Below are 57,166 nucleotides of genomic sequence, written 5' to 3'. Positions count from 1 at the left end.
TTCATGCTGCTGGTTGCCGTCAATGCACTGGTGGGCGGCACCCTGGGCCAGGAACGCACCGTCCTGCCCCTGCTGGCCAGCCGGGAATTCCACCTGGACCTGTACACCGGCGCGCTGACATACATCCTGGCCTTTGGCCTTTCCAAGGCCGCGATGAACTACTTCGCTGGCACACTCTCAGACCGGTATGGCCGGAAACCGGTCCTCGTTGCAGGATGGCTGGCCGCGGTTCCCGTGCCGCTCATGCTCATCTTCGGCCCGTCCTGGGGTTGGATCGTCGCTGCCAACGTGCTGCTGGGCGTCAGCCAGGGCCTCACCTGGTCCACCGCCGTCATCATGAAAATGGACCTGGTGGGCCCCAGGCAGCGGGGGCTGGCCATGGGCTTCAACGAGGCCGCGGGCTATCTGGGCGTGGCCGCCACCGCGTTGGCCACCGGCTACCTGGCAACGTCCTTCGGACTCCGGCCCGCCCCTTTCCTGCTCGGAGCCGCCTACATCGCCCTCGGCCTGGGACTGACGGTCCTGGCCGTCCGGGAAACCCACCAGCACGCCAAAACGGAGGCCACCCAGCACGCCGCCTCCAGCAGCGCCCATGCCGGCCTCACCACCGGCCAGGTATTCACCCTCACCAGTTTCAAGGACCGCTCCCTCTCGGCAGCCAGCCAGGCGGGCCTGGTCAACAACCTCAACGACGGCCTTGCCTGGGGCCTCTTTCCCGTCCTGTTCGCCGGCGCCGGGCTGAGCCTTAACCAGATCGGCATCCTGGCCGCCGCCTACCCCGCGGCCTGGGGTGCCGCCCAGCTGGCCACCGGCGCCGCGTCCGACCGCTGGGGCCGCAAATGGTTCATCACGGCCGGCATGCTGGTCCAGGCCGTGGCGCTGGGCATCACCGCCACCGCCCACAGCTTCGGGCCCTGGCTCGCCGCCGCCGTCGTGCTGGGCCTGGGCACCGCCCTGGTTTACCCCACCCTGCTGGCCGCCATCGGCGATGTCGCGCACCCGGCCTGGCGGGCGCGCTCCGTGGGCGTGTACCGGTTGTGGCGCGACGGCGGATTCGCCGTGGGTGCCCTCCTCTCCGGTGTCCTGGCCGACCTTTACGGCATCCCCGCCGCCGTTGCCGCCGTCGCGGTCCTCACCGCGGCTTCCGGTGCCGTGGTGGCGGTCCGGATGCGCGGCAACGACCACGCCGCGGTGTAGGGCAGCGCTTTATCCATGACCGGCGAGGTACGTGACGAGCCCGTCAACGGTGGCCACCGCGGGATAGTCCGCTTCAGGAATGTCCACCCCCGTCGACTCCGCAATGACCTCCACCAGGCGGAGGAAATCCAGCGAGTCCAGTTCCAGGTCCTGGCGCAGCCTGGCGGTGCCTTCCAGGTCTTCGGGCTCGACGTCGGGCGCTACTTTTCCGATCGCCGCCTCCACCGCCTGGCGTGCGTCCTGTTGGTTCACGGCTCCTCCTCGCTCACGTAGGTCTCACAGTTCCTCCGGCGCTTGCAGGAGTTCATCGATGCGGGCCAGGAAGCGGCCGCCGCGCAGCCCGTCGCTCACCCGGTGGTCCGCGGACAGCGTGGCGATGGCCGCGTGCCGGATGCCAAGCATCCCGTTGTGCGCCCACGGCTGTTCGAGGACCTTGCCGAAGCCCACCATGGCCACCTGCGGCGGGTAGATCACCCCGTACACGCTTTCGACGCCGAGATCGCCCAGGTTGGTCACGGTGATGGTGGGGTCGGCCATCTCCGCACGCTGCAGCCGGCCCGCCCTGGCACGGCCCACCAGGTCGCGCAGCTGGTCCATGAGCTCGTCGAGCGTCAGGGTGTCGGCGTCGTGCAGGGCCGGGGCCACCAGGCCGCCGTGCCGCAGGGCCACCGCCACGCCCAGGTGCACCGCGTTGCTGGTTTGGAAGGCGCCGTTTATGAAAAAGCCGTTCATGTCCGGCACTTCCCTGGCCGCGAGCGCGGTGGCCTTCAGCAGCAGGGCGGACGGCACCAGCCGGGAGGAGACCGGTCGCTGTTGGTTCGCGGCCTGCATCCAGGCCATCGCCGCCGCTAGGTCAAGGGTGGTGGAGAGGTAGTAGTGCGGGATCTCCTTCTTGGACCGGGACATCAGCGCGCCAATCGCCTGCCGCAGGCTTTCCGCCTTGCCGCCGGTGTCCCTCCTGCCGCGCGGTCGCGCTTCCGCGGCTTCGTGCGGCGGTTCCGCAACTGGGGCTTCCGACGGCGATGCTTCCGCCGGTTCCTCCGCCGCAGGTTCGCCGGGTACTTGTTCCCTGGGCGCCCGTTCCCGGGGAGGCACCGCGGCAAGCACGTCCTCCTCCGTCACGGCACCGCCGGGACCCGTTCCCGCGATGGCCTGCAGGTCGACGCCGAGCTCCGCCGCCAGCCGGCGGGCCAGCGGCGAGGACCGCACCCGGTGGGCTGCGCCTTCCGCCTGCACGTGCGCACCCGTCACAGGAGCAGGCCCGGTTTGGGTGGCGGACGCAGCGGCGGCGCGTTCGACGTCGGCCCTGGTCACCTCGCCGCCGGGACCGCTCCCGCTGATGCGTCCGACGTCGACCCCCAAGGTGTGCGCAAGGTGCCGGACCGGCGGCGGGACCTTGGTGCCCGCCTCCGGTTCCGGTGGCGGGATTCTCGCCGGCGGCGGGAGTTCGGCCGGGGTGGCGGTAATCCGGGCGATCGGGGTGCCCACCTCCACCGTGTCGCCGATGTCCACCAGGAACTCGGCCACCACGCCTTCCTGGAACGACTCGATGTCCATCACGGTCTTGTCCGTGTCCACGGCCGCCACCAGGTCGCCCTTGTGGATGTAGTCCCCGGTCTTGACCAGCCACTCCACCACTTTGCCGTGCTCCATGTCCGCGCCCAGGGACGGCATCCGGAACTCAGCCATCGGCGCCCACGGCCCTTCGGCCGGCGGCCATGACCCGTTCCACCGACGGCAGCGCAGCCTGTTCCAGGTGCTTGGCGTACGGGACGGGCACCTCCAGGCTGCACACCCGCTCCACCGGGGCGTCCAGGTCGAAGAAGGCCTGCTCGCAGATCCGGGCCGCGATCTCGGCGGAGATGCTTCCGCTGCGCCAGCCCTCGTCCACCACCACGGCCCGGTGCGTCCTGGCCACGCTGTCGATGATGGTGTGGCCATCCAGCGGGCGCAGGGTGCGCAGGTCGATGACGTCGGCATCGATGCCCGCGGCGGCCAGCTGTTCGGCCGCTTCGAGCACGAGGGGCAGGGTGCCGCCGTAGGTGATCAGCGTCAGGGCGTCCCCGTGCCGCAGGACCGCTGACCTGTTGATGTCCACGGCGCCGGCGTCGTCGTCGAGCTCCCCCGCCACGTTGTACAGGGAGCCGTGCTCGAAAATCAGCACCGGGTCCGGGTCCTGCAGCGCCGTCCACAGCATGCCGCGGGCGTCGGCAAGGGTGGCGGGGGCCAGGATGCGCAGGCCCGGGATATGCGCGTACCAGCCCTCCAGGCTGTGCGAGTGCTGGGCCCCCAACTGGCGGCCGGCGCCGGTGGTCATCCGGATGACGATGGGCACGTTGAACTGCCCGCCGGACATGTGCAGCAGGGTGGCGGCGTTGTTGATGATCTGGTCCAGCGCCAGCAGGCTGAAGTTGACCGTCATGATTTCGACGACGGGCCGCATCCCGCCCAGCGCCGCCCCGATCCCCGCACCGACGAAGCCGGATTCGGACAGCGGGGTATCGCGGATCCGCTCCGGCCCGAACTCCTCCAGCAGGCCCAGGCTCACGGCAAAACTGCCGCCGTACCGGCCCACGTCCTCGCCCATGAGGAACACCCGTTCGTCGCGCTGCATCGCGTCGCGGAGGGCCGCGCGCATGGCTTCGCGGTAAGTGGTCTTCATCGTGCAGCCCCGTCTTCCCTTGGTTTTCCGCCGCTGGCCGCCGCGGCGGGGCCTGCCGGCTCTTCTGCTTCATACGCGTCGCCGGCAGGATCGCTGTAGACGAACCGGGTCAGCTCGGACACCGGCTCGGGCGTGCCGTTCTCCGCGAATCCCACCGCGGTGCTGATCTCGGCGTCCACGTCAGCCTGGAGATCGGTCCAGTCCTTCTCGGGCAGCTGCCCCGCGGCCTGCATGGCACCCTGCAGCAGGCTGATGGGGTCCCGTTCCATCCACTGCACCACCTCGGACTTCTCCCGGTACAGCTCCGGGTCGAACATGGAGTGGGCGCGGAAGCGGTAGGTACGCAGTTCCAGGAAGTGGGGGCCGCCGCCGGAGCGGACGGCGTCCACCGCGCGCCGGGCCGCCTCCTCCACCGCGAACACGTCCATGCCGTCCACCGCCCAGGCGGAGATCTCGTACCCGGCAGCCTTCAGCGCGATGTCCGTCTGCGATTCGGAGCGCCCCAGCGCGGTGCCCATGGCATACAGGTTGTTCTCGCAGCAAAACAGCACCGGAAGCTGCCACAGCGCGGCCAGGTTCATGCTCTCGTGGAACTCGCCTTCGGCCACGGCCCCTTCACCGAAGAAGCAGACCGTCACCCGCTGCCGCCCGGACATCCGGTCCGCGAGCGCCAAACCGACGGCGAGTGGCAGGCCGCCGGCCACGATCGCGTTGCCGCCGTAGAAGCGGGTGGCGGCGTCAAAGAGGTGCATGGACCCGCCGCGGCCTCGGCAGCAGCCCTCGGCATGGCCGTACATTTCGGCGAGAATGGCCCCTGCCGAGACGCCGCGCAGGAGCGCATGCCCGTGTTCACGGTACGTGGCAACCACCGCGTCCTCCGGCGCCAGGGCTTCCATGACCCCTGCCGCCACGGCCTCCTCGCCGATGTAGACGTGCAGGAAGCCGCGGATCTTGGCGGCGCTGTAGAGCTCGATGCACTTCTCCTCCAGCCGGCGCACCCGCAGCATCTGCCGCAGCAGGTGCAGTCCGTGCTCCGGATTGGGGACTCGCTGGTTCTTGAGGGAGCTCATGGCCGGTTCCTGCTTGTGCTCATGGCTGGTCCTTCAATGCCGTCTCCTGGGGCGCCGGTGATTCCAGCGTTGACGTATCGCCCTCCGGCAGCCCGAGCTCGCGGGATTTCAGGAGCCGCCGGAGGATCTTGCCGCTGCGCGTCTTGGGCAGGGCGATGGTGAAATCGAGGAGCCGGGGGGCGACGGCGGCGCCCAGCCGTTTCCGCGCGAAGCCGATGATCTCCAGCTGCAGCTCCGCGGTGGGTTCACGGCCCGGCTTAAGCTCCACGAACGCCTTGACCACTTGCCCGGCCACCGGGTCAGGGACCCCGATCACGCCGGCCTCCGCCACGGCCGGGTGCTCCATGAGGCAGCTTTCCACTTCGAAGGGACCGATCAGGTGGCCGGATGACTTGATCACGTCGTCACCGCGGCCAATGAACCAGAAGTAGCCGTCGCCGTCGCGCTTTGCCAGGTCGCCGGTGAGGTACCAGCCGCCGGCGAAGCAGCGCCGGTACCGCTCCTCCTCGTTGAGGTAGCCGCGGAACATTGACGGCCAGCCGGGACGCAGGGCCAGCTCGCCCATGGTGTCCGGTTCCGTGACCAGCACGGCCTGGCCGTCCTTGACGATGGCGTTTCCGTCGGCGTCGCGCGCCACCAGGGCCGCCTGAATGCCGGGCAGCGGGCGGCCCATGGAGCCGGGGCGGATGTCCATGGCGGCATAGTTGGCGATCATGATCCCGCCGGTCTCGGTCTGCCACCAGTTGTCATGCACCGGAAGGCCCAGGACGTCCCGCCCCCACACCACTGCCTCGGGATTCAACGGTTCCCCCACGCTGGCGATGAAGCGCAGCGCGGAAAGGTCATGGCCGGCCGCGCGCTCCGCACCCGCCTTCATGAGCATCCGCAGGGCCGTGGGGGCGGTGTACCAGACGGTGACGTGCTGCTCCGCGAGGATGCGGTACCAGCGGTCAGCGTCCAGTTCCTCTTCGTCCACGATGGCGGTGACCCCGTGCACCAGCGGGGCGATGATGCCGTAGGACATGCCCGTCACCCAGCCGGGGTCGGCGGTGCACCAGTAGATGTCGCCCGGGTGCAGGTCCAGCGCGAAGCGGCCGGTGGCGTAGTGCGCGGCCACGGCGTCGTGGACGTGGATGGCGCCTTTCGGCGTGCCGGTGGTGCCGCTGGTGAAGTGCAGCAGGGCCATGTCTTCGGGCTGGGTGTCCGCGATGTCCTCCCCGGGTCCCGTATCGTCCGGCGGGGGTGACTGCGACAGGAGTTGGGCCAGATCCAGGGTTCCGGGTTCGGGGCTGCCGTCAGCGTCCACCAGCAGGACATGGCGGAGTTCGGGAAGCGCGTCCCGCACCGGAGCCACCTTCTTGCGGTAGAGCGCCTTGGCGGTCACCAGCACCCGACCGGTCCCAAGGTGCAGGCGCTGCCGCACCGGTTCGGGGCCGAAGGCGGAAAAGAGCGGGCAGAAGACGCTTCCGTTCCTGAACGTACCCAGGACGGCAACATAGAGCTCCGGGCTGCGGCCAAGGAGTGAGAAAACGCGCTCGCCGCGCCCTACTCCCAGTGCCCGCAGCACTGCCGCGAACCTGCCTGACTGCTCCGCAAGGTTTCCGTAGCTCAGGGAGCGGACGCCGCCGTCGGCCTCGACAAACCGCAGCGCCTCCGCGCTCCCCCGGCCTTCCGCCACATGGCGGTCCACTGCCTCGTAGGCGATGTTCAGCCCGCGGCCGCCGGGCAGCCCCGCAAGGGCCTGCCGCGCCTGGTCCCAGGTGAACTCCCGGCACGCCGCACCGTAATCCAGCAGGTGCGGCTGGACCGGTAACGCCGCCACGTCCTTGGCGATGGCAGGCCAGCGCGCCGACCCTGCGCCCGTGGTCACGGTGCTTCCCTGGTCCATGTCATGGCCTCCGGCACGGACCGTCGTACCGGTAAGGGGAGGAGGTAGTGCCGGAACCAGTCAGCGGCCAGGCTGGCCACCGTGGCCAGGGTGCCGGGCTCCTCGAAAAGATGCGTTGCTCCGGGGACGATTTCCAGATGGGTGTGGGCCTGCATGCTTTCCATGGCCTGTCGGTTGAGGGCCAGCACCTGGGTGTCGGCGCCGCCCACGATCAGGAGGGTGGGGGCCTTCACGGCGGCGAGCCGTGGAGCGGCCAGGTCCGGCCGGCCGCCCCGGGACACGACGGCGGCAACCTGCGCGCCGGGTTCGGCGGCGGCCCACAGGGCGGCACCGGCTCCGGTGCTGGCACCGAAGTAGCCCACCCGTCCCAGGGACCCGTCGTGCCGTGCTTCCAGCCAGTGGGTTGCCGAGGAAAGCCGCTGGCCCAGCAGGCCGATGTCGAACACGTTGGCCCGGTTGACCTCCTCCTCCGGTGTGAGCAGATCAAGGAGCAGTGTCCCCAGGCCTGCTCCGTGCAGGACCGAAGCGACGAACCTGTTGCGCGGGCTGTGCCGGCTGCTGCCGCTGCCGTGGGCGAAGAGGACCGTGCCGTCACACCTGGCGGGCAGGTAAAGGCTGGCATGCAGCGCCACCCCTCCCACAGGTATTTCCAGGTCCTCCTGCAGGCTCCCGTCTGCACCTCCCCCGCCGGTGTGGTGTGCTGCGGAGGCAGCGGCATCGAGCAGCTGCACCACCTCGCGGTCATCGGTGGGCGAGAAGTCATGGTAGTAATAGCCCACCGCTTTGAAGTCCTGCGGTGAGAGAAGGCAGACGACGTCGTCCGGCTCCTTCAGTTCCACGATGGCGCGGGCGGGGGCAACCGGAACGGCAAGGACCACTTTGGCCGCCCCGAGTTGCCGGGCCACCTGACACGCCACCCTGGCCGTGGAACCGGTGGCGATGCCGTCATCGACAATGACCACAGTCCGGCCGGTGAGGTCCACCGGGTGCCGGCCTTTGCGGAGCCGTGCCACCCTGCTTTCCAGGACGGCCCGTTCCTGCTGTTCAACCTGTTGCAGGTCCTCCTGCGACACACGGGCCGCGCTGATGGTGCGGGGATCCAGGACACGGACCTTGCCTTCGCCAATGGCCCCCATGGCCACCTCGGGCTGGAACGGGACCCCCAGTTTTCGCACCACGATCACATCAAGCGGGGCATCGAGGGCCCTGGCCACCTCGAACGCCACCGGGACGCCGCCCCGGGGCAGGCCCAGCACCACAACATCCTGTCCGCGCAGGCCCGCGAGCCGTTTGCCCAGCCGCCGGCCTGCGTCGAATCTGTCATGAAACCCAGCCACGCCCCTCACCCACCGTGTGTTTCTTCCCCGGGGAGGTCTGCTGCCGCCGGAGTCCAGGACATGCGGAGGACGAAATGGGCGTCGGAACTTCTCTTGGCGATCACGGCCCCTGCAAGCTTCACGCCTAATTCGATTTCGATCTTTTCGGGGGTCAGCTCCGCCATGGCCTCCAGTGCGGCCCGCGCGGCCGGGCGGACGCTGGCGAGTGCATCTTCCAGCCTCCTGCCCGTGTCCAGGATCCCTTGTTCGTTGCGGGCGGGATGATCCACCCCGTAGCTGCCGTCGGCAGCTTCAACCAGCACGGTCCCGGAACCGACTTCGTACCGCAGTACTTCGGTCATGGCGGATGCCTCCGCTAGTGCGAAATCCGGAGATTGCGGTGGGCGTCAGTGCTTGGCTTAATGGCCACGGCGGTGACCACCAGCGCGACTCCCCCCGCGATCCAGGATGTCCACGCAGCGCCGGTTGCGCCGGTGTAGGAGCCCAGCCACGGCGAGAGGACCAGCAGGGCGGCAAGGACGGCCTGGGCATATTCCATGACCGGTGTTCCGGGCATGGCCAGGTTGATGATGCCGCTGATGATCAGGAGTCCGCCGAAGAGGAGCATGAACGTGGTGGACATGTTCTGCTGCCGCGTCCACAGGACCGCAATCGCGGTGAAGAGACCGGCGGCGACCGTTACGTAGTCCTGCCACCGATACCACTTTTTCACTGTATTTTCCTTTCACTTCCGGCCGGCAAGCCTTGCGCTTTCCGTTCCCGGAGGGCGTTTTCCGCCCGCAGTCCAAGTCAACGCCTGGCGCCTGCCGCCTTCTAGGGCTGAAAGACCTAGGCGGGCCCAGAGGTGGACGAGACTCCGATTCACGGCCAACTCACAGCTGTTGCCCCTGCAAAAAGTGGCGTCCATATGCAAGAGTGGCGGCATCGCTGGGGTGCGACCACCTGCCGGCCGGGACCGTCCACAGTCCCGTCGGCAGGATCATCAGTGACGAACAAAAGAGGCCGGGCATGAAGCAGAATTCAGCTCCCCGATCCAGCGGCCGCCGGTGGCACAGGCCCTGTTTACTCCTGCTGCCGCTGCTGCTGATGCCCTCGCTGGCAGCCTGCCAGTCCATTCCGGCGGCTCCTGCCCAGGCCCACAACACGGCCCCGGCCCAAAGCACGGCCGCCCAGCCCCCGGGCGCCACGTCCAGTGCCACGCCAAGCGCCACACCCAGCGGGGCGCCAGTCCCAGGCGGCGGCGTAACGCCCAACGCTGCCGCGGCTGATGCCGCCGGGCGCCCCGGCCACATCTTCGTCATCAACCTCGAGAACAAGAGCTACGACTCGGTGTGGGGTGACAACTCGTCCGCCCCGTACCTGTCCGGAACGCTCCGGAAGCAAGGGGTGCTGCTGGAGGACTACTACGGCATCGCCCACAATTCCCTGCCCAACTACCTGGCACAGATCTCCGGCCAGCGGCCCAACGACAGTACGGAGCAGGACTGCCGCACCTATACGCGGTTCAACGCCACGGGCACCGACGGGGAAGGCGCCCTGCAGGGAACCGGCTGCGTTTACCCTGACCAGGCCCAGACCCTGGCGGGGCAGCTGACCGCCCAGGGCAAGACGTGGAAGGGCTACATGGAGGACATGCCGCAGCCCTGCGAACACCCGGCCCTCGGTGAACCCGACAACCACATCCGGGCCACCGCGGATGACATGTACTCCACCCACCACGACCCCTTTGTCTATTTCCAGTCCATCACCGATTCTCCGGACTGCGACAAGGACGTGGTGAACCTTTCGGCACTCACGGATGACCTGAATTCCGTCGGCACCACCCCGAACCTTTCCTACATCACGCCCAACCTTTGCCATGACGGGCACGACGACACCTGCGCCGACGGTACGCGCGGGGGCCTGAAAGCGGCGGACGCGTGGCTCAAGGACCACATTCCAGCCATCCTGTCGTCCCCCGCGTACCAGCAGGACGGCATGCTGGTCATCACCTTCGATGAGACCGAGGGCGACACCACCGGCCCGGCCCAGGGAGACTCCGGGAGCCCCGCCGGCGGCGCCGCCGGGGGCAGAGTGGGAGCCCTGGTCCTGTCCCCGTTCAGCAACGCCGGGGCCACCTCGGACCGGCCCTACAACCACTACAGCCTGCTGGCCACCATCGAGGATCTCTTCCACCTCCCGCGGCTTGGACTGGCCGGCGAGCCCGGCGTGAAGACCTTCGGCGATGATGTTTTCCGGTCGGGGTACTAAGGTGCGGCTGCCCGGACTCCACCAGCGGCGGACCGCCCTGGCCGCCTCCGTGACGGTGGTGGCCTTGGTGGTCCTCGCCGTCGCCATTCCCCGGGTCTGGCCCGGGGACGCCGGGACCGCCGGGATCGCCAAGATCAAGCACGTCGTGATCATCACCCAGGAGAACCGGTCCTTCGACAGCTACTTCGGCACCTACCCGGGCGCCGAAGGCATTCCCATGAAGGACGGCAATCCGGTGGCCTGCCTTCCGGCTCCGGGGAGGGGAGGCTGTGTTTCACCCTACCTGGACTCGTCGGACAGCAACGACGGCGGCCCGCACAGCCCGGCAGACGCGACCGCAGACATCAACAACGGGGCCATGGACGGATTTGTGGCCCAGGCGGAGAAGGGCATTGCCCACTGCGAGCCGGATGCCACCGACTGCAAGTACAAGACCAGGCGCACCGACGTCATGGGCTACCACGACCGGAACCAGTTGCCGACCTATTGGACCTACGCCGACAACTTTGTCCTGCAGGACCACATGTTCACCTCCGCCGCCGCGGGAAGCCTCCAGGCGCACCTGTACATGGTCTCCGAATGGTCGGCCAGATGTTCCAAGACCGGAGACCCGTCGTCGTGCATCAACGCGCTTGACGGTGTTGAGAATGAACCAGAGAAAGCGGAATTCGAGGCCAGCCTGATCGGCAAATGCCAGCCAAACCCGGACCCGCAGCCCTGCCGCACGGCACTCCAGGCCGCCGGGCTTGGCCTGGATCTGGCCACCCAGACGGGACAGGTTGTCTCGGCCGGCTGCAAGCGCACCGATTCGTACTCCACCTGCAAAACCGCGGTCCAGGCCGCGGACCTGCCGCCCGCGCTCAAGGACAAGCTGGCCGAAGCGGCGAAGAGCCTGAAAGGGCCCAACTACTCCTGGACCGACCTGACCTACCTGCTCCACAAACACTCCGTGTCCTGGGCCTATTACGTGTTCGGCGGCACCGAGCCCGACTGCCGCAACGACGCCGCCACCTGCGCACCCGTGAAGCAGGACGCCGAAACGCCGGGCCGGTGGAACCCGCTGCCGTACTTCGACACCGTCACCGAGGACGGCGAGCAAGGCAACATCAAACCCCTGAGCGGCCTCTACGACGACGCCCGGCAGGGCAGGCTTCCCGCCGTCACCTGGGTGGCACCCACCGATGAGGTCAGCGAACATCCCCCGGCCAAAATCAGCACCGGGCAGCAGTACGTTGCAGGGCTGGTCAACGCCATCATGAGCGGCCCGGACTGGAACAGCACAGCCATCTTCCTCAACTGGGACGACTGGGGCGGGTTCTACGACCACGTCCAGCCGCCCGAGGTGGACAACAACGGCTACGGCCTGCGGGTCCCGGCCCTCGTCATCAGCCCCTACGCGAAGAAGGGGTACATCGACCACCAGGTCCTGAGCCAGGACGCCTACTTCAAGTTCATCGAGGACGATTTCCTCGGCGGTGAACGGATCGATCCCGCCACGGACGGCAGGCCGGACAACCGCCCGGATGTCCGCGAAAACAACCCGCTCCTGGGCGACCTCACCAACGCCTTCGACTTCAATCAGGCGCCGCGGCCCCCGCTGATCATTCCCAATGCCACCACCTACTAGGCCTGGGACCTGTTAGGCCTGCGACGCGGAGACCGTGCAGTCTGCCGCGTCCTCCACCACCCGCTCCAGGTCCCCCGTTCGGTGCAGCACTTCCATCTGCCGGACCGCACCGGTGCCTTCGGCGAGCAGCCTGTCCACCTGTTCCTCCACGCGCTGCAGGTCCCCCATGTCCACCAGTGCCTGGTGCACGTGGTTCAGCAGTGCATTGACGACGGCGAGCGCGGGCGCCGGGCGGTGCGTGCGCGGATCCAGCAACTCGCCGCGCAGGCCCCAGCGGCTGGCTTTCCAGGCGGCCAGCCGGAGCAGGGCCGACGGGACGGATACGGGTTCGGCGCCCTCCCGCCACTCCCGGGCCGCGGTTTCCACCAGGCCCCGGGCGATGCCCGCCAGCAGCACGGTGTTCTCCGGCCGCAGGCACACGTCAGCCACCCGGATCTCCACTGTTGGATAGTGCCGGGAGAGGCGTGCGTCGAAGTAGACCATCCCTTCATCAAGGGCGACGCCGGTGCTCACCATGTCATGCACCAGCTGGTGGTAGGCGTCCGGGGTGCCAAGGATGTCCAGCGGCCCGGCGGAGGGCCACCGGTTCCACACCTGCGCGCGGTAGCTGGCATAGCCGGTGTCCTGGCCATGCCAGAAGGGTGAGTTGGCGCTGAGCGCAATGAGCACCGGCAGCCAGATCCGCATCCTGTCCAGCACCGCGACGGCTTCCTCCGCCGATTCCACTGAAACGTGGATATGGCAGCCGCAGGTGAGCTGTTCGCGGGCCGTGAGGCCGTATTCCTCGGTCATGGCCTTGAACCGCCGCAGCTGAACCGGGTGCGGGTTTGCCGGGAGCGGCGAGGTGCCCAGCGCAGCCACCCTGACCCCCACATCCTCCGCTGCCTGGTGGGCAATGGCCCGCCCGGCAATGATGTCCTGTTGCAGCCCAGCGAGGGTGGCGTGCGGCGGGGTGACCACCTCGATCATCTCCTGCTGGAACTCGGCCGTGAGAACGGGGCCGGCTCCGGCCTCGAACGGGCGCACGTAGAGGTTCAAGAGTTCTCCAGCCATAGGCACGGCCTCCCCCTTCGCCGGATCGACCAGGAGCAGCTCCTCCTCGATCCCGAAGGTGCGCATGCCTGCACCGGCGCCGCCGGTGCCATCATTGCCGTAGGTGTCCATCGTCGTCGTCCCCTCTCCCCTGCTCCCTTGCAGACCACGTTGGAGACGATGGCCAGCGCCCGGTTCCTCAAGGGATATTTATAATAAGCACCCTTAGTATTGCGTGGGAAGCAGTTCGCGCTTCCTGGCGGGCACCACCTGTACTTCCGAGCTACCCGCAGGTAGATTTGACGTGTGACGGGCAACACGCCCGCCCTCCCCGGCTCTTCTGCAAAGGCCAGCGGGAGTAGCTGCTGTAGCCCAACGGCAGCATTATGCAAGAGTGAAAGAGCCAGCACATGTCTGCCTCCCATTTCCAGCAATTCCTGAACGAAGCCACAACACCCGATCCGTCCGGCGATTCACCCCTGGGCCCCGACTGCCTCTATGGTCTCTACGTCAGCTGGGCAGCGCTGCACGGCATCACTCCCAAGCCCGACCAGGCCTTCCGGGCCGGAATGCTGCGTTGCGGCGTGGACATCCGGGACTCCCGGCTGCGCATGACAGGGCCGGCCGCGGCAGACTACATCCTTAGCAGCTATCCCGCCGTCGCCTGAGGACCGGCGACCAGGGGCGGGCGCGGCCACGCTGGTGCTCTGTTAGGGGATGCAAACCTTCGTGGCACCGCCCCCTCTGCGGTGCTTTACTGCCAGCATGTCTGAAACCCTCAAGCTCACCCACAACGAACCCCACGACAGCAGCCTCGCGGCGCGCCTGAACTGGCTGCGCGCCGGGGTCCTCGGCGCCAATGACGGCATCGTCTCCGTAGCGGCAACCGTGGTGGGTGTGGCGGGCGTGACCAACCAGATTTCGCCCATCCTGGTGGCAGGCACCGCCGCGGTGGTGGGCGGAGCCGTGTCCATGGCCCTGGGCGAATACGTGTCCGTGAGCAGCCAGAGCGACAGCCAGCGGGCATTGATCGAAAAGGAACGCCAGGAGCTTCGGGACGATCCCGACGGCGAGCTGGCTGAACTTGCCCACATCTACCAGGCCAAGGGTCTTAGTGAAGCCACGGCCAGGACAGTGGCCGAAGAACTGACGGCAAAGGATGCACTGAAAGCCCACCTGGCCGCCGAGCTGAACATCGACGAGGAGGAAGTGGCCAGCCCGTGGCATGCCGCCATCGCCTCCGCGATCGCGTTTACGGTCGGCGCCGTGCTGCCCATGCTGGCCATCATTTTCCCGCCGGCAGAAGCCCGCATCCCGGTGACCTTCGGCGCCGTCATCCTGGCGCTCGCACTGACCGGCACCGTCAGCGCCAAGATCGGCGGAAGCTCCAAACGCAAGGCAACCATCCGGCTGGTGGTGGGCGGGGCCCTGGCCATGGCCTTCACGTTCGGGGTGGGGAGCCTGCTGGGTACCACCGGGGTCGCCTGATTCGCCCTCCCGCCGTGCGACACTGACCGTACACGGCAGAGCGTCCCCCACTGATCGGAGTATCCCTTGCTGGAGATCGCCGGCCTTCCGGCCCACATCCTGTTGATCCACGGCGTGGTGGTGCTGGGCCCACTGGCCGGCATTGCCGCGGTGGCCTTCGCCCTGGTCCGACGCTCCAGGCGCTTCCTGGCGTGGCCGCTGGCCGTCCTGGCCTTGCTGCTGGTCCCCTTGTCCGTCCTCACGGCGGAAGCCGGCGAACAGCTGGAGAAGGCCAGGCCGGCGTCCCAGCTCATTGAGGAGCACGGCCACCAGGGCAGCTTCCTGCGCTATGTCACCGTGCTCTTCCTGGTGGCTGTCGCCGTGCAGATCGCCGCCGCCTTCCCGTCGCTCCTCACCCGCAGGCCCGCCTTCCGCGGCCTGCGGGTGATCCTCGAGTCCCGCTGGCTGGTCCCGGCCACCTCGGTGGTTGGCGTTCTGGCCGGAATCTTCCTGGTGTACCAAACCATCGTGACCGGCCACTCCGGGGCGGTGTCTGTCTGGGCCGGCCGGTAACCGCAGCCGCCCTTGCCAATCCGCCGGCGGAGCCCGCTTGTCCCGCCGCCCAAAACCCCTTCCCATAGCATCCACCCCGCGTTACTGTGGGCACACAACCCGTCGGCTCCGATGCCGGTGGTGGGCTCAGGCAGTTGGGTCTCTGGAGCAGCCGGAGGGACCAGGAATGGGTATAAAACCGTTCAAGAACCGGAGAATGCGGCGCATCGCCGCCGCAACCGTGGTGCTCGCCGCCTTGCCGGCCCTGACCTCCTGCTCCGACCTCGTTTCGCGCGGCTTCCTGCCCGGAGCACGCGACACCACCAACAACACCGAGCTGATCACTGACCTATGGGTCAACTCATGGATCGCGGCACTTGTTGTGGGCGTCATCACCTGGGGCCTGATGATCTGGGTCATGGTGGCGTACCGGCGCAGGAAGAACACGGTGGGATTCCCGGCCCAGCTGAGCTACAACCTTCCACTGGAAGTGTTCTACCTGGCCATCCCCCTGATCGTTATCGGCGTGCTGTTCGTCTTTACCGACCGGGAGCAGCGGGCCATCGACGAACGCTACCCGAACCCGGACGTCGTGATCGACGTGTTCGGCAAACAGTGGTCCTGGGATTTCAACTACGTTAAGGAACAGGTCCACGAGGATGCCGGCCAGCAGGCCCACCTGACCGGGGACTACGGAACGCCGGACCGGCTACCCACGCTGTACCTTCCGGTCGGGAAGAAAGTGGAGCTGCACCTGCAGTCCCGCGATGTGCAGCATTCCTTCTGGGTGGTGGATTTCCTGCAGAAACGCGACCTGTACCCGGGGCACGAACAGTACAACCCCTACATCAGCATCACCCCAAACCGTATCGGCGAATACATGGGCAAGTGCGCCGAACTGTGCGGCGAATACCACTCCGAGATGCTTTTCAAGGTCCGGGTGGTCAGCCAGCAGGATTATGACAGCCACATCGCCGACCTGAAGGCGAAGGGAAACACCGGCAACTTGGGCACCGACTTCGACCGGCAGCCGTTGTCGGCCCCTGAACCACAGGTCTTGGAACCAGCAGAGTAAAGGACGGCAGGTCATGACCACCACAGGCCAGAGAATGGGCGGAACCGCGGCCACGGCTGCGCCGGCAGTGGTCCGGCGTTCCAAGGGCACCATCGTGGTCAACTGGATCACTTCCACCGACCACAAGACCATCGGGTACATGTACCTGATCGCGTCGTTCGTGTTCTTCTGCGCCGGGGGTGTGATGGCCCTGCTGATCCGTGCCGAGCTCTTCGAACCCGGCATGCAGATCCTGCAGACCAAGGAACAGTACAACCAGTTGTTCACCATGCACGGCACCATCATGCTGCTGATGTTCGCCACCCCGCTCTTCGCCGGGTTCGCCAACGTGATCATGCCGCTGCAGATCGGCGCCCCGGACGTGGCGTTCCCGCGCTTGAACGCGCTGGCGTTCTGGTTCTTCCTGTTCGGTTCCACCATCGCGGTCTCCGGGTTCATCACCCCGCAGGGCGCCGCCTCGTTCGGCTGGTTCGCCTACGCACCGCTAAACAATACGACCTTCACCCCAGGCATCGGCGGCGACCTGTGGGTCTTCGGCCTGGCGCTGTCGGGGTTCGGGACCATCCTGGGCTCGGTCAACTTCATCACCACCATCATCTGCATGCGCGCGCCGGGGCTCACCATGTGGCGGATGCCCATCTTCACCTGGAACACCCTGGTCACGGCGATCCTGGTCCTCATGGCCTTCCCGCCCCTGGCCGCGGCCCTGTTCGCCCTCGGCGCGGACCGGAAGTTCGGCGCCCACATCTTCGACCCCGCGAACGGCGGCGCCATCCTGTGGCAGCACCTGTTCTGGTTCTTCGGCCACCCCGAGGTGTACATCATCGCGTTGCCGTTCTTCGGCATCGTCTCGGAGATCTTCCCCGTCTTCAGCCGCAAGCCGTTGTTCGGCTACAAGGGCATCGTGTACGCCACCATCGCCATTGCGGCGCTGTCGGTGACGGTCTGGGCCCATCACATGTACGTCACGGGAGCGGTGTTCCTTCCGTTCTTCGCGTTCATGACCATGCTCATCGCAGTGCCCACCGGCGTGAAGTTTTTCAACTGGATCGGCACCATGTGGGGCGGGTCCCTGACGTTCGAGACGCCCATGCTGTGGAGCATGGGATTCCTGGCCACGTTCCTCTTTGGCGGCCTGACGGGCATCATCCTGGCCTCGCCCCCCATGGACTTCCACGTTTCGGACTCGTACTTCGTAGTGGCGCATTTCCACTACGTGGTCTTCGGCACCGTGGTGTTCGCCATGTTCGCCGGCTTCTACTTCTGGTGGCCCAAGTTCACCGGGACCATGCTCAACGAGCGCCTGGGCAAGATCCACTTCTGGATGCTCTTCCTGGGCTTCCACGCCACGTTCCTGATCCAGCACTGGCTTGGCGTCCTGGGCATGCCCCGCCGGTATGCGGACTACATGCCGGAGGACAACTTCACCTGGATGAACCAGTTCTCCACCGTCGGTTCCTACCTCCTGGGCGCCTCACTGATCCCGTTCTTCTGGAACGTCTACATCACGTGGCGGGCCGGGAAGAAGGTCACGGTGGACGACCCCTGGGGCTTTGGTGCCTCGCTCGAGTGGGCCACGTCCTGCCCGCCGCCCCGCCACAACTTCACGTCCCTGCCCCGCATCCGTTCCGAGCGTCCGGCACTGGACCTGCATCATCCGGAGCTGAGCGTCAGGGTCCATCCGTCCGAGGATGCCCCGGCGGAAGGGCTCCTGGGCGCTGCGGATATCGGCGAGCACGACCTCCACGACCCCAACCCGAACAAATAGGCCCGCGGCTCCGCTATTCCAGCACAAACGCCGGCGCTGCCCGTCTCCGGGCAGCGCCCGCCCTTGACCTCTTACCCGGCTGATGGAAGCCTGTGAACATTGCGGTGGACCTCAAGCAACGGGGCGGCTCCTCCCGGGAGCACACCCACCGCCGGCCACACACAGAGGCGGCGCGAATGCGAGCTATGGTGTACCGCGGCCCGTACAAGATCCGGGTTGAAGAAAAAGACATTCCAAAGATCGAGCATCCCAATGACGCGATTGTCCGGGTGACCACCGGCGCGATCTGCGGCTCGGACCTTCACCTATACCACGGCATGATGCCGGACACCCGGGTGGGCACCACGTTCGGCCACGAATTCGTGGGGGTGGTGCACCAGGTGGGTTCCTCAGTGCAGAACCTGATTCCCGGGGACCGCGTCATGGTCCCGTTCAACGTCTATTGCGGCTCGTGCTGGTTCTGCTCCCGCGGCCTCTACTCCAACTGCCACAACGTCAACCCGAACGCTACGGCGGTGGGCGGCATCTACGGCTACTCGCACACCTGCGGAGGGTACGACGGCGGCCAGGCTGAGTTCGCGCGGGTGCCGTTCGCGGACGTGGGGCCCAGCAGGATCCCGGACTGGATGGATGAAGAGGACGCCGTGCTGCTCACCGACGCCCTGCCCACGGGCTACTTCGGTGCCCAGTTAGGCGACATTGTGGAAGGTGACACCGTGGTGGTGTTCGGCGCCGGCCCGGTGGGGCTTTTCGCAGCGAAGTCTGCATGGCTGATGGGCGCCGGCCGTGTGGTCGTCGTCGACCATCTGGACTACCGGCTGGACAAGGCCCGAAGCTTCGCCCACGCCGAGACGTTCAACTTTGCCGAGTACGACGACATCGTGGTGCACCTGAAGAAGGAAACCGACTTCCTGGGCGCCGACGTCGTCATTGATGCTGTGGGGGCCGAGGCGGACGGAAACTTCCTGCAGCACGTCACGGCGTCCAAGCTGAAACTGCAAGGCGGCTCCCCGGTGGCACTGAACTGGGCCATCGACTCGGTCCGCAAGGGCGGAACGGTATCGGTGGTGGGCGCCTACGGGCCCATCTTCAGCGCCGTGAAATTCGGTGATGCCGTGAACAAGGGCCTGACGCTGCGGATGAACCAGTGCCCCGTGAAACGGCAGTGGCCGCGCCTGTTCGAGCACATCCGGAACGGGTACCTGAAGCCCAGCGACCTGGTGACGCACAGGATCCCGCTGGAGCACATTGCCGAGGGATACCACCTGTTCTCGGCGAAGCTGGACAACATCGTCAAGCCCCTGATCATCTCCGCGACTGCCTGAAAGCCGAGTGCATCCCTATGACCGAACCGGCAACCCCGTACACGGCAGGAAGGTCTGCCACACCGGAAGACTCCGTGGCCCTGCGCGCCCGCATCCCAGGCTGGGGCGTCGACCTGGACCCCAAGGACCGGCCCTCGTTTCCCCGGGAACAGCCCGGGATCGCAACCGGAGCGCACTGGAGGTTCCCGGACCGCCAGCCTGAGGAACAGCCCCGGGAACGGTCAATCGAGCACGCGATGCTGACACCGGCGTTCGGCACCTCTGTCCCGCTCAAGGGGGCCTCCGGCGCCATCCGCCGATACGCCTACCGCAGGTTCAGTGAAGGCCGCGCGGCGCACTGGCTGCTGCTCATTGCCGCGGACCGGGTGGATGCCTGGGAGAACCACCTTGCGTCCTTCGCCTCCCTCCGCCCGGACAACCCCGTGACCGAAACCGGGATCGGCAGCGAGCTCCCCGGGAAGGGATTCGCATCCAGGAGAACCGGGAATCGCGTTGACGTGAACCACTCATGGATGGATCCGGTGGTCGTGGCGGGGCCATGGGTGCTGCTGGCCGGACTCGGTGCCGCGGGCGTGCTGCGGACCTTTCGGGGACGGCGGCAAGGTCAGGAGCAATTACGTCACGCCATAGTTTCGTAATTCATGTGAACCTCGTCACTTAAAGCGCTTTCCTGCTTGGTGCTTAGGTTTGCCTACCCTACAGTTTCCTGACATAGGCACTCTTTTCGGGTGCCCATCAGGACTTAGGTTTACGCAGACTTTTCCCCACGAAAGCAGCCTCAATGAAGATCCGCAACAGCGCGCTGGCAGGCATCGCACTCGCCGCCACCGCAGCTCTCGGCCTGACCGCCTGCGGCGGCGGCACTCCCGCCGGCGACAGCTCCTCCGCCGCTTCCAACGGTGCCGCGTCCGGCGAGATTACCGTCTACAACGCGCAGCACGAGAGCCTCACCCAGGAATGGGTGGACGCCTTCACGGCGGAAACCGGCATCAAGGTGACCCTGCGCCAGGGTGACGACACGGAGATGTCCAACCAGATCATCCAGGAAGGCCAGGCGTCCCCCGCCGACGTGTTCCTGACCGAAAACTCCCCCGCCATGACGCAGGTGGAGAACGCCGGGTTGTTCGCCGACGTCAACAAGGACACCCTGGCCCAGGTCCCCGCCGAGTTCTCGCCGTCCACCGGCAAGTGGACGGGCATCGCGGCCCGGTCCACCGTCCTGGTGTACAACAAGACCAAGGTCACCGAGGACCAGCTCCCCAAGTCCATGCTTGACCTGGCCAACCCGGAGTGGAAGGGCCGCTGGGCCGCCTCGCCCACCGGCGCCGACTTCCAAGCCATCGTCTCCGCGCTGCTGGAACTCAAGGGCGAGTCCGCCACCGCGGACTGGCTCAAGGCGATGAAGGACAACTCCAAGGCCTACAAGGGCAACAGCACCGCCATGAAGGCAGTCAACGCCGGCGAGGTCGACGCCGCGCTGATCTACCACTACTACTACTATGGCGACCAGGCCAAGACCGGCGAGAACTCCAACAACGTCACGCCGTACTACTTCAAGAATGAGGATCCGGGCGCGTTCCTGTCGGTCTCCGGCGGCGGTGTGCTCAAGTCCTCCAAGAACGCGGCCGCTGCGCAGGCATTCCTGAAGTTCATCACCGGCAAGAAGGGGCAGGAAGTCCTGAAGAACGGAACCTCCTTCGAATACGCCATCGGCTCCGACGTGCCGGCCAACGACAAACTGGTTCCCATCAAGGACCTGCAGGCCCCCAAGGTGGATGCCGCAAAGCTCAACTCCCAGAAGGTCTCCGACCTGATGACCCAGGCCGGACTCCTCTAATTCCGTGACCACCGATCTATCGGCTCCCGCCAGGCGGAGCACGACGACGGCGGGCAGGGGCAACAGCCCCCGCCCGCCTTTCGGCGTTTCCGCGGTGTCCGTGCTGGCGGTGCTGATCGCCCTTTTCTCGCTCGTCCCGCTGGGGTACGTGGCCTATATGACGGTGGCGACCGGGTGGGATACCGCCGTCGCCCTCATTATGCGGCCCCGCGTGGGCGAACTGCTGGTGAACACGCTGCTCCTGATGGCAGCCACCATCCCGCTGTGCCTGCTGCTGGGAGTGGCGGGCGCCTGGCTGGTGGAGCGGACGAACCTGCGGGGCCGCCGGGTCTGGGCCGTACTGCTGGCCGCGCCGCTGGCCGTGCCGGCGTTCGTCAACAGCTATGCCTGGGTTTCGGCCGTGCCGTCGCTGGGCGGCCTGGGTTCGGGGATCCTCATTTCCACCCTGTCCTACTTCCCGCTGGTCTACATTCCGGCGGCCGCCACCCTGAGCAGGCTGGACCCGGCCATAGAGCAGTCCGCCGCCGCCCTGGGGCTGGGCGCCTGGCGGGCCTTCTTCCGGGTGGTGCTCCCGCAACTCCGGATTGCCCTGACGGGCGGGGCACTGCTGGTGGGGCTGCACCTGCTCGCCGAATACGGCGCCTTTGCCATGATCCGGTTCGATACCTTCACCACCGCGATCATGACCCAGTACCGGTCCACCTTCAACGGCGCCGCCGGGAACATGCTGGCCAGCGTGCTGGTGTTCTTCTGCCTGCTCCTGCTGGTGGCGGAGGTCCGCAGCCGCGGTACCGCCCGCTACGCGCGCATTGGTTCCGGTGTGCAGGCGAAGGCACTGCGGCTGCCGCTGCACGCCTACCAGGTTCCCGCCCAGGTCTTCCTGCTGGCGCTCACCGCCCTGGCGTTCGGCCTCCCTCTGTACTACGTGCTGAAATGGATCGTGGCCGGCGGGGCGGACATCTGGACGGCCTCCGAGTTCCTTCCGGCCCTCCTGGCCACGTTCTGGTACGGGCTGGTCGGAGCAGCAGCCACAGTAGTGGTGGCCTTCCCCATGGCGTACCTTGCGGTCCGGAAGCCGGGCTGGTTCAGCAAGTCCCTGGAACTGTCCAACTACGTCACGAGCTCCATGCCGGGCATCGTGGTGGCGCTGGCGTTCGTCACGGTCAGCATCCGCGTGATGCCCGGGATTTACCAGACGGCCGGAGTGCTGGTGGCCGCGTACGTGCTGCTGTTCCTCCCCCGGGCCCTGGTGAACCTCCGGGCCGGGCTGGCCCAAGCCCCCAAGGAACTGGATGAGGCAGCCCAGGCGCTGGGCAAGCCGCCGCTGGCGGCCTTCATCCGCGTTACCCTGCGGCTCACCGCACCCGCCGCGGCGGGCGGTGCGGCCCTGGTGTTCCTGGCCATCGCCAACGAACTGACCGCCACCTTGCTCCTGTCCCCCAACGGCACCAAGACCCTGGCCACCGAGTTTTGGAGCAAGAGCAGCGAGATCGATTATGCGGGCGCTGCGCCCTACGCCCTGCTGATGATCCTGCTTTCCGCACCCATGACCTATCTCCTCTTCCAACAGTCCAAGAAAGTAGCCGGACAGTGACAGCACCATCGACCCGCCGGCTGCCCGAGCCCCGGGTGGCACCTTCCGTGGCGGCAACCACCAACAGCCACCTGCAGATCACGGACGTCACCAAGAACTTCGGATCACAGGCGGTCCTGAAGGGCGTCAACCTGTCCGTGGCCAAGGGTGGAACCACCGCCATCGTGGGGCCGTCCGGCTCCGGCAAGACCACCCTGCTGCGCCTCATCGCCGGCTTTGAACATCCGGACACCGGGAGCATTTCCCTGAACGGAACCCTCGTGGCCGGCGAAGGCGCGTGGCTGCCGGCGCACAAACGGCAGATCGGGTACGTGGCCCAGGACGGCGCCCTGTTCCCGCACCTGACCGTCGGCCAGAACGTTGCCTTCGGCCTCAACCCGGCCAAGCTTGAGGGTGGCCGCCGTGCCGTCGCCGCCCGCGTGGCGGAGCTGTTGGAAATGGTGTCGCTGGACGCGTCCATGGCCAAGCGGCGGCCGCATCAGCTCTCCGGGGGCCAGCAGCAGCGTGTTGCCCTGGCCCGGGCGCTGGCGCGCGAACCGGAGCTGATGCTCCTGGACGAACCCTTCTCCGCCCTGGACGCCGGCCTCCGCGTGGCCACCCGGCGCGCCGTGGCCAAGGTCCTGGCCGAGGCCGGGGTCACCACCATCCTGGTGACGCATGACCAGGCCGAGGCCCTTTCGTTCGCTGACCAGGTGGCCGTGATGCGCGGCGGCAAGCTTGCCCAGATCGGCAACCCGTTCGTGGTGTACACCCGCCCCGCGGACCGGGCCACCGCCGAGTTCCTTGGCGATGCCGTCATCCTGGACGCCTGGTTGGAAGGGTCGCTGGCCACCTGCTCGCTGGGCGGCATCCCGGTGCGCAGGCCCCCGGCCCAGGGACGGGTGCAGCTCATGCTCCGGCCGGAACAGATCCGCATCGCCGAGGACGGGCCCATCCGCGGCGTTGTGGTGGACACGGACTACTTCGGACCGGAGACTACTGTCCGGCTGAAACTGAACGTGCCCCAGGAAGTGGCCGAGCACGCCGACCACCGCTACCCCGGCGGCGGCGAAGTGATCACCATCAGGCACTGGAACGCGTCGATTGCACGGCCCGGGATGGAGCTGTGCCTGCGGGTTGTGGGCGAAGCGGTCGCCTTCCCCGTGGAGGACTGACTGCCCGCCGCGCCCTGCGACGGATCAGAGGCTTGTCCGCATATCCGAACCTTCAGGGCACGGATACGCGAACAAGCTTCTGACCGAGGCGCGCGCCGCTGGCTGACACAGAAAAAACACTGCGCCGAAACACTCCGGCAACCTGTCCACGGCAAGCTGTGCTTACGGGGATACAACAGCAGGAGGCAGCCCATTATGGAGGCACAAGGAATACGTACCGCCCAGCTTCGCATCGGGGACGAAATCGAGGCGTGGCACCGGGGCAGGCTCTTCCACAAAGGCCGGGTGACCGACGTCGTCCCGGCCCTTGAATTGTTCTGGATCCTGGACGCGCGGACCGGCACCCGCAAGCTGCTGGACCCGGAGGCCCTGGAGATCCGCCACGTCGAGGCTCCCGTGAAGCTGAAAGCTCCGGGCAAACCGCTCGCTACGGCCTAGAGCCGGCGGCGCTTCCTGTTCACGTGCTTCAGGTGCGCTCCTGGTAGACGTCCGGGACGCCGTCGTGGTCCGAATCCACTCTTTCGAGTTCTTCGGCGAGCCGGTACTGACGGTTGCGGGTGCGCAGCACGGCGGTTGCAAGCAGCGCGGCGAGCAGTGACGCGGCCAGGATGCCCACCTTGGCGTGGTCGTCGTGCAGGCTGCCGTGGCCGAAGCTCAGCTCTGCCACCAGCAGAGAGACGGTGAACCCGATCCCTGCAAGCAGGGATACACCAAACACGTCGATCCATTTGAAGGAGCTGTCCAGGGTGGCCCTGGTGGCTTTTGTCAGGATCCAGGTGGTGGCCAGGATGCCAATGGGCTTGCCCAGGACCAGGCCAAGGATGATGCCCAGCGCCACGGGGTCAGCCAACGCCTTGCCCAGGCCCTCCCAGCCGCCCACTGCCACGCCCGCGGAGAAGAACGCGAAGATCGGAACGGCCACACCGGCGGAAATGGGCCGGAACCGATGCTCGAAAATTTCAGCCAGCCCGGGACCTGCCCCGGGTCCGCCTGACGCCTGCGACCTGATCACGGGGATGGCGAAGCCCAGGAGCACCCCGGCCACGGTGGCATGGATGCCGGAGGCGTGCACCAGCGCCCACGTCACGGCGCCCAGCGGCAGCAACACGAGCCAGGCGGCGGGAGCATGCTGGCCAAAGAACCGGCGGAATTTCTGTGCCAGGAAGGCGTAAATGGCCAGGGGTATGAGCGCCAGCAGCAGGGGCGTGACCTGGATGTCGCTGGAGTAGAAGAACGCGATGATGGTGATGGCGATCAGGTCATCCACCACCGCGAGCGTCAGCAGGAAGATCCGCAGGGCGCTGGGCAGGTGGGAACCGATGATCGCCAGGACGGCAACGGCAAACGCGATATCGGTAGCGGTGGGAATGGCCCAGCCGCGCAGTGTCTCAGGACTGGCAAGATTGACGACGGCGTAGATCACCGCCGGGACGGCAACGCCTCCCACGGCGGCGGCCACCGGAACGATCGACTTGCTGATCTGGCGCAGGTCGCCCGCCACGAACTCGCGCTTGAGCTCCAGCCCCACCAGGAAGAAGAAGATGGCCAGCAGGCCGTCCGCCGCCCACGCCCCGAGGCTCAGTTCAAGGTGCCACGGCTCGTAGCCCACCTTGAGGTCGCGGAGGGCAAAGTAGCTCTCCGACGCCGGGGAGTTGGCCCAGATGAGCGCGATGACCGCAGCTGCGACCAGGAGGGCACCGCCCACGGTTTCCTTGCGGAGGATCTCCCCTATGCGGAGGGCCTCGGCGTAGCTGCCGCGAGAAAAGACGGTGGAACCGAAAAACCTGTTCCGGCTGGGGGTGGGCGGGGTGGAGTTCATCCAGGCGTCCTTAAATCCGGGTTCGACAAAGCCATGCCGACCAGACTTCCCGGCGCACCTCCCTCCATCCTACGGGAAGGGCTTAACCGGCGCGGCGGCCCCCGACCCGGTCGGGCCGGCCGTTCAGCTGAATGGCCCGCACTGCCCGGTCCAGGTATGTCCGCGCCTCCGGTGAATTGGCAAGCTGCACCAGTTCCGCTGCCACCACCACCAGCTTGACGTTCCGGTGGCTGCTGGTGCTGACCAGCATCCGGAAGGCCTCATCGGAGCCGAGTTTCAGCTGGCCCATGAGGATGCCCCGGGCCTGGTCGATCACGGTCCGCGTGGCCGTGGCCCCTGCCACGGCGTCCCGCGCCGCCTGTTCGGTTTCGCGCTGCAGCGTCCGGCTGAGGTCCACCGTGACGCCCTCCAGTGCAATCACCGACCCGTCCCCGTCCAGGAATCCCTCGCCTGTGGTGAGCACGCGCCGGGTCTTGCCCCGGGCATCGACGATCCGGTGATACATGCAGAAGAACCCGCCGTTGCGGGACACCTGCTCGACGATTTCCTCGCACCGGTCCCGGTCCTCCGGGTGCTTGTGGGCAAAGAGCAGTTCCAGACTGGGAACCACCTCGCCGCGCTGGTAGCCGTGGAGCCGGAACATTCCATCCGACCACTGCAGGGCCGGGCCTTCGGGGCCAAAATCCAACCGGAACGTCCCGGCGTCGTTGTCACTGTCCCCAAGGACACTGGAATACGTGTACAAGTCGCTGAGCTCCGCCACCGGACTACCTCCCCTGGACGGGCCGGCCCCCCGCGGGCCGGCGTTGTCCTCGCCCATTAAGTATGGCCGTCCGCGGAAACAGAAGGTAGTGCGGGAAACCACATGGACTCCCGGCCAGGATGATATAGGGACACTTGACCAATATACCCCCTAGGGGTATATTGGCGGTGTTGTCAGTGAAGTGGTATGTCCCGGCTGGTGTTCCCCACCGCCTTCACAGCCGTTCAGCCCCAGCACGGAATGATCCCCTATGGATTGGAACTGACATGAACACCGGGAACCGGCAAGAAGCCCACCATCATCAGGATCCCGACAGCAACCAGCCTGTTGGCGGAATGCTGACCCACCCCCCGGCCCATGCTGCCGGACACGGGACCCACACCGGCCACGGCGGTGACGACCATACGGTCCATAGCCACGGCCAGCATGCCGGTCACAGCACGGCCATGTTCAAGGACAGGTTCTGGCTCACGCTGGCCCTTGCCGTTCCGGTGGTCTACTTCAGCCCCATGATGGCCCACCTCCTGGGCTATATGCCGCCGGAATTCCCCGGAGCCGCCTGGATCCCGCCGGTCCTGGGCACGGTCATCTTCCTCTACGGCGGCCAGCCCTTCCTCAAGGGCGGCCTGCAGGAGCTCAAGGACCGCGCGCCGGGAATGATGCTGCTGATCGGCATGGCCATCACGGTGGCGTTCGCCGCGTCCTGGGTTACCAGCCTGGGGATCGGCGGCTTCGACCTGGACTTCTGGTGGGAGCTGGCGCTGCTGGTGGCCATCATGCTGCTGGGCCACTGGATCGAGATGCGCGCCCTCGGCTCGGCGCAGGGCGCCCTGGACGCCCTGGCCGCGCTGCTGCCGGACGAGGCTGAGCGCATCACGGATGACGGCACCGAAACCGTACCCGTTTCCGCGCTGAGCCCGGGCGACCTGGTCCTGGTCCGACCCGGCGCCCGCATGCCGGCGGATGGGAACGTGCAGGACGGGCAGGCCGAGTTCGACGAGTCAATGATCACCGGCGAATCCAAAACCGTCACGCGGGGCGCCGGCGATCCCGTGGTGGCCGGAACGGTGGCCACTGACAGCAGCGTCCGCGTGCTGGTCACGGCCGTGGGTGACCAGACCGCCCTGGCCGGTATCCAGCGGCTGGTGGAGGAAGCACAGGCATCGTCATCCCGCGCCCAGGCCCTGGCGGACCGTGCCGCGGCATTCCTCTTCTACTTTGCCGCGGGCGCGGGGGTCCTGACCTTCATCGCGTGGACGCTGCTGGGAAGCGTTCCCGACGCCGTCACCCGCACTGTCACGGTGCTGGTGATCGCCTGCCCGCACGCCCTCGGACTGGCCATCCCGCTGGTAATCGCCATCTCCACCGAACAGGCGGCCCGGGCCGGGGTGTTGATCAAGAACCGGATGGCCCTGGAACGCATGCGCACCATCGACGTGGTCCTGTTCGACAAGACCGGGACCCTGACCACCGGGGAGCCGGAGCTGAAGGACATAGCCGTGGCTGAAGGTGCCGACCCCGACGCCGTCCTGGCCCTGGCCGCCGCCGTCGAATCCGACAGCGAGCACCCCGTGGCGCGGGCCATCGTGCGCGCCGCCAAGGCACGGCACCTGGCGCTGCCCGAAGCCACGGGCTTCACCTCGCTGACGGGCCGCGGCGTCCGGGCCGGCGTGGACGGCCGCACGGTACACGTTGGCGGACCAGCGCTCCTGCGCGAGCTCGGCGCCGTCGAACCCGCCACGCTGGCGGACAGCACCAGGGTTTGGATGAACCGCGGAGCGGCCGTGCTGCACGTGGTCGACGGCGGCAAAGTCCTGGGTGCCGTAAGCATGGAGGACGCTGTACGGCCCGAGTCGCGGCAGGCGGTGTCAGCCCTGCAGCGGCGCGGCATCAAGGTGGCTATGGTGACCGGCGACGCCCACCAGGTGGCCCAGGCCGTGGCGGCGGACCTGGACATCGACGAGGTGTTCGCCGAGGTCCTGCCCGCTGACAAGGACAAGAAAGTGGCCGAGCTGCAGTCCCGCGGGCTGAAGGTGGCCATGGTGGGCGACGGCGTCAACGATTCCCCCGCACTGGCCCGCGCCGAGGTGGGCATCGCCATCGGCGCCGGAACCGACGTCGCGGTGGAATCCGCCGGCGTAGTGCTGGCCGGAAACGATCCACGCGCGGTGCTGTCCATGGTGGACCTGTCCCGGGCCAGCTACCGGAAAATGTGGCAGAACCTGGTCTGGGCCACCGGATACAACATCCTGTCCGTGCCGCTGGCCGCCGGCGTCCTGGCCTTTGCCGGTGTGGTCCTCTCGCCAGCGGCCGGGGCCGTGCTGATGTCCGCATCCACGGTTGTGGTGGCCCTGAACGCCCAACTCCTCCGGCGCCTGAAACTGAACCCCTCAGAGGTACGTTGACCCTCCGGTCCATTCGCGCCATGGCGTCCCTCCTCCGCCGGGCCTGGCTGCTTGCGGGCGTCCTGGCCGTGATCGCAGGGCTGCTGGGAATGCATGTGCTGACCGCCGGACACGCGTCCCACGGGTCCGGTTCGCACAGTTCCCTTGCCCACAGCGCCGTTGCCCAGTGCGCCGTTGCCGGCCGCGGCCCGGCACCTGGGGCACCTGCCCCGCATGACGCCGTCGGGCATTCTGCCGGTGCGGACCATGCGGGTGGGCTGGCCGCACTGGCCCTGGCTGCTGCCGACATCTGCGGCAGTCCGTGCCCTCTGGCCCGGGAGCCCGGGAGCCCGGGAGCCCGGGGCACAGTGCGTCCCGTCTGCGCCCAGCGCCCCGCAGACGGGACATCCGCCGGAGGCAACCCAGGCCGTCCTGCGGTTACTGCATCCGGTCAGCAGCCCCGGCCCCGCCTACGGCTACCTTCCGCCCAGTCCCACGCCGTGCGACCTGTCCATCAGCCGGACGTAAGCCGAACTGCTCCAAATCCATCGGACCAGTTCCACTCCATCCTTGAAGGACAACCATGAACACCACCTTGAAAACCCTGTCCATTGCTGCTGCCCTGGCAGCCTCGCTGGGGCTCGCGGGATGCGCCGCCACCCCGGGCTCCGGCAACAGCATGCCCATGGACCACGGCAGCCCAGGCACCATGTCCAGTTCGATGCCTGCAGCCCCACTGGCGAGTACGGCGGCCGACCATAACCAGGCCGACGTCACGTTCGCGCAGATGATGATCCCGCACCACGCCCAGGCGGTGGAGATGAGCGGCATCATCCTGGCCAAGCCGGGCATGCCCGCAGGGCTGACCGCCCTGGCAACCAGGATCAAGGCGGCCCAGGCACCGGAGATCGAGCAGATGACCGGCTGGCTCACAGGCTGGAATGTGCCCACCATGATGGCTGACCACTCCGGGCACGGCATGTCCGGCATGGTGGACAACGCCGGCATCGACAAGCTCACCTCAGCCACCGGCACCGAGGCTGCGCGGCTGTTCCTGGAGCAGATGATCGGCCACCACGAGGGCGCCATCGACATGGCACAGCAGGAGATCAGTGCCGGCAGGTTCCCGGAAGCGGTAAAGCTGGGCCATGACATCGTGGACGCCCAGCAGGCGGAGATCACCCAGATGAAGCAGCTCCTGGCCGCGCTCTGACCTGCACGCCTGGAAATGCCCGGCGCGGCGGCGGCACCCGGTCCGGGAAGCCGCTGCCGCGCCAATGCGTGTTAAGTTGAAAAGCACGGGTCCGAACGGATCAGCCGCCAGCTGGGAAAAGAGAAACCTCCTTGGACACTTCCGCTCCAGTACGAATCCTTACCGTCTGCACCGGAAACATCTGCCGGTCACCGGTGGCCGAACGGCTGCTGCAGGCCGGACTCGACCAGGCGGTCCCGGGCGGTTTCCAGGTGGCGAGCGCCGGCACCCGCGCCCTGGTGGGCGAACCCATGCAGCCCATCTCGGCGGACATCGTGCGGACTTTCGGCGGCAACCCCGACGGGTTCGAGGCACGCCAGCTGACGCCCAAGGTCCTGCGCGGCGTGGACCTGGTCCTCACCATGACCTCGGGCCACCGCGGCGAGGTGCTCCAGCTGGATGCTTCCCTGCTCAAGCGCACCTTCACCATCCGGGAGTTCGCCAGGATGCTCGATGTCCTGCACACGCGGGAGGCTGAGGCGGACAGCCCGCCCGCCGCCGTCGTAGCCTCCCGGGGAGCAGCGTCCGACGGCGACGCCCGGCTCGCTGCCAATGCCGCCTTGTGGCGGAGCTTGCCGGCGAGGGCCGCGGGGGTGCGCCACCTCTCCCTTCCCGCCGATCCGGCGGACAACGACATCGTGGACCCGTACCGCCGCGCGCCCGAGGTGTACCGGGAGATGGAGGACCAGCTCGCCCCGGCGATCGTGTCCATCCTGCGCCATGCCCGGCTCAACGCACCGGCCGAGGGCCACGCGCCGAAGCCGGTGTAGGGCCGCGCCCGCTTCGTCCGCCCAGCCAGCCCGTGGCGCCGGCCCGTCCAGGTGACAGTTTGGATACGTCCGTAGCCAACAGGGGCCTGCGGGACGGACACTAATCCCACCAGTCACAATGAGGTGGAGGCGTCATGAGCATCCCAGGCGGTTCTGATCCATCCGGGCCCGGCGGCGGAAACCCCGGTGCCCGGCAACCGGGCCCAGCCGGTTCCGGCCGGCCTGCGTGGATCCTTGCCTTGGGCCGGCGCCGCTGGATCGCCGCATTGCTGGCGCTGGTGCTGGTGGTGGCCGCCGGAGTCGCGGTCTTCAGCCTGAACCGGGCCGGCCAGGAAGCGCAGCCGGCAGCCACCCAGACCCAGTCGCCCAGCGAGACCCCCACCCCCACGCCGACCCCGACGCCGTCCGAGACTCCCCCGCCGGCCCCTGCTCCTCCGCCCCCACCTGCGCCGATCCCGGACCTGCCCGCGGCCCCGATGAACATCCTGGTCATCGGCAGCGACACCCGCGACGTTCCCGCACGCGAGGCTGCTGCCCATACTGCGGCCACGGGTGAACCCTCCGACCAGCGGGCGGACACCCTCATGGTGGTCCACGTCCCTGCCGACAGGCGCAGCCTCTACCTCATCTCCATCAACCGCGACAACTGGGTGGACATCCCCGGTTTCGGCAGCGCCAAGATCAACGCGGGGCTGCAGTATGGCGGGATTGATCTGGAAACCGCCACGGTGCAGCAGTTGCTGGGAATCACCATCGACCACACGCTGATGCTGGACTTCGGCGGGTTCAAGATCCTGGTGGACGGCCTGGGCGGCATCGACGTCAACGTCCCCATAGCCTTCCAGTCCACGATCGACACCCAGCATGTTTTCAGCGCCGGCGTGAACCACCTCGATGGCCAGGCCGCGCTGGAGTTCTCGCGTGAGCGCCATGCCTTCACCGACGGTGACTTCCAGCGTGTCCGGGACCAGCAGATCATGCTTCGCGCCATCCTGTCCCGGCTCGCCGCGGGCGGTGCCCTGAATGACGTGAACGCGGTGCGGTCGCTGGTCGATTTTGCCTCCTGCTGCCTCACGGTGGACAGGGGCTTCGACCCCGTCCAGGCCGCAATGCTGGCCTACAGCCTGCGGAACCTAGATGTGAACGCCATCGGCACCATGACGCTTCCGACGGCGGGCTCCGGCTTCGTGGCCGGACAGTCCGTGCTGTTCCCGGACTATGGAGGAATCGCGGCGGTGGGCGCGGCCCTGAGGGAGGGCCGGATCGCCGACTTCGCGAAGCCCTAGCCACCACAACCTCCTGCTGTTCAGCGGCGCCTCACCCCTGGTTCACCCGGGCGCCAGAATGTGTGTGCCGGCCCGGGAAAGCCTGAGGGCATGACTCAGTCTTCCCAGGCAGGGGTATCCCGCCGCACCATCGTCAAGAGTTCCGTTCTCGCTGCCGCGCTGGCGTCCGTCCCCGCCGCCAACGCTTCGGCAGCCCCTGCACCGTCCGGCATTGCCCTGGTGCGCAACCGGCTCACACTCCCAAGCGGCATCGCCACGGGCGATGTCACCTCCGATTCCGCCGTGCTCTGGTCCCGCGCCTCGGGCGCCGGGCGGATGACGGCGGTCCTGCGGGCAGTGGACGACGGCGGCCAGGTCCTGCGCGGGCGCGGGGCCTTTGAGCGGGTCCTCCGCGGCCCCCGGGCGACCCAGGCGTCCGACTTCACCGCCAAGATCCACGCCGGGAACCTGCCGTCCAACACCCGCTTCGCGCTGGAGATCAGCTTCGAGGACGACGGCGGCGCGGCCGGTGAGACGGTCAGCGGCACCTTCCGCACGGCACCTGATGCCGGGACGGTCAACGGCGCGGGCCGCATCGGCGACACCAGCAACGGCGGTGAGGTCCCGGCGTCGTCAGCGCAAAGCTTTGTGTGGACCGGTGACACCGCGGGCCAGGGGTGGGGCATCAACGAAGAGATCGGCGGCATGCGCGGCTACCGGGCCATGCACCAGACCCGCCCGGACTTCTTTATCCACTCCGGCGACACCATTTACGCCGACGGCCCTATCGCCGAAACCGTGGTGGAAAAGGACGGGCAGGTGTGGCGGAACCTGGTCACGGAAGAGGTGTCCAAGGTTGCCGAGACGCTCACCGAGTTCCGCGGCCGGCACCGCTACAACTCCATGGACGCCAACATGCGGGCCCTGTTCGCGGACGTGCCGGTGATCGCGCAGTGGGATGACCACGAGACGCACAACAACTGGTACCCCGGCCAGATCCTGGATGACTCCCGCTACACGGTGCGGAACGTCAATACCCTCGCCGCCCGCGGCCGGCAGGCCTGGCAGGAGAACATGCCCATCGCGGACAGTTCGGCCATCTGGCGTCCGGGAACATTCGACGACGCCGGCACGTACCAGCCGGCCCGCATCTACCGGAAGATCTCGCGCGGCCCCCAGCTGGACATTTTCTGCCTGGACATGCGCACGTACAAGTCCCCCAACACCGACGGCAGGGAACCCTACGCCACCGCCATCCTGGGCCAGGAGCAGGTGGACTGGCTGGTCAGCGAGGTCAGCAAGTCCAAGGCGACGTGGAAGGTGATCGCCAACGACCTCCCGCTGGGCGTCGTGGTTCCGGACGGCCCGGTGAACCAGGAGAGCCTGTCCAACCGCGACGCCGGCGCCCCCTTGGGCCGTGAGCTGGAGCTCGCCGGGGTGCTCAGCGCCTTCAAGCGCAACGGCGTGAAGAACACGGTGTGGCTGACCGCGGACGTGCACTACTGCGCCGCACACCACTACTCCCCGGAGCGGGCCGCCTTCACCGACTTCGACCCGTTCTGGGAGTTCGTGGCGGGCCCCATCGCGGCAGGATCGTTCGGCCCCAACGCGATGGACGGCACGTTCGGCCCTGAGGTGGTGTTCTCCAAGACCGGGCGTTTTGCGGGCGAGTCCCCGCGCGACGGCGAGAACCAGTTCTTCGGGCACGTCCAGCTGGGTGAGGACAACAGCTTCACCGTGAGCCTCCGCAACGCCAACGGCGGCACGGTGTTCTCCAAGGTCCTGACCCCCGAACGGTAGTTTCGGCACGTTATTTCCCACCGCCCCTGGGTACGCCCTTGATAGTTGTCCTGCATTCGGCACGGCATTTGCGGCCCGGTATTTCGGCAAGGTATTTCGGTGAGGACGGGGTGTTTCTTGAAGGGTAATTCAGCGAACGACGACGGCCTGACGGAGGCGGTCGAGCAGGCCGGGGCAGTGGAGCTGCTGCTGATCCGGCATGGCGAGAGCGAAGGCAACGTGGCCGCCACGGAAGCCCGGGAGGCCGGCGTTGAGGTCATCCCCGTCCCGGCCCGCGACGCGGACGTGAACCTCTCCGGGACCGGAAGGGAGCAGGCCACGGCGCTGGGTGTTGCCCTGGGCCGGGCCGCCCCGGAGTTCCGTCCGGACGCGGTGGTCTCTTCCCCCTACGCCCGCGCCCGGCAGACCGCCGAAATTGCGGTGGAAACAGCGGGCTGGCCGCTGCAGGTGCGCACCGACGAACGTCTCCGGGACCGTGAGCTTGGCATCCTGGACCGTCTGACCCGGCTCGGGGTGGAGAACCGCTACCCCGAGGAGTCCGAGCGCCGGGACTGGCTGGGCAAGCTGTATTACCGGCCGCCAGGGGGCGAATCGTGGGCGGATGTGGCGCTGCGGCTGCGCTCTGTCCTGGCCGAGCTGAACAACCTCGGCATGGGCCAGCGGGTGATGCTGGTGTGCCACGACGCGGTGATCATGCTGTTCAGGTATGTCCTGGAAGGGCTCAGCGAGAAGGAACTGCTGGACCTTGCAGCCAGTGAAGCCATCCTCAACGCCTCGGTGACCCGGTTCGTCCGCCCCGCCGGCGCGGGACCGTGGACGCTGGAGAGCTTCAACGTTGCCGACCACCTGGCGGAACAGGGCGTCGCCGTCACCGAGCACGCCGGAGACACCAGTGTCCGGCCGCGGTGAGCCTTCCGGCGCCACCCTCGTAACGCCGTCGCTCCTGCGGCAGTGGCCGCTGCCGGCGCCGGGCGGGGACAAGTATTCGCGGGGATCGGTGCTGGTGGTGGGCGGAGCCCGGGCAACGCCCGGTGCTGCCCTCCTGGCCGGGACGTCGGCGCTGCGGGCGGGGGCCGGGAAGCTCACGCTGGCGGTGGCCGAGTCCGTGGCCGTGCAGCTGGGTGTGGCGCTGCCCGAATGCGGTGCAGTGGGCCTTCCCGAGACCGCCGGCGGCTCAGTGAAGGCGGAACTGGACCGGATGTCCAGCTACCTGGACCGGGCGGACACCGTCCTGGTGGGGCCAGGGCTCGATGATCCAGATCTTGCCAGGGACCTGTTGGAAGCCATGCTCCGCCGCGAGGCAGGCCGGGACCGCGCTTCAGAGGGAGGTTCCGGCGACGGCGGTGGCAGCACGGGAGGCGCCGCCATCGTCCTTGACGCCTATGCCCTGGGCGCCCTGGTGCCGCTGGAAGACCGGCTGGACCCCTGGCGCGGCCGGCTCATCCTCACGCCGAACCCCACCGAAGCCGGGATCCTGCTGGGACGGGACGTGGATGACCTGGAAAAGGACCTCGCCGAGATCTCGTCCCGGTTCGACGCCGTGGTCAGTTGCCAGGGTTTGATCACCCAGCCTCCCGGCCTGGAGCCGGAGGAACCGGATCTGTGGAAGATCACCACCGGCTACGGCGGCCTGGGCACCTCCGGCAGCGGCGATGTCCTGGCCGGAGCCATCGCCGGGCTTCGGGCCCGCGGCACCAGCAGCACCCAGGCGGCCTGCTGGGGCACCCACTTGCACGCGGCCGCGGCCGACCGGCTCGCCAGCCGGCTGGGGCCGCTGGGATTCCTGGCCCGCGAACTTGCGGACGAACTCCCCGCACTGATGCTGGAGTTCAGCGTCTGACTCCCTGCCCCGCCTTTGCAGTCCCCGGACACGTGGATGGCCCCCGGCCGAAGCCGGGGGCCACCGTGACGGGAGGTTGGGCCTAAGCTGCCGGTGCGCTGTCTGGCGCTGTGGCGTGCACAGAATGGCGATTCGCCCCAAAAAAGGCAGTCAACAGATCTGGCCGGCTCCCGGGCCTGCGTTGAAACTAAGCGGCGATTTCCTGCTTTGCCCCCTTCGTCTCGATCTCAATCTTGCGCGGCTTGGCCTTTTCGGCGACAGGGATCCGCAGCGTCAGGACACCGGCGTCGTAGCTGGCCTTCACATTCTCGGTATCAAGCGTGTCGCCGAGGATCAACTGGCGGCTGAAGACGCCGCGCGGCCGCTCAGCGGCAATGAGTTCGGTGTCCTTGCCCGTGGGATCGGGCCTCTCGGCCCGGACCGTCAGGACATTCCGTTCAACATCCAGTTCAACCGAATCAACCGCTACGCCGGGCAAATCGAAGGCCACGACGAACTCCTGGTCCTCACGCCATGCATCCATTGGCATCGCCGCCGGGCGTGCTGCCGTGCCGAGGACCTGCTGGGCCAGCCTGTCCAGCTCGCGGAACGGATCGGTTCGCATCAACATGGCTTCCCTCCTCGTAAGAGATGGTCCAACACAGTTTCCTTATCAGCCGATCTGTAGTGGCTGATATAGATTTTTTAGCACTGCAGGGAGAGGTCTTCAAGGGCTCAGGCAAGGATTTTTGGAAGATTTTCCGGCCCCGCCAGGACGTGGAAAAGGGGCCTTCCGGCCAGTGCGGGTGCACGGGCCGGAAGGCCCCTTGGAGGCCCGATGCCGGGTCAGTCCCGGGTGGGATCGGGCCGAAGCGGTGCGGGCCCGGGGTCCGGGACGGGCAGCGGCCCCGGCGACGGTGGTGCGGGGAACGGGTTCGGCGACGGCGGGCCGGGCGGGCGTGGCTGGGTGGGATCCGGCGATGTGGGCCCCGGACCGGGTTCAGGCGGAAACGGCTCGGGTTCGTGCACTGGCGGGATGGTCATGGAACTTCCCCTCTCACGCTGGGCGGATGTGCCTTGAACTGAACAGAATACGCCTGCCGTCGATCCGCAACCAGCCTCCCCCTCCCCTGTTGCTCCATCAGTTTCGGTCCCTAAACACCGGTCTTGGGAGCCATAAGTGATGGAGCATCGCGACGGCGGGAGGTGGCCACCGTGCGCAGCGTTCAGTCCCCGGCACCCACCAGCCGGAGCCACGACGCCAGCTCGCGCGGGTCCGCCTCCCCGCTGCGGTAGCCGATATACCCGTCGGGGCGGACCGCCACCACGCCCCGCCCGGGGTGGCTGGTGAGCCGGTGGACGTGGACCAGCGGCGGACTTGCCACCGCAGCCAAGGTGGCGCCGGCGCCCAAGGTGCCCGGCCCGGCGTCGCGCTCGAAGAACACGTGGATGCCCGGTACGGAGGTCAGTTCGTGCAGGCGGACCACCCGTCCGGCGACGGACACGGGCCCGTCCGGCAGCCGCTCCCCCGGCTGCGGCCAGCGGCCGGCCCGGGGCCTGCGGTCACGGGATATGGCGCTGCCGTGGTAGTTCACGAACGGCTGGGCCAGCAGCCTGATGCCTTTGGAGGTGAGCCACCGCCGGCGCAGCAGCAACGGCAGCACCGGTGCGAATGCGGGCAGGACGTTCCGGGCCAGCCGGGCCACCGGATGTGGTGAGGCCTCGCCGAAGAAGATCACGTGCGTGAGTGCCAGCACCCGCCGGGCCGCCAGCCGCCGCTCCTGCCCGTAGGTGTCCAGCAGCTCGGGGAGGGGCCTGCCCGCCGACGACGCGAAGCCCAGCTTCCAGCCGAGGTTGAGGGCATCGAGGATGCCGTTGTTCATGCCCTGGCCGCCGGCGGGAGAGTGGGCGTGCGCAGAATCCCCGGCCAGGAATACGGGGCTGGCACCAAAAGTGCTGGCGATCCGGTGCTGCAGCGGAATCTGCGCCGACCAGCGCACATCGCTGACCGCAGCGCCCAGTCCCGATTCCCCCACCAGGCGGGCCACTTCCTCCGCCGCAACGGGTGGACCCAGCTGGCCGAACCGGGCTCCCGGCGTCGGGGCGGCGGGGCGGGTTGCGAGCATCCGCCAGGTGGCGCCCTCGCCCAGCGCGAAGAGGAAGAGCAGCCCGGCAGCCCCGACGGCCACGTGCAGCAGCCCCTGGTCCAGGGATTCATCCAGTTCAAGGTCGGCCATGACGGCTTCCACCCCGTAGGGGCCGCCGCGCCACTGTGCACCGGTCAGGCCGCGGACGGTGCTGGACTGCCCGTCGCAGCCGGCCAGGAACCGGGACACGTGGCGCTCCGGCAGGTTGGGGCCCGGGCCGCCGGCCGGATGCAGGTCCGCGTGCACCAGGCCCCGCCCGGCAGTCAGCGCTGGTTCATGCTGGAACCCACGGAATTCCACGCCCCAGTCCACCGGCACGCCCCTGGCCTGCAGCGCCCGGCAGAGAACGTCCTCGACGTCGGCCTGCCGGACCAGGGTCAGGTGCGGGAAGGCCGTGTCCGGGAGGTCCGCGTGGCCCAGCCGGGCTTCGACGACGTGCCGGCCCAGGTGGATGCGTGCTTCGGGCGTCGTGTCGGCGCGGTTGAGCAGCTCATCGGTTACCCCCAGCGGACGCAGGCCCTCCAGCGCCCTGGCATGCAGCATCATGGCCCGGGACGGACGGGCCTGGTGCGGGCGCCGGTCCACTACCCGGACTGCCGCACCGTGCGCGTGTGCCTGGAGGGCTGTGGTCAGCCCGGCGGGACCCGCGCCGACCACCAGGACGTCGCTGTCCGTCGTCGTGCCTTGCCCGGGTGCCATGGGCTGCGGACGCTAGTTGTGGTCGAGGAGACGCCACCAGGCGTGGTCCGCCTGGGCAGCAGGCTGCATCCGGGCGGGGTTGGCGAGCACCTCGTCGCGGCGCAGCCCGGGAAGCACCTTGTAGCTGATGGAGCCGGGGACGCTGACCAGTTCCAGGACCCGCCACAGGGCGGAAGCGTACTTCCGGGCGCGTTCGGCGCCGTCCCATTCATACAGCCCGCGGTAGGCGCCGAAGGTGTCGTGGGCGCACCAGAGCTTGGAGACAAACCCCGGGAACCCCACGAAGAGCGGAGTGTTCAGGAGGCTCTCCGCCTCGAACAGGCGATGCGCGCGGCCGCGGACCAGCCTGAGCGTGAAAGCGACCACCAGGACGCAGGGCTCGGCGGGCTGTCGGTCCACGGCGGTCTCGCGATAGACCCGTGCAGTGCTTCCGTCGGCGAACCGCAGCACCCGGCCCACGTTGTGTTTCGGAAGATGGACCTGCCGGCGCACCAGCATGGCACAGGACGCTCCCGCGCAGCGGGCAACCGCCAGCCATGCCTTGGCCCGGGGAGCCGGTCCGGATTCGACGGTCATGGCGTCTCCTTTCCTCTCAACGCCCTTCCAGCCTGACCGGCAGCGGAGCCCGGACCCAGAGTCTTTCGCCCTTTTCGCCTACCCCCGTAGCGAACGGCCTGCAGGGTTGGCGGAGGGGGTCTATATATTGAATCCATGACCTCCACTTCCCTGCAGGATTCCACCGGTACGGCTGTCCCGGTCCCCCCGGTTGCCAAGAAGATCCCCACTGAACGCACGCACCACGGGGAGACGTTCGTGGACAGCTACGAATGGCTGCGGGACAAGGAATCCCCGGAGGTGGTGGAGCACCTGCGGGCCGAAAACGCGTACCAGGAAGCCGTCACCGCGCACCAGGAGCCGCTCCGTGAGGCCATCTTCCAAGAGATCAAGGGCCGCACCCAGGAAACCGATCTTTCCGTCCCGCACCGGAAGGACGGCTGGTGGTACTTCAGCCGCTCGGCCGAGGGCAAGGAATACGGCATCCACTGCCGCGTAAAGGCTCAGGACACCGGAGACAAGGTGGCCGACTGGACTCCTCCTGCCGTTGAGCCCGGGGTGGAAATTCCCGGCGAGGAGATCCTGCTGGACGGCAACGTGGAGGCCGAAGGCAAGCCCTTCTTTTCGGTGGGCGGCACCGCCGTCACCGTCGACGGCACGCTCTACGCCTACGCCGTGGACAACTCCGGCGATGAACGGTTCACCCTGCACATCAAGGACCTGTCCACGGGCGAACTGCTGCCGGACGTCATCGAGAACATCTTCTATGGGGTCTCCTTTTCCCCGGACGGCAGCCGCCTTTTCTACACCGTTGTTGACGACTCGTGGCGGCCCTACCAGGTGACGTCCCACGTACTGGGCACGCCGGTGGCCGAGGACCAGGTGGTTTACCAGGAGGACGACGCCGCCATGTGGCTGGGCTTCGAGCTCTCCGCCGACCGGCGCCACCTGGTGTTGGGCATCGGCTGCTCGGAGTACAGCGAGACCCGGCTGCTGCGCTTCGACGACCCCGAACAGGCCGTCACCACAGTGATCTCCAGGAACGAACGCATCCTCTACGAAGCAGAGCCCTTCCTGCTGGACGGTGAGGAAAAAATCCTGCTCACGCACAACCGCGGGGCCATCAACTCCATGGTCTCCCTGGTGGACCCGGCAGAGCTGCTCAAGCCGCTAACGGAACAAACCTGGCAGACCGTCGTCGAGCATTCCGACGACGTCCGCGTCAACGGCGCGGGCGTCACCGCCACGCACCTCATCGTGTCCATCCGCAAGGACACGATCGAACGCGTCCAGGTGATGGGGCTGGCCGGCCTGGGCACCCCCGCCCAGCAGTCACCGGTGGAACCGGCCTTCGACGAGGAGCTGTACACCGCAGGCGTCGGCGGATCGGACTACGAAGCCCCGGTGATCCGGCTGGGCTACACCTCCTACTTCACGCCGTCGCGCATCTACGACTTCGTGCTTCCCACGCCGGAGCAGCGGGCCGGCGAGCTGCTGCTCCGCAAGGAAAGCCCGGTCCTGGGCGGCTATGACGGCAGCGACTACGTGGCCACCCGGGAGTGGGCCACCGCCGGCGACGGCACGCGCATCCCGCTTTCGGTGCTGCGGCACAAGGCCGTGAAACAGGATTCGACGGCGGCGGGCCTGGTCTACGGGTACGGCTCCTATGAGATGAGCATGGATCCCGGCTTCGGCATCGCCCGCCTGTCGCTGCTGGACCGCGGCGTGGTGTTCGTGATTGCACACATCCGCGGCGGCGGTGAACTGGGCCGGCATTGGTACGAGGACGGCAAGAAGCTCACCAAGAAGAACACCTTCTCCGACTTTGTGGACGCCACCGACTGGTTGGCACGCTCCGGCTGGGTGGATCCTGCCCGGATCGCGGCCCTGGGCGGCTCCGCCGGCGGGCTCCTCATGGGCGCCGTGGCCAACATGGCCCCGGACAAGTACGCGGCCATCGTGGCGCAGGTGCCGTTCGTGGATCCCCTCACCAGCATCCTCGACCCGGATCTGCCGCTGTCCGCGCTGGAGTGGGAGGAATGGGGCAACCCCATCACGGATCCCCAGGCCTATGCGTACATGAAGTCCTACTCCCCGTACGAGAACGTGCGGGAGGTGGCCTACCCCAAGATCGCCGCCGTGACGTCCTTCAACGACACCCGGGTGCTGTACGTGGAACCGGCCAAATGGGTGCAGGAGCTGAGGAACAAGACCACGGGCTCCGAACCCATTGTGATGAAGATCGAGATGGACGGCGGCCACGGCGGCGCATCCGGCCGGTACGTCCAATGGCGCGAGCGCGCCTGGGACTACGCGTTCATCGCCGACGCCCTGGGCGCAACGGAACTGCTGCCCGGAGCAGGGTTGAAACAGGACTGAACCGTTCGGCGGCGGGCGTGTCCCGCCGTCGTACGCCTCCCTTTGCCCGGCGCAACGGCAGGCAGGGTTTCAGTTCACGCCTGCGGGTGCTCCGCCAGCCACTCAGCGAGTGTTTCAAGGTTGGCACGGACGGTGCGGCCCTGTGCGCGCTCCACCAGCGGATCGGCGATCTTTCCAAAGATGCCGCCCAGGCCGGAGTCGGCGTCAATCCGTTGGGTGACCCTGGTCCCGCCGTCGGCCGGTTCCAGGGTGAAGGCTACCGTGAAGTTCAGCTTTCCCTCAACGGAACGGGAGACCATCCGCCGCGGCGGGTCGAACTCCACCACCTCGACGGTCCAGTCGAACCGCCGTCCCATGATCTTGCTTGTTCCCCGTCCGCGGGTTCCCTTCCCCACGGGACCGTCCCCCACCTGCTCAGAGGCGGTAACGGAGGAATCGTAGGCCGCGGTGTTGTCGAACTTCGACAGGAAATCGAAGACTTCCTGCGGCGGCCGGGCGATGACGACGGATTCTTCTACTACTGGCATCGGGATCTCCTGGAACAGCGCCTGGTGCCGGCGCGGCTCGGCCGGCAGGTAGGCACAGCGCCAGCTTGGACTGCTGCCGCGTCCCTGTCAATGCGCCCATAAGCTAATCATGCTTACTATTGTGGGGCACTTGTTTTCCGCAGGGACACCAGAGGAGCGGACATGTCATTGAGCAAGGGAACGCACGTGGAGTGGAACACTTCGCAGGGCAAGACGCACGGCAGGATCGTGGAAAAGAAGACCAGCGACTTCGAACTCGACGGCAACACGCACCGCGCCAGCAAGGACGAGCCGCAGTATGTGGTGGAGTCGGAGAAGACCGGCGCGCGTGCGGCGCACAAGGCGTCCGCGCTGACTGAGAAGAAGTAGCGCCGTGCCTGCCCGGCATGAGGTGACTGCCCAGCATGAGGTAGTGATCATCGGCGGCGGCAACGCGGGAGTGTCGCTGGCGGCCCGGCTGGAGCGGTACGGAGTGAAGGACGTGGCGCTCATCGAGCCCAGGGACCACCACCTGTACCAGCCGCTGTTCTCCCACATCGCCGGTGGGCGGGCGCAGGCCAAGGAGGCCGTCCGGCCACAGGAATCAGTGGTCCCCCGCGGCGTCACCTGGATCCGGGACGCCGCCGTGGACGTGGACGCAAACGCCAACACCGTCCTGCTGGAATCCGGGACATCGCTGGGATACGGCCAACTGGTGGTGTGCCCGGGGCTGCAGTACGACTGGGACACGGTGCCGGGAATGGCCGAGGCCGTCCACTCGCCCTACGGCGCATCGCACTACGAGTTCGAGCTTGCCCCCAAAGCTTGGACTCTGCTCAGCGCCATGACCTCCGGCACCGCCATCTTCACCATGCCGGCCGGTCCCATCAAGTGTGGCGGGGCTGCCCAGAAACCGATGTATCTTGCCTGCGACTACTGGCGGGAACAGGGGGTCCTGGACAACATCCGCGTGGTGATGGTCCAGCCGTATCCCACCGTGTTCGGAGTTCCGGAAGTGGACCGGGAACTGGACCGGAAGATCGCCGAGTACGGGATCGAGTTGCGCACCAACAGCGAACTGGTGGCGGTGAGTCCTTCCGGCCGGCGGGCAACGATCCGCGACAACGCCGCGAACACCACCGAGGACCTGGAGTACGACGTCCTCAATGCCGTCCCGCCGCAGTCGGCGCCGGACTGGCTCAAGGCCACTGACCTGCCGGCGGCCGGCAGCGCCGGCGGTTTCGTGGAGGTGGACCGGCAGACCCTCCGGCACCTGCGGTATGCCAATGTCTGGTCCCTGGGTGACGCCGCGGGCACCACCAACTCCAAGTCCGGCGGGTCGCTGCGCAAGCAGACCAAGGTGGTTGCCAGGAACCTGGTGGCTGCCCGCAAAGGCAAGCCGCTGAGGGCGAAATATGACGGCTACTCGGTGTGCCCGTTCACGGTCTCACGGGACACCGTGGTGTTTGCCGAGTTCGACGACCGCTACCGCCCCAAACCCACCATCCCCCGCGTCCCTACCTGGAATGAGAGCCGGCTGTCCTGGGTGGTGGACCGCGATGTGTTCCCGAAAATCTACTGGAACCTGATCCTCAAGGGCCGGGCCTAGAGGCCGCTTGTGAACCGATGCACCATTCATCGGCAAGGATGGCGTAGATCAGCTCGGTGGCCCACTTGCCCTTGTAATGCCACTTGTCGACGTGCCGCGCCTCCAGCCGCATGCCCAGGCGGCCGCACAGGGATGCAGAGGCTACGTTGAGTTCGTCCAGCCGGGCTTCGATCCGGTGCAGGCCCAGCTCCCCGAAGCCCAGGCGGAGCATGGCGCTGGCGGCCTCCGTCCCGTAGCCCTTGCCGCGGGCGGCGGGTGCCAGCGTCCACCCAACTTCGCCCTGCCCGCGCCCGGGCAGCCATTTGAGCACCACCTCCCCCTGCAGCCCCGGCTCGCCGGCGGCCTCGATGGCGAGCGCCACCCAGTCCCCCTCCTTCTCGAAGACAAAGTTGGCGTAGTGGCCCACCCGCTCCATTGACTGTGTGTAGGTCTTGGCAGGGCCGGGCAGGAAGCGCGCGGTCTCCGGCAGCGAGTGGTAGGCGTGGAAGGCGTCCAGGTCGCCGCCCTCGAACCGCCGCAGGACCAGCCGTTCGGTCCGGATGGGAAGGGATATCCCGGACATGGATGCTAGCGGCCGGCAGAGACGACGGCGGCCGTCGCCTCGGCGATGGCGCGTTCCTCGTCCGTGGGAACCACCAGAACGGGAATCGCGGAGTCCGGCGTGGAAATGACGCGTGGTTCCTTGGACCGCTCGGCGTTCAGGCCGGCGTCGAGCTCGATGCCCAGGGCACCCAGCCGGTCCGCCACATGCGCCCTGAACTGCTGCGAGTTCTCACCGATCCCGGCCGTGAACACCAGTGCCTTCGCCCCGCCGACGGCAACGTGGTAGCCGCCGATGTACTTCGCCAGCCGGTAGGAGGCCACCGCCAGGGCCATGGTGGCCTTGTCATCGCCGGCCTCCGACGCTTCCACCACCGACCGCATGTCATTGTTGCCCGCCAGGCCCTTCAGCCCGGATTCCCGGTTGAGCATGGTGTCGATGTCCTCGGGTGTCCAGCCGGCACGGCCGAGGAACACCAGGATGGAGGGGTCCAGGTCGCCGGAGCGGGTGCCCATCACCAGGCCCTCAAGCGGGGTGAAGCCCATGGACGTGTCCACCGAGTGTCCGCCGCGGATGGCCGTGACCGAGGCGCCGTTTCCCAGGTGGGCGATGACGCCGTCGAACTCCTCCACGGGGATGTCCAGCAGGGCTGCGGAGCGGCGGGCCACGTACTCGTGCGACGTGCCGTGGAAGCCGTAGCGGCGGATCCCGTGGTTGGTGTACAGCTCGTCCGGGAGCGCGTAACGCCAGGCGTGCTCCGGCAGGGTGCGGTGGAATGCGGTGTCGAACACGGCCACTTGCGGCATCCTGGGCCATTTCCTGGTGATGGCACGGATGCCCAGAACGTTGGCCGGGTTGTGCAGCGGCGCCAGCGGGTTGAGCCGTTCGATGGCCCGGGTGATTTCGTTGTCCACCAGGACAGGTTCGGCGAACCGCTCGCCGCCATGCACCACCCGGTGCCCCACCGCGCCGAGCTCCAGGTCACCCAGCTCCCGGTGGATGGCGGCATCCACCTGTTCCAGCGCCTCCGCGTGGTCCCGTGGCCCCTCAATCTCGCCGTCCCCGCCGCCGCCGTTGCCCATGCCGATCTTCTCGATCAGCCCTTCGGTGAGGACCGTCCCGGCGGCGACGTCACGCACCTGGTACTTCAGCGACGACGAACCGGAGTTGATGACGAGCACGAGCATGCGGGGCCTCCTGGGAGCTTGCGTCTGCAGTTCAAACCCCACTATATGTGCCGCGCGCGCCGGCTCATTCCTTGCGGATCGGGCCGTGCTGTGCCTATGGTCGGCGGACAAGGCTGGACCACGCCGAGAGGACAATTCCATGACGAACGAGCCCAATTCGATCGACGAGAACGACCCCACCAACACGGGATCCAGCAGCACCGCCCCGCTCAACGCCCAACCGGATTCCGGCAGCAAGAAGGATCCCACCGGGGTGGAGGGCGCCAACCCGGCCCTTGACGACACCGGGAACCTGAAGGCGGCGGAAACCGGCGAGGCCCCGGAGGCTCCGGAGGACCGGGAAGGCCTGGACCTCACCCCGCAGGGCCTCTCGGACGAGCCCGCCAAGGAGGAGGATCCGGAGAGCCTGGCCAAGCCGGACAACAGCTAGGCACAGCCCGCAAAAGACGACGGCGGCACCCACCCGGGTGCCGCCGTCGCCCTTTGTGCCCTTCCAGGACCGGCTGCGCGGAAGTCAGGCGTGGGCGCCCTGGGACTGCCGCGCCAGGTATTCGAAGAGCTGGCGCAGGCCGAAGGTCCATTCCGGCAGTTCTTCACAAGGGCCCACCCGGTTCACCAAGGCGCCCAGGTGGCGGCTGCGGATGGTCACCACGTCGCCGTGCTTGTGGGTGAAGCCCTGCCCCGGCTGGTCCCGGTCCTGGGTTGGTGCGAACAGGGTGCCGGTGAAGAGCGCGAATCCGTCGGGGTACTGGTGGTGCTTCCCGTGCGTGGCTGCCACCAGTTCCTCGAAGGGCCTGCTGATCCGTGCAACGCTGTTGCGGCCTTCCAGCAGGTACCCGTCCCGGCCTTCCACGCGGAGCAGGATCTCCTCGGTCCGAAGCGTTTCCAGGGTGAAGGCACCGTCGAAGAGCCTGATGAGCGGGCCCAGGGCGCTGGAGGCGTTGTTGTCCTTGGCCTTGCCCAGCAGCAGGGCGCTGCGCCCTTCGACGTCCCGGAGGTTCACGTCGTTGCCCAGCGTGGCCCCCACAACGCGGCCGATTGAGGTGGCGATGAGCACCAGCTCGGGTTCCGGGTTGTTCCAGGAGGAAAAGGCGGGGATACCGATGCCCGCGCCCAGCCCCACGGAGGACAGCACGGGTGCCTTGGTGAAGACCTCGGGGTCCGGGCCGATCCCCACCTCGAGGTACTGCGACCACAGCCCCTCCTGGATCAGGATGCGCTTGGCTTCTGCGGCTTCGGCCGATCCGGGCCGCAGGGCAGCAATGCTTCCGCCCAGGGCGCGGCCAACAAGCTCCCGGATTTCGGCTGCGCGGCTGGAGTCGCCCGCGCACCGTTCCTCGATCACCCGTTCCACCATGCTGTCCACGAAGGTCACCCCGCAGGCCTTGATGACCTGCAGGTCAACCGGCGCCAGGAGCCGGGACCGTGCCCCGTCCCCCGCCAGGGAGGCCTGCACAACGTCGGCCGTGGCCCAGCGGGGTTCGGCCAGGCCAGGATCCGTAAGGGCGGAGCGGACTGCCGCGGCGGGGTCCGGCAGTTCCAGCAGTTCTGAGACTGTCGCTGCCAGGCGGCTGAGATCGAAGACATCCGGCCCGCTGACCGCCACCACACGGGGACCGGCGGTTTCCACGTCCCAGATCCGGCCAACCAGCAGCGCCTGGTCCGCGTCCTCGGGAAGGACGGCCTGAGCCTCCCCGGAGACTCCAGTCACTGACGCTCCTCCTTTCCGGCGTCCGCCGGCCGCTGCCAGACGCCGTCGATCCGCTGCGGAACCCGCCATGGGTTGCTGTCCTGCAGGGGTTCGGGCAGCCGCGCCGCGGGGAATGACTGGTACGCCACGGGCCGCAGGAAGCGTCGAATGGCTGCCGTTCCAACGGAGGTGGTGTTGGACGTGGTGGCCGGGTATGGGCCACCGTGGTGCTGGGCGTAGCTGACCGTGACGCCGGTGGGCCAGCCGTTCCACAGGACCCGTCCGCTGATGTCGGCCAGGCGGGCGGCGAGCGCGGAGACGTCGTCGTCCTCCTCTGCCTGGAGGGTGGTGGTCAGCTGGCCTTCCAGCAGCCCGGCCAGTGCGGGAAGCTCCGCCTGGTCGTGGTACTCCACCAGCAGGCTGGCGGGGCCGAACATTTCCTGCCGGAGCAGGCCGGGATTCGTCCGGACCGCATCCGCCGTGGTGCGCAGGACGGTGGGGGCCGGCTCGTCCGCGAAGTCTCCCTGCACCAGGACGTCCACACCGTCACTGCCGCTGAGCCTGCCGACGGCATCGGCGTAGCCGGCGTGCAGGCGGTCGCTGAGGAGCCTGGCGGGAGTGAATGCCGCCAGCGCCTCCTGGAGCTGCCTGCGGACGGCGTCACCGTGGCCGGCGGGAACAAACAGCAGCCCGGGCTTGGTGCAGAACTGGCCCATGCCAAGGGTGAAGGAGCCTGCGTAGCCTTCGAGGATGCCGGCGCTCCGCGCTGCCCATGCCGCGGGCGTGACGAAGACGGCGTTGATCCCGCCCAGCTCGCCGAAGAACGGGATGGGTTCGGGGCGGGCGGCAATCCGGTCCAGCAGGGCCCGGCCGCCGGCTGTGGAGCCGGTGAAGCCGATGGCCTTGACCAGGGGATGGTCCACCAGGGCCTCCCCGGCCTGCCGGCCGGTCACCATGGAGAACAGGCCCGACGGCGCCCTGGCGGTATCGAGCGCTTCGGTGACCACCCGGGCGGTGCGGACGGCCAGGTCCCGGTGGGCGTCATGCGCCTTGTGCACCACGGCGCAGCCGGCGGCCAGGGCAGACGCGCTGTCCCCGCCCATCACGCTGAACGCAAAGGGGAAGTTGGAGGCACCAAAAACCCCCACGACGCCGAGCGGCACGTTGTACCGCCGGAGGTCCGGCCGCGGGCCCATGCCCCAGCTGACGTCCTCATAGTCGATGGTGGCGTCGAAGTGCTCGCCGCTGCGGATCTCCTGCGCGAAAAGCCGCAGCTGGAACACGGTGCGCTTCAGTTCGCCTTCCAGCCGGGCAGTTCCGAGGTGGGTCTCACGCACCGCTGTTTCCACGAGTCCGTCCGCATCCTGCTCCAGGCCGGCGGCGATGGCTTCCAACCAGCTGGCCCGGGTTTGCGGACCGACGGTACGGCCCTCTTCAAAGGCAGCTGCCGCTGCTTCCACGGCGGCGTCCAAAGCACCAGGGGTGGCCGGTCCGGCGCTGGTTTCCCCGGCGAGGCCGACGGCGGCATGCGCTCCGGCGGTCATCGGCCGGCTCCGGCAGGGGTCCGGGCTGCACCGGTGACGGCGGCGCGGTTGCCCACTTCCTGCCACCCGGCACCGTTGGGGAATTCCCAGCGGGCGCGGGAGGCGCTGAACATCTCGGCGCCCGTACCTGGCAGTTCGGGTGCGGCATAGCGGCCACCGCTGATCCGCACCGGTTCGGCGAAGTGTTCGTGCAGGTGGTCCACGAATTCGATCATGCGGTTGTCCTGGCTGCGGCCCACCACCGCGTAGTCGAAGAAGGAGAAGTGCTGCACCAGCTCACACAAGCCCACGCCGCCGGCATGCGGGCAAACGGGCACCCCGAACTTGGCGGCCAGCAGCAGGATGGCGATGTTCTCGTTGACCCCCGCCACGCGGGTGGAGTCCAGCTGCAGCACGTCGATCGCACCGGCCTGCAGGAGCTGCTTGAAGACGATCCGGCTGGCCACTGCCTCGCCGGTGGCCACCCGCACGGGTGCAACACCCTTGCGGATGTCGGCGTGGCCCAGGATGTCGTCGGTGCTGGTGGGTTCCTCGATCCAGTAGGGGTCGAACTCCGCCAGCTGGTTGACCCAGTCAATGGCCTCGGAGACCTCCCAGCGCTGGTTGGCGTCGATGGCAATGGGGAGGCTTCCCACGGCTTCCCGCGCCAGGGCCATGCGGCGGCGGTCATCCTTGATGTCCCCGCCCACCTTGAGCTTGATCATGGAGAAGCCGTCGGCCGCGGCCTCCTTGCTCAGCCGCACGAGCTTTTCGTCGCTGTAGCCGAGCCACCCCGGCGAGGTGGTGTAGGCGGGGAAGCCGTCTGCCTTGAGCTCGGCGATGCGCTGGGCCTTGCCTGCCTGGCCTGCACGGAGGATTTCCAGGGCTTCTTCGGGGCTGAGGGCATCCCGGATGTGGGTGAAGTCAACGACACTGACCAGTTCCTCGGGCGTCATCTCGGCGAGCAGGAGCCAGAGTGGCTTGTTTTCCCGGCGGGCACGGATGTCCCACAGAGCGCTGACCAGGGCGCCGCAGGCCATCTGCGTCACGCCTTTTTCGGGACCGAGCCAGCGCAGCTGGGAGTCGTGGATAAGGAGCCGGGACGCCGCGCCCAAGTCATAAATCAGTTCATCGATGTCCCGGCCCACCAGCAGCCGGGCGTAGGCGTCGATGGCCGCGGTGAGGATTTCGTTGCCCCGGCCGCAGCTGAAGACGAAGCCATGGCCCTCGTCGCCGGCATCGGTGCGGATGACGACGTAGGCGGCGGAGTAGTCAGGGTCAACGTTGACCGCGTCGGACCCGTCAAGCTCCAGGGACGTGGGAAAACGGACGTCCTGGGTGTTGATGGACGTGATGGAAGGCATGGATCTCAACTTTCGAGGGCAGGACTGGAATTGGGAAGATTTCGATTCCTATACGAATTTCTAAAATCATATAGGAAGCGTGATTCACGTCAACCCCTCGACCAGGCTGCCGGCCCGGCAAACGCAACAGCCCCGGCCTTCCAGGGCCAGGGCTGTTTGCCGGAATCTAGGTGATGATGTGCTTGCGCGGTGGCCCGCCGTCCTCCAGCGGGGCAAGTTCGCCCTCAAAGGCTTGGGCAAAGCGGTCAAAGGAATTGCGGATGTGCGTGGTCATGGCCGCCTCCGCACCCTCCGGATCGCACGCCTCGATGGCCTCCCTGACCGCCGTGTGCTCGGCTACCGTAATGGCCCCGTCCACGTCCGCAGGGTAGAGCCGGAAGGTGTGCAGGTGGCAGTGGGTCTGTGCAAAGGCATGCCGGACTACAGGATTCCCGGAGGCGGCGAGGATGGTGTCATGGAAACGGGTGTCATGGGCCACCAGGTCCTGCCGCAGGTCCCTGCTCCGCTTCATGGCGCCCCGGAAGCTGCCCAGTTCCCTCTCCAGTGCGCCCGCCGGATTGGAGAGGCGGTCCACGGCGGCGGCCCGGGCTGCCCACGGTTCCACGAGGAGCCGGAATTCAAACAGCGAGCGCAGTTCCGGCAAGTCCAGCAGCGGCGTGGTGCTATACCCGCGGCCCGGGTTGTAAACCACCAGGTTGTCGCCTTCAAGCCGTTGCAGCACCTCGCGGACCGGCGTCTGGGACACTCCCAGACTGCGGGCGACGGCGTCAATGTTGATCCGGGTGCCGGGCGCAATCTCGCCTTCCAGGATTGAGGCACGCATCGCCGAATAGACGTCGGACACCGCCGCCTTGCCGCGGGTAGTTTCGGTCGGTTGACGTGGGGGCACGCGGTTACCTCTTGCACTGGCTTGGTTTCACTGGATTGGACGTATTGGGCTCGCCCGGGTTGGCCCGGAGTCGCTTGGGGGAATCATAAGCCACAGCGGCCGCGGTCTTCACGGAAGGGCCTTTTTCGGGCGGGCACTTGATCCCCGTCACACTTTCTATATGATTAAGCCGATTCCTATACGATTTTGGCGCTGACATCTTCCGCGTCTCCCCCTCCCGCCCGTGCGCCCCGCACCCGAAGCCATGTATATGTCGAAGGAGACCGCATGACTACGCTCGGAAGTAAGACCTCCATTGCCAATTCACCCCGGCAGCCCCGCATGATGACCCGCAAGCGCTGGGTGATCATCTGGCTTGCCTTCATTGGCCTCAGCATCAACTACCTTGACCGCTCCAGCCTCAGTGTCGCCCTGCCCTTCATGGGCAAGGACTTTGAGCTCAGCGCCACCCAGCAGGGGCTCATTTTCGCCGCCTTCTTTTGGGCCTACGACTTCTTCCAGCTGGCCGCCGGCTGGTACGTGGACAAAGTAGGTCCCCGCCGCTCGTTCTCCCTGGCCGCGCTGTGGTGGTCGGTGTTCACCATGGTCACGGCTGCCGCCTCCAGCTTCTGGACCCTGTTCGCCGCACGTTTCCTCCTGGGGGTCGGCGAAAGCCCGGCACCCAGCACCGCCGCCAAGGTGGTGGCCACCTGGTTCCCGGTTCGGGAACGGGCATTCGCCACCAGCATCTGGGATTCCGGCTCACGGGTGGGTGCTGTGATCGCACTGCCCATCGTGACCCTGATCGTCGCCTTCACCTCGTGGCATGCCGTCTTCATCATCATCGGCGTCCTCGGCATCATCTGGGCCGCCGTCTGGTGGAAGTATTACCGCAGCCCGGAAGAGCACGCCGGCGCCAACGCCGCAGAGGTCGGCTACATCCAGGAGGGCGGCGCCCGCGGCGCAGCAAGCGATGACGAAAGCGCAGCCAAACTCCCCTGGCGTTCGCTCTTCAAGTACCGCACCATCCTCAGCATGATGTTCGGCTTCTTCTGCCTGAACAGCGCCATCTACTTCTTCATCACGTTCTTCCCCAGCTACCTGGTCAAGGAACGCGGCTTCGACCTCCTCAAGCTCGGCTTCTTCGGCGCCATCCCCGGCATCTGCGCGGTCCTGTTCGGCTGGCTCGGCGGATACCTGGCCGACCGTGCCGTCCGCGCAGGGTCCCCGGTCAGCAAGGTGCGCAAGACAGCCATCGCCGGCGGCCTGGCCGGAGGCTCGGTCATCATGTTCGCCGCATTGGTTCCGGAAGCCTGGATGGCCCTGGCCCTGCTGTCCGTCGCCTACTCCAGCCTCACCGTGGCCGCCACGGGCATCTGGTCCCTGCCTGCCGACGTCGCCCCGAGCTCACGCCATGTCGGCTCCATCGGCGGTCTGCAGAACTTCGCGTCCAACCTGGCCGGCATCTTCACGCCCATCCTGATCGGCGTGCTGGTGGACCAGACGGGATCCTTCGTGGCACCGCTGGCCGTCATCGGCGCGATCTCCCTCATTGGCGCGGCCAACTACCTGTTCGTCATCGGCAGGATCGAGCCGCTGAAGGTCAAGGCAGCCGCCTAGGACCCTAGTCCCAATAAAAGTACGACGCCGGCACCCACCCAGGTGCCGGCGTCGTACTTTTTGGCGTTGCAGGGCCTGGCAGGCGCCTAGGAAGCCGGAGCCTGGGCCTGGATGGCGGTGATGGCCACCGTGTTCACGATGTCCTCCACCGTGCAGCCGCGGGAGAGGTCGTTGACAGGTTTCCGCAGTCCCTGCAGGACGGGTCCGACGGCCACGGCGCCGGAGCTTTGCTGCACCGCCTTGTACGTGTTGTTGCCGGTATTCAGGTCCGGGAAGATGAACACGGTGGCCTGGCCTGCCACGGAGGAACCGGGCATCTTGGAGGCGGCAATGGAGGCATCCACCGCGGCGTCGTACTGGATGGGACCCTCCACGGCGAGGTCCGGGCGGCGCTGGCGCACCAGCTCGGTGGCCTGCCGCACCTCATCCACGGCCTCACCGGCACCGGAGCCGCCGGTGGAGTAGGAGAGCATGGCCACCCGCGGTTCCACACCGAACTGGGCGGCGGTCTCGGCCGAGGCCAGGGCAATATCCGCCAGCTGCTCCACGTTCGGATCCGGGTTGACGGCGCAGTCCCCGTAAACCAGCACCCGGTCCGGCATGAGCATGAGGAACACCGAGGACACGATCTTCACGCCCTCGCGCGTCTTCACGAACTCCAGGGCGGGGCGGATGGTGTGCGCGGTGGTGTGGGCGGCGCCGGACACCATCCCGTCCACCACGCCCAGCTGGACCATCATGGTGCCGAAGTAGCTGACGTCCTGCATGATCTCCAGCGCCTTGGGCAGGTCCACGCCCTTGTGCGCCCGCAGCTCCGCGTACTTCCCGGCAAACTTCGGCCGCAGTTCCGAGGAGGCGGGGTCGATAACATTGATGCCGGACAGGTCGATGCCGTTGGCCGCGGCGAGTTCCCGGACATCGGATTCCGGGCCCAGGAGCGTCAGGTCGCACACGTCGCGGCGGTGGAGGATCTCGGCAGCCCGCAGGATGCGGACATCGGTCCCCTCCGGGAGCACCACGTGGCGGCGTTGCGCCCGGGCCCGTTCGATGAGGTCGTGCAGGAACCGGAGCGGGGTCATCCGCTCGGCCCTGGGTAGGTGCAGCCGCTCCACCAGTTCGGCCTCGTCCACCCGGCGGGACCACAGGCCCAGGGCCGACGCCACCTTGCGCCGGTGCCCGGACCATATTTCACTGCGTACCTCGGAGACCCTGCGGGCCGTCTGGTACGTGTCCTCGTCGGCGGCGAAGACCGGGAACGGCGCCTGCGCCAGGAGCGGGTAGATGTTGGCGTCGGGGGCCAGGCCGCCGGTGAGGATGAGCGCCGACGCCACCGGAAATTCGGGTGAGAAGGAGGAGGCAAGGCAGGCCACCATTACGTCCGCCCGGTCCCCCGGCACGATCACCAGGGCGCCCTCGTCCAGCACGTTCAGGAAGTTGCCCACGTTCATGGCGGCGACCTTGATGTCCTTGACGTCGCGTTCCATGTCCGGCGTTCCCGCGATCTGCCGCACGGCGAGGGCGGCGGCCACTTCGCCGGTGGTGGGCCGGGCGATCTCCTCCAGCTCGGGCAGGATGTACACCGGACGGCCGGAGGCGCCCGGTTTCAGGGCGGCCGCGATGTCGTCGAGATGGTCGGGATCGGCGCGGTTCACCATGATGGCCAGCAGCGCGCACCGTTCGGCCGCGAGCTCCTTCCGTGCCACTTCGACGGCGGCCGCCGTCTCGGTCACGGTCCGCCCCTTGGCACCCACGACGGCCACCACGGGCGTGGCGAGGTTGTTGGCCAGGCGGGCGTTGAGATCGAATTCGACGGCTGAGTCCTGGCCCACCAGGTCCGTTCCCTCCACGATCACCACGTCGCAGTTCCGGGCGATGTCCGCGAAGATCTCCACGCACCGGGCGTCGATTTCCGCGCGGTTGCCCTCGGCGAGCAGGGTGCGCACCTCGTCGTAGGTCAGGCCGCCGCGGCAGCGTTCGTCCTCCAGGGCGAACCGGGCCTTCATCAGGGCCACCATGGGATCGTCAGCTGCGGCCGGGCCGTGGACCACGGGCTTGAAGAAACCGATCCTGTCCGCGTGCCGGTGCAGGGTGTCCGCCAGCCCCAAGGCCACCAGGGACTTGCCTGAGCCGGGGGTGGTTGCGCTGACGTAGATGCCTTTGGCCATGGTCCGCCCTTTGCTGTTCTTGCTGCTGCCGGTCCCCCCATCCTTGCACTCCGAGCGCCCCCCGTGGCAAAAGGTGGCCGCGCACCTCCCCTTGACACCGACCCCCCTCATGGGATTACCTAATGAACATTCGGTAAATAAAGCTGGAGGCAATGACGCATGGCTGAAGCAACAATTTCCGGGGCCACCCACCCCATCCTGGAAAACGACTACGCCTCCGAATGGATGGGCATCGAGGTCCTCGCGCTCAGTGACGGCCACGCCACCATCCGGATGACCCTCCGGCAGGAAATGCTCAACGGCTTCGGCATGGCCCACGGCGGAATGATCTTCGCCTTCGGCGACACCGCCTTCGCCCTCGCGTGCAACCCCATCCAGCCTGCACCCGGCGAGGAAGGCACCATTACCGTGGCGTCCGGCGTCGACATCAACTTCCTTAAGCCGGCATTCCGCGGCCAGGTGCTCACCGCCGTCGCGGACCGCCGCTCCAGCGCCGGACGCAGTGGCCTCTATGACATCCAGATCTTTGCCGCCGACGCTGCCGCACCGGCTTCCGAAACCCAGCCCAGCTCCCCGGGCGAACTCGTCGCCGAGTTCCGTGGACGCAGCCGCACCATCCCCAAGAAGTAGGAAAACCATGACCCTGCATGCCCCCGAAACCCCCGCCGCTGCCGTATCCACCCCGGCGGACGGCACCGACGCCGGACTGGACCGTGAGGAGACCATCTCCCGCGACGAGCTTGAAGCCCTCCAGCTCAGCCGCCTGCAGCACACAGTCGCCTACGCCTACGAGCGGGTGCCGCTGTACAAGCGCAAGTTCGACGAGGCCGGCATCCACCCCAGTGACCTGCGCGAACTCGAGGACCTGGGCAACTTCCCCTTCACCACCAAAGACGACCTGCGCCAGGAGTACCCGTTCGGGATGTTCGCGGTGCCGCAGAGCGAGGTGGCCCGGATCCACGCCAGCTCGGGCACCACGGGCCGGCCCACGGTGGTCGGCTACACCAAGCAGGATCTGGCCGACTGGGCCAAACTGGTGGCCCGCAGCTTCCGCGCCTCCGGCATCCGCCCGGGTATGAAGGTCCACAACGCCTACGGCTACGGCCTCTTCACCGGCGGCCTGGGTGCGCACGCCGGCGCTGAGGCCCTGGGCTGCACCGTCATTCCCATGTCCGGCGGCCAGACCGAACGCCAGATCCAGCTGATCCAGGACTTCAAGCCGGACGCCATCCTGGCCACGCCCACCTACCTGCTCACCATCGCCGACGCCATGGCGCACATGGGCATCGACCCCGCCTCCACCTCGCTGAAGTTCGCCGTGCTGGGCGCCGAGCCGTGGACGCAGGAGATGCGGCATGAGCTCGAGGTCATGATGAACATCAAGGCATGCGACATTTACGGCCTGTCCGAGGTCATGGGCCCGGGCGTCGCCGGCGAGGCCGTGGAGACCCAGGACGGCAGCCACATCTGGGAGGACCACTTCCGCCCCGAGATCATCGACGCCTTCAACCCCGCCCCGGGCAAGGAAAACGTCCTGCGCGACGGCGAGCACGGCGAACTCGTCTTCACGTCGCTGACCAAGGAAGCCTTGCCCATCATCCGCTACCGCACCAAGGACCTGACCCGCCTGCTGCCCGGCTCGGCACGTCCCGCGCACCGCCGGATGGGCCGCATTACCGGCCGCAGCGACGACATGATCATCCTGCGCGGCGTGAACCTGTTCCCGTCCCAGATCGAGGAAATCGCCCTGCGGATCCCCGAGCTCAGCCCGCACTTCCAGCTCGAGCTCACCCGCCCCGAAGGTCAGCGGATGGACCAGCTGACCGTGCGCATTGAGCGCCGCGACGCGGTCACCGCCGAGCAGAGCACGACGGCGGCACGCACCTTGAAGGAGCAGATCAAGATCCACGTGGGTTCTTCCTGCACCGTGGACGTGGTGGAGCCGGGGTCGCTGGAGCGGTCCAACGGCAAGCTGCGCCGCATCTACGACCTCCGCCCCAAGGCCTGAATGTTTCGGTGGTGCTGCGCCGTCCCCGGACTTACCGACCGTTCGTGAGAAACTAGCGACTATGCCCAGCGCCAGCCAGACCACCAGCACCACCGAAACTTCCAGCACCGCCGGGACCAAACGGGGCCGCCCCGGCTACGACCAGCAGTCGGTGCTGCGGATCGCCGTCGACGTCTTCAACCGGCACGGCTACGATGCCACCTCCATGGGAATCCTGGCCGAGAATCTGGGCATCTCCAAGTCCGCTATCTACCACCACGTGCCGTCCAAGGGCGACCTCCTCAAGCTCGCCCTCGACCATGCCTTGGGCGGTCTGGAAGCCATCCTGGAACAGCCCGAGGCCACTTCCGGAGCGGCAGACGCCCGGCTGGAGTTCGTGCTGCGGCAGACGGTGGCCGTGCTGGTGGACCGCCTGCCCTTCGTCACCCTGCTGCTGCGCCTTCGTGGCAACACCGAGATCGAGCGGGACGCCCTGGAACGGCGCCGCACCTTCGACCACAAGGTGGCCGTCCTCATTTCGGCTGCCCGCGAGGAGGGCTCGCTGCGTGCCGACATCGACCCCCGCACGGTCTCGCGCCTCCTGTTCGGCATGATCAAC

51 protein-coding genes (2 of these 51 cut by a window edge) are annotated in these 57,166 nt (G+C 67.6%); 29 read left to right on the top strand and 22 right to left on the bottom strand.

Going from position 1 to position 57,166, the window contains the following annotated elements; genetic code table 11:
* A protein-coding gene (locus ACTJK0_RS03760; protein WP_440744286.1) for an MFS transporter crosses the window boundary here: on the top strand, positions 1-1,197 show its 3' portion. The gene continues 75 nt to the left of window position 1, outside the view; the window shows 1,197 of its 1,272 coding nt (coding positions 76-1,272); its start codon lies beyond the left edge, outside the window; the stop codon is at positions 1,195-1,197.
* A 9-nt stretch (positions 1,198-1,206) separates the two neighbouring features.
* Here ACTJK0_RS03760 and ACTJK0_RS03755 read toward each other — a convergent pair whose 3' ends face one another.
* The 8 genes from ACTJK0_RS03755 to ACTJK0_RS03720 are packed head-to-tail and all read right to left on the bottom strand — an operon-like array spanning position 1,207 to position 8,866.
* Positions 1,207-1,449 carry an acyl carrier protein gene (locus ACTJK0_RS03755; RefSeq protein WP_440744285.1) on the bottom strand — a complete coding sequence of 81 codons (243 nt, stop codon included), beginning with the start codon at positions 1,447-1,449 and terminating at the stop codon, positions 1,207-1,209.
* 24 nt (positions 1,450-1,473) lie between these two features.
* Positions 1,474-2,886, bottom strand: coding sequence for a dihydrolipoamide acetyltransferase family protein (locus tag ACTJK0_RS03750; RefSeq protein ID WP_440744284.1), 1,413 nt, complete (start codon positions 2,884-2,886; stop codon positions 1,474-1,476).
* Positions 2,879-3,859: an alpha-ketoacid dehydrogenase subunit beta gene (locus ACTJK0_RS03745; protein WP_110541582.1), complete on the bottom strand. Its 981-nt coding sequence runs from the start codon at positions 3,857-3,859 to the stop codon at positions 2,879-2,881. Before ACTJK0_RS03745 ends, ACTJK0_RS03750 begins: the two co-directional genes overlap by 8 nt.
* Positions 3,856-4,929 carry a pyruvate dehydrogenase (acetyl-transferring) E1 component subunit alpha gene (pdhA, locus tag ACTJK0_RS03740; protein WP_440744283.1) on the bottom strand — a complete coding sequence of 358 codons (1,074 nt, stop codon included), beginning with the start codon at positions 4,927-4,929 and terminating at the stop codon, positions 3,856-3,858. The genes ACTJK0_RS03745 and pdhA overlap by 4 nt, the downstream gene beginning before the upstream one ends.
* A 19-nt stretch (positions 4,930-4,948) precedes the next feature.
* Complete coding sequence (gene acsA, locus ACTJK0_RS03735) at positions 4,949-6,817, bottom strand: acetate--CoA ligase (RefSeq protein ID WP_440744282.1); 1,869 nt, start codon at positions 6,815-6,817, stop codon at positions 4,949-4,951.
* On the bottom strand, positions 6,796-8,154 hold the full coding sequence (locus tag ACTJK0_RS03730; protein ID WP_440744281.1) for a phosphoribosyltransferase family protein: 1,359 nt from the start codon (positions 8,152-8,154) through the stop codon (positions 6,796-6,798). Before ACTJK0_RS03730 ends, acsA begins: the two co-directional genes overlap by 22 nt.
* A gap of 5 nt (positions 8,155-8,159) precedes the next feature.
* Complete coding sequence (locus ACTJK0_RS03725) at positions 8,160-8,495, bottom strand: CU044_2847 family protein (protein WP_110541585.1); 336 nt, start codon at positions 8,493-8,495, stop codon at positions 8,160-8,162.
* A 14-nt stretch (positions 8,496-8,509) separates the two neighbouring features.
* Positions 8,510-8,866, bottom strand: a complete 357-nt coding sequence (locus ACTJK0_RS03720) for an SPW repeat protein (RefSeq protein WP_110541586.1) — start codon at positions 8,864-8,866, stop codon at positions 8,510-8,512.
* A 296-nt stretch (positions 8,867-9,162) separates the two neighbouring features.
* On the opposite strand from ACTJK0_RS03720, the gene ACTJK0_RS03715 reads away from it, so the two are divergent.
* Both ACTJK0_RS03715 and ACTJK0_RS03710 read left to right on the top strand, forming a co-directional pair.
* Positions 9,163-10,404: an alkaline phosphatase family protein gene (locus ACTJK0_RS03715; RefSeq protein WP_440744280.1), complete on the top strand. Its 1,242-nt coding sequence runs from the start codon at positions 9,163-9,165 to the stop codon at positions 10,402-10,404.
* Positions 10,379-12,031 carry a phospholipase C gene (locus tag ACTJK0_RS03710; RefSeq protein WP_440744279.1) on the top strand — a complete coding sequence of 551 codons (1,653 nt, stop codon included), beginning with the start codon at positions 10,379-10,381 and terminating at the stop codon, positions 12,029-12,031. The genes ACTJK0_RS03715 and ACTJK0_RS03710 overlap by 26 nt, the downstream gene beginning before the upstream one ends.
* Positions 12,032-12,043: 12 nt before the next feature.
* Here ACTJK0_RS03710 and ACTJK0_RS03705 read toward each other — a convergent pair whose 3' ends face one another.
* Entirely contained in the window at positions 12,044-13,195 is a 1,152-nt protein-coding gene (locus ACTJK0_RS03705) for a glutamate--cysteine ligase 2 (RefSeq protein ID WP_110541587.1), read from the bottom strand.
* 278 nt (positions 13,196-13,473) lie between these two features.
* Here ACTJK0_RS03705 and ACTJK0_RS03700 point away from each other — a divergent pair, with 278 nt between their 5' ends.
* The 11 genes from ACTJK0_RS03700 (at position 13,474) to ACTJK0_RS03650 (ending at position 24,273) form a co-directional block, all read left to right on the top strand.
* Complete coding sequence (locus ACTJK0_RS03700) at positions 13,474-13,731, top strand: hypothetical protein (protein WP_110541588.1); 258 nt, start codon at positions 13,474-13,476, stop codon at positions 13,729-13,731.
* Positions 13,732-13,828: 97 nt separating this feature from the next.
* Positions 13,829-14,551: a VIT1/CCC1 transporter family protein gene (locus tag ACTJK0_RS03695; protein ID WP_110541589.1), complete on the top strand. Its 723-nt coding sequence runs from the start codon at positions 13,829-13,831 to the stop codon at positions 14,549-14,551.
* A 66-nt stretch (positions 14,552-14,617) separates the two neighbouring features.
* Positions 14,618-15,103 (top strand): hypothetical protein, encoded by a 486-nt coding sequence (locus ACTJK0_RS03690; protein ID WP_440744278.1) that lies wholly within the window; start codon positions 14,618-14,620, stop codon positions 15,101-15,103.
* A 196-nt stretch (positions 15,104-15,299) separates the two neighbouring features.
* A complete protein-coding gene (ctaC, locus tag ACTJK0_RS03685; protein ID WP_440744277.1) occupies positions 15,300-16,157 on the top strand; it encodes an aa3-type cytochrome oxidase subunit II in 858 nt (285 codons plus the stop codon).
* Positions 16,158-16,170: 13 nt separating this feature from the next.
* Complete coding sequence (gene ctaD / locus ACTJK0_RS03680; protein WP_440744276.1) at positions 16,171-17,925, top strand: aa3-type cytochrome oxidase subunit I; 1,755 nt, start codon at positions 16,171-16,173, stop codon at positions 17,923-17,925.
* A gap of 176 nt (positions 17,926-18,101) precedes the next feature.
* Positions 18,102-19,250, top strand: coding sequence for a zinc-dependent alcohol dehydrogenase (locus ACTJK0_RS03675; protein WP_440744275.1), 1,149 nt, complete (start codon positions 18,102-18,104; stop codon positions 19,248-19,250).
* Positions 19,251-19,267: 17 nt separating this feature from the next.
* Positions 19,268-19,888, top strand: a complete 621-nt coding sequence (locus ACTJK0_RS03670) for a hypothetical protein (RefSeq protein ID WP_110541591.1) — start codon at positions 19,268-19,270, stop codon at positions 19,886-19,888.
* A gap of 143 nt (positions 19,889-20,031) precedes the next feature.
* Positions 20,032-21,087 carry an iron ABC transporter substrate-binding protein gene (locus ACTJK0_RS03665; protein WP_110541592.1) on the top strand — a complete coding sequence of 352 codons (1,056 nt, stop codon included), beginning with the start codon at positions 20,032-20,034 and terminating at the stop codon, positions 21,085-21,087.
* Positions 21,088-21,091: 4 nt separating this feature from the next.
* A complete protein-coding gene (locus tag ACTJK0_RS03660) occupies positions 21,092-22,681 on the top strand; it encodes an ABC transporter permease (protein ID WP_440744274.1) in 1,590 nt (529 codons plus the stop codon).
* On the top strand, positions 22,678-23,835 hold the full coding sequence (locus tag ACTJK0_RS03655; RefSeq protein WP_181422342.1) for an ABC transporter ATP-binding protein: 1,158 nt from the start codon (positions 22,678-22,680) through the stop codon (positions 23,833-23,835). The genes ACTJK0_RS03660 and ACTJK0_RS03655 overlap by 4 nt, the downstream gene beginning before the upstream one ends.
* 195 nt (positions 23,836-24,030) lie before the next feature.
* On the top strand, positions 24,031-24,273 hold the full coding sequence (locus tag ACTJK0_RS03650) for a hypothetical protein (protein WP_440744273.1): 243 nt from the start codon (positions 24,031-24,033) through the stop codon (positions 24,271-24,273).
* A 28-nt stretch (positions 24,274-24,301) separates the two neighbouring features.
* Here ACTJK0_RS03650 and nhaA read toward each other — a convergent pair whose 3' ends face one another.
* Both nhaA and ACTJK0_RS03640 read right to left on the bottom strand, forming a co-directional pair.
* Positions 24,302-25,654, bottom strand: coding sequence for a Na+/H+ antiporter NhaA (gene nhaA / locus ACTJK0_RS03645; protein WP_440744272.1), 1,353 nt, complete (start codon positions 25,652-25,654; stop codon positions 24,302-24,304).
* An 82-nt stretch (positions 25,655-25,736) separates the two neighbouring features.
* Complete coding sequence (locus ACTJK0_RS03640; protein ID WP_440744271.1) at positions 25,737-26,417, bottom strand: PAS and ANTAR domain-containing protein; 681 nt, start codon at positions 26,415-26,417, stop codon at positions 25,737-25,739.
* 266 nt (positions 26,418-26,683) lie between these two features.
* Here ACTJK0_RS03640 and ACTJK0_RS03635 point away from each other — a divergent pair, with 266 nt between their 5' ends.
* From ACTJK0_RS03635 to ACTJK0_RS03605, 7 genes are all read left to right on the top strand, one after another.
* On the top strand, positions 26,684-28,822 hold the full coding sequence (locus ACTJK0_RS03635) for a heavy metal translocating P-type ATPase (protein WP_440744270.1): 2,139 nt from the start codon (positions 26,684-26,686) through the stop codon (positions 28,820-28,822).
* A 562-nt stretch (positions 28,823-29,384) separates the two neighbouring features.
* Complete coding sequence (locus ACTJK0_RS03630) at positions 29,385-30,014, top strand: DUF305 domain-containing protein (RefSeq protein ID WP_440744269.1); 630 nt, start codon at positions 29,385-29,387, stop codon at positions 30,012-30,014.
* Positions 30,015-30,145: 131 nt separating this feature from the next.
* The gene (locus ACTJK0_RS03625) at positions 30,146-30,823 is read left to right on the top strand and encodes an arsenate reductase/protein-tyrosine-phosphatase family protein (RefSeq protein ID WP_440744268.1); all 678 of its coding nucleotides are present in this window, start codon (positions 30,146-30,148) and stop codon (positions 30,821-30,823) included.
* Between the two features lie 134 nt (positions 30,824-30,957).
* Entirely contained in the window at positions 30,958-32,109 is a 1,152-nt protein-coding gene (locus tag ACTJK0_RS03620; protein WP_440744267.1) for an LCP family protein, read from the top strand.
* A 90-nt stretch (positions 32,110-32,199) separates the two neighbouring features.
* Entirely contained in the window at positions 32,200-33,888 is a 1,689-nt protein-coding gene (locus ACTJK0_RS03615; protein WP_440744266.1) for an alkaline phosphatase D family protein, read from the top strand.
* A gap of 117 nt (positions 33,889-34,005) precedes the next feature.
* Positions 34,006-34,797 (top strand): histidine phosphatase family protein, encoded by a 792-nt coding sequence (locus ACTJK0_RS03610; protein WP_440744265.1) that lies wholly within the window; start codon positions 34,006-34,008, stop codon positions 34,795-34,797.
* Positions 34,781-35,728: an NAD(P)H-hydrate dehydratase gene (locus ACTJK0_RS03605; RefSeq protein ID WP_440744264.1), complete on the top strand. Its 948-nt coding sequence runs from the start codon at positions 34,781-34,783 to the stop codon at positions 35,726-35,728. The genes ACTJK0_RS03610 and ACTJK0_RS03605 overlap by 17 nt, the downstream gene beginning before the upstream one ends.
* A 187-nt stretch (positions 35,729-35,915) precedes the next feature.
* On the opposite strand, the gene ACTJK0_RS03600 is transcribed toward ACTJK0_RS03605, so the two are convergent.
* From ACTJK0_RS03600 to ACTJK0_RS03590, 3 genes are all read right to left on the bottom strand, one after another.
* Entirely contained in the window at positions 35,916-36,338 is a 423-nt protein-coding gene (locus ACTJK0_RS03600; RefSeq protein ID WP_110541603.1) for an Hsp20 family protein, read from the bottom strand.
* 595 nt (positions 36,339-36,933) lie between these two features.
* Positions 36,934-38,553 (bottom strand): FAD-dependent monooxygenase, encoded by a 1,620-nt coding sequence (locus ACTJK0_RS03595; RefSeq protein ID WP_440744263.1) that lies wholly within the window; start codon positions 38,551-38,553, stop codon positions 36,934-36,936.
* 12 nt (positions 38,554-38,565) lie between these two features.
* On the bottom strand, positions 38,566-39,129 hold the full coding sequence (locus ACTJK0_RS03590) for a hypothetical protein (protein WP_440744262.1): 564 nt from the start codon (positions 39,127-39,129) through the stop codon (positions 38,566-38,568).
* A 135-nt stretch (positions 39,130-39,264) separates the two neighbouring features.
* Here ACTJK0_RS03590 and ACTJK0_RS03585 point away from each other — a divergent pair, with 135 nt between their 5' ends.
* Positions 39,265-41,487 carry a S9 family peptidase gene (locus ACTJK0_RS03585; RefSeq protein WP_440744261.1) on the top strand — a complete coding sequence of 741 codons (2,223 nt, stop codon included), beginning with the start codon at positions 39,265-39,267 and terminating at the stop codon, positions 41,485-41,487.
* A gap of 74 nt (positions 41,488-41,561) precedes the next feature.
* Here ACTJK0_RS03585 and ACTJK0_RS03580 read toward each other — a convergent pair whose 3' ends face one another.
* Positions 41,562-42,014: an SRPBCC family protein gene (locus ACTJK0_RS03580; RefSeq protein WP_440744260.1), complete on the bottom strand. Its 453-nt coding sequence runs from the start codon at positions 42,012-42,014 to the stop codon at positions 41,562-41,564.
* A 162-nt stretch (positions 42,015-42,176) separates the two neighbouring features.
* On the opposite strand from ACTJK0_RS03580, the gene ACTJK0_RS03575 reads away from it, so the two are divergent.
* Positions 42,177-42,383: a DUF2945 domain-containing protein gene (locus tag ACTJK0_RS03575; RefSeq protein WP_288027574.1), complete on the top strand. Its 207-nt coding sequence runs from the start codon at positions 42,177-42,179 to the stop codon at positions 42,381-42,383.
* A gap of 22 nt (positions 42,384-42,405) precedes the next feature.
* Positions 42,406-43,602, top strand: coding sequence for an NAD(P)/FAD-dependent oxidoreductase (locus ACTJK0_RS03570; RefSeq protein ID WP_440744321.1), 1,197 nt, complete (start codon positions 42,406-42,408; stop codon positions 43,600-43,602).
* Here the strand turns inward: ACTJK0_RS03570 and ACTJK0_RS03565 are convergent.
* Both ACTJK0_RS03565 and ACTJK0_RS03560 read right to left on the bottom strand, forming a co-directional pair.
* Positions 43,586-44,164 carry a GNAT family N-acetyltransferase gene (locus tag ACTJK0_RS03565; RefSeq protein ID WP_440744259.1) on the bottom strand — a complete coding sequence of 193 codons (579 nt, stop codon included), beginning with the start codon at positions 44,162-44,164 and terminating at the stop codon, positions 43,586-43,588. The two genes, ACTJK0_RS03570 and ACTJK0_RS03565, sit on opposite strands and share 17 nt — an antisense overlap.
* A 5-nt stretch (positions 44,165-44,169) precedes the next feature.
* On the bottom strand, positions 44,170-45,330 hold the full coding sequence (locus ACTJK0_RS03560; RefSeq protein WP_440744258.1) for an acetate kinase: 1,161 nt from the start codon (positions 45,328-45,330) through the stop codon (positions 44,170-44,172).
* 139 nt (positions 45,331-45,469) lie between these two features.
* On the opposite strand from ACTJK0_RS03560, the gene ACTJK0_RS03555 reads away from it, so the two are divergent.
* Positions 45,470-45,760, top strand: a complete 291-nt coding sequence (locus ACTJK0_RS03555) for a hypothetical protein (protein ID WP_043452346.1) — start codon at positions 45,470-45,472, stop codon at positions 45,758-45,760.
* 84 nt (positions 45,761-45,844) lie between these two features.
* Here the strand turns inward: ACTJK0_RS03555 and ACTJK0_RS03550 are convergent, their stop codons facing one another.
* The 4 genes from ACTJK0_RS03550 to ACTJK0_RS03535 all read right to left on the bottom strand — a co-directional run bounded on the left by ACTJK0_RS03550 (position 45,845) and on the right by ACTJK0_RS03535 (position 50,796).
* The gene (locus ACTJK0_RS03550) at positions 45,845-47,041 is read right to left on the bottom strand and encodes a fumarylacetoacetate hydrolase family protein (RefSeq protein ID WP_440744257.1); all 1,197 of its coding nucleotides are present in this window, start codon (positions 47,039-47,041) and stop codon (positions 45,845-45,847) included.
* Complete coding sequence (locus ACTJK0_RS03545) at positions 47,038-48,564, bottom strand: aldehyde dehydrogenase (NADP(+)) (RefSeq protein WP_440744256.1); 1,527 nt, start codon at positions 48,562-48,564, stop codon at positions 47,038-47,040. Before ACTJK0_RS03545 ends, ACTJK0_RS03550 begins: the two co-directional genes overlap by 4 nt.
* A complete protein-coding gene (locus tag ACTJK0_RS03540) occupies positions 48,561-49,907 on the bottom strand; it encodes an L-fuconate dehydratase (protein ID WP_110541613.1) in 1,347 nt (448 codons plus the stop codon). The genes ACTJK0_RS03545 and ACTJK0_RS03540 overlap by 4 nt, the downstream gene beginning before the upstream one ends.
* A 166-nt stretch (positions 49,908-50,073) precedes the next feature.
* Positions 50,074-50,796, bottom strand: coding sequence for a GntR family transcriptional regulator (locus ACTJK0_RS03535; protein ID WP_440744255.1), 723 nt, complete (start codon positions 50,794-50,796; stop codon positions 50,074-50,076).
* 267 nt (positions 50,797-51,063) lie between these two features.
* Between ACTJK0_RS03535 and ACTJK0_RS03530 the strand changes: the two genes are divergently transcribed.
* Positions 51,064-52,395, top strand: a complete 1,332-nt coding sequence (locus tag ACTJK0_RS03530; protein WP_440744254.1) for an MFS transporter — start codon at positions 51,064-51,066, stop codon at positions 52,393-52,395.
* A gap of 86 nt (positions 52,396-52,481) precedes the next feature.
* On the opposite strand, the gene pta is transcribed toward ACTJK0_RS03530, so the two are convergent.
* Entirely contained in the window at positions 52,482-54,560 is a 2,079-nt protein-coding gene (gene pta, locus ACTJK0_RS03525) for a phosphate acetyltransferase (protein ID WP_440744253.1), read from the bottom strand.
* Between the two features lie 159 nt (positions 54,561-54,719).
* On the opposite strand from pta, the gene ACTJK0_RS03520 reads away from it, so the two are divergent.
* The 3 genes from ACTJK0_RS03520 to ACTJK0_RS03510 form a co-directional block, all read left to right on the top strand.
* A complete protein-coding gene (locus ACTJK0_RS03520; RefSeq protein WP_110541617.1) occupies positions 54,720-55,190 on the top strand; it encodes a hotdog fold thioesterase in 471 nt (156 codons plus the stop codon).
* Positions 55,191-55,197: 7 nt separating this feature from the next.
* Entirely contained in the window at positions 55,198-56,568 is a 1,371-nt protein-coding gene (gene paaK / locus ACTJK0_RS03515) for a phenylacetate--CoA ligase PaaK (RefSeq protein ID WP_440744252.1), read from the top strand.
* Positions 56,569-56,629: 61 nt separating this feature from the next.
* Positions 56,630-57,166 carry the 5' portion of a TetR/AcrR family transcriptional regulator gene (locus tag ACTJK0_RS03510; protein ID WP_440744251.1) on the top strand. 102 nt of this gene lie beyond the right edge of the window, so only the first 537 of its 639 coding nucleotides appear in the window; the start codon lies at positions 56,630-56,632; its stop codon lies beyond the right edge, outside the window.

The sequence above is a fragment of the Paenarthrobacter sp. 22069 genome, from assembly GCF_052046035.1.
GTDB lineage: Bacteria > Actinomycetota > Actinomycetes > Actinomycetales > Micrococcaceae > Arthrobacter.
Note: the sequence above shows the minus strand (reverse complement) of the source record. Positions and strands in the feature narration are given on the sequence as shown.

Coding starts and splice junctions, on each gene's coding strand:
- ACTJK0_RS03750 (WP_440744284.1), bottom strand. CDS start 2,886: ATGGCTGAGTTCCGGATGCCGTCCCTGGGCGCGGACATGGAGCACGGC.
- ACTJK0_RS03745 (WP_110541582.1), bottom strand. CDS start 3,859: ATGAAGACCACTTACCGCGAAGCCATGCGCGCGGCCCTCCGCGACGCG.
- pdhA (WP_440744283.1), bottom strand. CDS start 4,929: ATGAGCTCCCTCAAGAACCAGCGAGTCCCCAATCCGGAGCACGGACTG.
- acsA (WP_440744282.1), bottom strand. CDS start 6,817: ATGGACCAGGGAAGCACCGTGACCACGGGCGCAGGGTCGGCGCGCTGG.
- ACTJK0_RS03725 (WP_110541585.1), bottom strand. CDS start 8,495: ATGACCGAAGTACTGCGGTACGAAGTCGGTTCCGGGACCGTGCTGGTT.
- ACTJK0_RS03715 (WP_440744280.1), top strand. CDS start 9,163: ATGAAGCAGAATTCAGCTCCCCGATCCAGCGGCCGCCGGTGGCACAGG.
- ACTJK0_RS03710 (WP_440744279.1), top strand. CDS start 10,379: ATGATGTTTTCCGGTCGGGGTACTAAGGTGCGGCTGCCCGGACTCCAC.
- ACTJK0_RS03705 (WP_110541587.1), bottom strand. CDS start 13,195: ATGGACACCTACGGCAATGATGGCACCGGCGGCGCCGGTGCAGGCATG.
- ACTJK0_RS03700 (WP_110541588.1), top strand. CDS start 13,474: ATGTCTGCCTCCCATTTCCAGCAATTCCTGAACGAAGCCACAACACCC.
- ACTJK0_RS03695 (WP_110541589.1), top strand. CDS start 13,829: ATGTCTGAAACCCTCAAGCTCACCCACAACGAACCCCACGACAGCAGC.
- ctaC (WP_440744277.1), top strand. CDS start 15,300: ATGCGGCGCATCGCCGCCGCAACCGTGGTGCTCGCCGCCTTGCCGGCC.
- ctaD (WP_440744276.1), top strand. CDS start 16,171: ATGACCACCACAGGCCAGAGAATGGGCGGAACCGCGGCCACGGCTGCG.
- ACTJK0_RS03675 (WP_440744275.1), top strand. CDS start 18,102: ATGCGAGCTATGGTGTACCGCGGCCCGTACAAGATCCGGGTTGAAGAA.
- ACTJK0_RS03670 (WP_110541591.1), top strand. CDS start 19,268: ATGACCGAACCGGCAACCCCGTACACGGCAGGAAGGTCTGCCACACCG.
- ACTJK0_RS03665 (WP_110541592.1), top strand. CDS start 20,032: ATGAAGATCCGCAACAGCGCGCTGGCAGGCATCGCACTCGCCGCCACC.
- ACTJK0_RS03650 (WP_440744273.1), top strand. CDS start 24,031: ATGGAGGCACAAGGAATACGTACCGCCCAGCTTCGCATCGGGGACGAA.
- nhaA (WP_440744272.1), bottom strand. CDS start 25,654: ATGAACTCCACCCCGCCCACCCCCAGCCGGAACAGGTTTTTCGGTTCC.
- ACTJK0_RS03635 (WP_440744270.1), top strand. CDS start 26,684: ATGAACACCGGGAACCGGCAAGAAGCCCACCATCATCAGGATCCCGAC.
- ACTJK0_RS03630 (WP_440744269.1), top strand. CDS start 29,385: ATGAACACCACCTTGAAAACCCTGTCCATTGCTGCTGCCCTGGCAGCC.
- ACTJK0_RS03620 (WP_440744267.1), top strand. CDS start 30,958: ATGAGCATCCCAGGCGGTTCTGATCCATCCGGGCCCGGCGGCGGAAAC.
- ACTJK0_RS03615 (WP_440744266.1), top strand. CDS start 32,200: ATGACTCAGTCTTCCCAGGCAGGGGTATCCCGCCGCACCATCGTCAAG.
- ACTJK0_RS03600 (WP_110541603.1), bottom strand. CDS start 36,338: ATGTTGATGCGAACCGATCCGTTCCGCGAGCTGGACAGGCTGGCCCAG.
- ACTJK0_RS03595 (WP_440744263.1), bottom strand. CDS start 38,553: ATGGCACCCGGGCAAGGCACGACGACGGACAGCGACGTCCTGGTGGTC.
- ACTJK0_RS03590 (WP_440744262.1), bottom strand. CDS start 39,129: ATGACCGTCGAATCCGGACCGGCTCCCCGGGCCAAGGCATGGCTGGCG.
- ACTJK0_RS03585 (WP_440744261.1), top strand. CDS start 39,265: ATGACCTCCACTTCCCTGCAGGATTCCACCGGTACGGCTGTCCCGGTC.
- ACTJK0_RS03580 (WP_440744260.1), bottom strand. CDS start 42,014: ATGCCAGTAGTAGAAGAATCCGTCGTCATCGCCCGGCCGCCGCAGGAA.
- ACTJK0_RS03575 (WP_288027574.1), top strand. CDS start 42,177: ATGTCATTGAGCAAGGGAACGCACGTGGAGTGGAACACTTCGCAGGGC.
- ACTJK0_RS03565 (WP_440744259.1), bottom strand. CDS start 44,164: ATGTCCGGGATATCCCTTCCCATCCGGACCGAACGGCTGGTCCTGCGG.
- ACTJK0_RS03560 (WP_440744258.1), bottom strand. CDS start 45,330: ATGCTCGTGCTCGTCATCAACTCCGGTTCGTCGTCGCTGAAGTACCAG.
- ACTJK0_RS03555 (WP_043452346.1), top strand. CDS start 45,470: ATGACGAACGAGCCCAATTCGATCGACGAGAACGACCCCACCAACACG.
- ACTJK0_RS03545 (WP_440744256.1), bottom strand. CDS start 48,564: ATGACCGCCGGAGCGCATGCCGCCGTCGGCCTCGCCGGGGAAACCAGC.
- ACTJK0_RS03540 (WP_110541613.1), bottom strand. CDS start 49,907: ATGCCTTCCATCACGTCCATCAACACCCAGGACGTCCGTTTTCCCACG.
- ACTJK0_RS03530 (WP_440744254.1), top strand. CDS start 51,064: ATGACTACGCTCGGAAGTAAGACCTCCATTGCCAATTCACCCCGGCAG.
- pta (WP_440744253.1), bottom strand. CDS start 54,560: ATGGCCAAAGGCATCTACGTCAGCGCAACCACCCCCGGCTCAGGCAAG.
- ACTJK0_RS03520 (WP_110541617.1), top strand. CDS start 54,720: ATGGCTGAAGCAACAATTTCCGGGGCCACCCACCCCATCCTGGAAAAC.
- paaK (WP_440744252.1), top strand. CDS start 55,198: ATGACCCTGCATGCCCCCGAAACCCCCGCCGCTGCCGTATCCACCCCG.